The sequence below is a fragment of the Erwinia sp. S43 genome, assembly GCF_016624745.1.
Lineage (GTDB): Bacteria > Pseudomonadota > Gammaproteobacteria > Enterobacterales > Enterobacteriaceae > Erwinia > Erwinia coffeiphila.
Map to the genome: position 1 here is coordinate 1 of NZ_JACVTX010000012.1, position 57,671 is coordinate 57,671.

Annotated in this window: 43 protein-coding genes and 1 pseudogene (1 of these 44 running past the window's edge); 31 read left to right on the forward strand and 13 right to left on the reverse strand. The window is 55.3% G+C overall.

Going from position 1 to position 57,671, the window contains the following annotated elements; translation table 11 throughout:
- Positions 1-725: 725 nt before the first annotated feature.
- Positions 726-2,870 carry a phosphate acetyltransferase gene (gene pta, locus IBT47_RS15190; protein ID WP_105591616.1) on the reverse strand — a complete coding sequence of 715 codons (2,145 nt, stop codon included), beginning with the start codon at positions 2,868-2,870 and terminating at the stop codon, positions 726-728.
- Positions 2,871-3,007: 137 nt separating this feature from the next.
- Positions 3,008-4,210 carry an acetate kinase gene (gene ackA, locus IBT47_RS15195; RefSeq protein WP_200561200.1) on the reverse strand — a complete coding sequence of 401 codons (1,203 nt, stop codon included), beginning with the start codon at positions 4,208-4,210 and terminating at the stop codon, positions 3,008-3,010.
- Between the two features lie 337 nt (positions 4,211-4,547).
- On the opposite strand from ackA, the gene yfbV reads away from it, so the two are divergent.
- The 5 genes from yfbV to IBT47_RS15220 all read left to right on the forward strand — a co-directional run bounded on the left by yfbV (position 4,548) and on the right by IBT47_RS15220 (position 9,547).
- Positions 4,548-5,000, forward strand: a complete 453-nt coding sequence (gene yfbV / locus IBT47_RS15200) for a terminus macrodomain insulation protein YfbV (protein WP_105591260.1) — start codon at positions 4,548-4,550, stop codon at positions 4,998-5,000.
- 144 nt (positions 5,001-5,144) lie between these two features.
- On the forward strand, positions 5,145-5,639 hold the full coding sequence (locus IBT47_RS15205) for a YfbU family protein (protein WP_105591261.1): 495 nt from the start codon (positions 5,145-5,147) through the stop codon (positions 5,637-5,639).
- Positions 5,640-5,652: 13 nt separating this feature from the next.
- Positions 5,653-6,312: a sugar phosphatase gene (locus IBT47_RS15210; protein ID WP_200561202.1), complete on the forward strand. Its 660-nt coding sequence runs from the start codon at positions 5,653-5,655 to the stop codon at positions 6,310-6,312.
- A gap of 80 nt (positions 6,313-6,392) precedes the next feature.
- Complete coding sequence (locus IBT47_RS15215) at positions 6,393-8,225, forward strand: SLC13 family permease (protein WP_200561204.1); 1,833 nt, start codon at positions 6,393-6,395, stop codon at positions 8,223-8,225.
- 467 nt (positions 8,226-8,692) lie between these two features.
- On the forward strand, positions 8,693-9,547 hold the full coding sequence (locus IBT47_RS15220; protein WP_200561206.1) for an energy transducer TonB: 855 nt from the start codon (positions 8,693-8,695) through the stop codon (positions 9,545-9,547).
- Positions 9,548-9,593: 46 nt separating this feature from the next.
- On the opposite strand, the gene yfbR is transcribed toward IBT47_RS15220, so the two are convergent.
- Together yfbR and IBT47_RS15230 are read right to left on the reverse strand one after the other, a co-directional pair.
- On the reverse strand, positions 9,594-10,190 hold the full coding sequence (gene yfbR / locus IBT47_RS15225) for a 5'-deoxynucleotidase (protein WP_105591267.1): 597 nt from the start codon (positions 10,188-10,190) through the stop codon (positions 9,594-9,596).
- 68 nt (positions 10,191-10,258) lie between these two features.
- Positions 10,259-11,473 carry a pyridoxal phosphate-dependent aminotransferase gene (locus IBT47_RS15230; protein WP_200546162.1) on the reverse strand — a complete coding sequence of 405 codons (1,215 nt, stop codon included), beginning with the start codon at positions 11,471-11,473 and terminating at the stop codon, positions 10,259-10,261.
- Between the two features lie 1,022 nt (positions 11,474-12,495).
- Here IBT47_RS15230 and lrhA point away from each other — a divergent pair.
- The 15 genes and pseudogenes from lrhA to IBT47_RS15305 all read left to right on the forward strand — a co-directional run bounded on the left by lrhA (position 12,496) and on the right by IBT47_RS15305 (position 29,573).
- Complete coding sequence (gene lrhA, locus IBT47_RS15235) at positions 12,496-13,422, forward strand: transcriptional regulator LrhA (RefSeq protein WP_105591269.1); 927 nt, start codon at positions 12,496-12,498, stop codon at positions 13,420-13,422.
- A 666-nt stretch (positions 13,423-14,088) separates the two neighbouring features.
- Positions 14,089-14,526: an NADH-quinone oxidoreductase subunit A gene (locus IBT47_RS15240; RefSeq protein ID WP_105591270.1), complete on the forward strand. Its 438-nt coding sequence runs from the start codon at positions 14,089-14,091 to the stop codon at positions 14,524-14,526.
- Between the two features lie 17 nt (positions 14,527-14,543).
- A complete protein-coding gene (locus IBT47_RS15245; RefSeq protein WP_105591271.1) occupies positions 14,544-15,218 on the forward strand; it encodes an NADH-quinone oxidoreductase subunit B family protein in 675 nt (224 codons plus the stop codon).
- Between the two features lie 105 nt (positions 15,219-15,323).
- A pseudogene (gene nuoC / locus IBT47_RS15250) lies at positions 15,324-17,137 on the forward strand (NADH-quinone oxidoreductase subunit C/D).
- A 2-nt stretch (positions 17,138-17,139) separates the two neighbouring features.
- On the forward strand, positions 17,140-17,655 hold the full coding sequence (gene nuoE, locus IBT47_RS15255; protein WP_105591273.1) for an NADH-quinone oxidoreductase subunit NuoE: 516 nt from the start codon (positions 17,140-17,142) through the stop codon (positions 17,653-17,655).
- Positions 17,652-18,992 carry an NADH-quinone oxidoreductase subunit NuoF gene (gene nuoF, locus IBT47_RS15260; protein ID WP_105591274.1) on the forward strand — a complete coding sequence of 447 codons (1,341 nt, stop codon included), beginning with the start codon at positions 17,652-17,654 and terminating at the stop codon, positions 18,990-18,992. Before nuoE ends, nuoF begins: the two co-directional genes overlap by 4 nt.
- Positions 18,993-19,042: 50 nt before the next feature.
- Positions 19,043-21,769, forward strand: a complete 2,727-nt coding sequence (gene nuoG / locus IBT47_RS15265) for an NADH-quinone oxidoreductase subunit NuoG (RefSeq protein ID WP_200561210.1) — start codon at positions 19,043-19,045, stop codon at positions 21,767-21,769.
- Positions 21,766-22,743, forward strand: a complete 978-nt coding sequence (gene nuoH, locus IBT47_RS15270) for an NADH-quinone oxidoreductase subunit NuoH (RefSeq protein WP_105591276.1) — start codon at positions 21,766-21,768, stop codon at positions 22,741-22,743. Before nuoG ends, nuoH begins: the two co-directional genes overlap by 4 nt.
- A 12-nt stretch (positions 22,744-22,755) precedes the next feature.
- Positions 22,756-23,298 (forward strand): NADH-quinone oxidoreductase subunit NuoI, encoded by a 543-nt coding sequence (nuoI, locus tag IBT47_RS15275; protein WP_105591277.1) that lies wholly within the window; start codon positions 22,756-22,758, stop codon positions 23,296-23,298.
- 10 nt (positions 23,299-23,308) lie between these two features.
- Positions 23,309-23,863 carry an NADH-quinone oxidoreductase subunit J gene (nuoJ, locus tag IBT47_RS15280; RefSeq protein WP_105591278.1) on the forward strand — a complete coding sequence of 185 codons (555 nt, stop codon included), beginning with the start codon at positions 23,309-23,311 and terminating at the stop codon, positions 23,861-23,863.
- Positions 23,860-24,162, forward strand: coding sequence for an NADH-quinone oxidoreductase subunit NuoK (gene nuoK, locus IBT47_RS15285; RefSeq protein ID WP_105591279.1), 303 nt, complete (start codon positions 23,860-23,862; stop codon positions 24,160-24,162). Before nuoJ ends, nuoK begins: the two co-directional genes overlap by 4 nt.
- Positions 24,159-25,997 (forward strand): NADH-quinone oxidoreductase subunit L, encoded by a 1,839-nt coding sequence (nuoL, locus tag IBT47_RS15290; protein WP_200561212.1) that lies wholly within the window; start codon positions 24,159-24,161, stop codon positions 25,995-25,997. The genes nuoK and nuoL overlap by 4 nt, the downstream gene beginning before the upstream one ends.
- 71 nt (positions 25,998-26,068) lie before the next feature.
- Positions 26,069-27,589 (forward strand): NADH-quinone oxidoreductase subunit M, encoded by a 1,521-nt coding sequence (gene nuoM / locus IBT47_RS15295; protein WP_105591281.1) that lies wholly within the window; start codon positions 26,069-26,071, stop codon positions 27,587-27,589.
- A gap of 6 nt (positions 27,590-27,595) precedes the next feature.
- Entirely contained in the window at positions 27,596-29,053 is a 1,458-nt protein-coding gene (gene nuoN, locus IBT47_RS15300) for an NADH-quinone oxidoreductase subunit NuoN (RefSeq protein WP_200561214.1), read from the forward strand.
- Between the two features lie 64 nt (positions 29,054-29,117).
- Positions 29,118-29,573 (forward strand): GNAT family N-acetyltransferase, encoded by a 456-nt coding sequence (locus tag IBT47_RS15305; protein ID WP_105591283.1) that lies wholly within the window; start codon positions 29,118-29,120, stop codon positions 29,571-29,573.
- Positions 29,574-29,806: 233 nt separating this feature from the next.
- Here the strand turns inward: IBT47_RS15305 and IBT47_RS15310 are convergent, their stop codons facing one another.
- Entirely contained in the window at positions 29,807-31,465 is a 1,659-nt protein-coding gene (locus IBT47_RS15310) for a glucan biosynthesis protein D (RefSeq protein WP_105591618.1), read from the reverse strand.
- Positions 31,466-31,803: 338 nt separating this feature from the next.
- On the opposite strand from IBT47_RS15310, the gene elaB reads away from it, so the two are divergent.
- The 7 genes from elaB to IBT47_RS15345 all read left to right on the forward strand — a co-directional run bounded on the left by elaB (position 31,804) and on the right by IBT47_RS15345 (position 39,159).
- Positions 31,804-32,115, forward strand: coding sequence for a stress response protein ElaB (elaB, locus tag IBT47_RS15315; protein WP_105591284.1), 312 nt, complete (start codon positions 31,804-31,806; stop codon positions 32,113-32,115).
- Between the two features lie 169 nt (positions 32,116-32,284).
- Positions 32,285-33,952 carry a 2-succinyl-5-enolpyruvyl-6-hydroxy-3-cyclohexene-1-carboxylic-acid synthase gene (gene menD, locus IBT47_RS15320; protein ID WP_200561216.1) on the forward strand — a complete coding sequence of 556 codons (1,668 nt, stop codon included), beginning with the start codon at positions 32,285-32,287 and terminating at the stop codon, positions 33,950-33,952.
- Positions 33,949-34,716 (forward strand): 2-succinyl-6-hydroxy-2,4-cyclohexadiene-1-carboxylate synthase, encoded by a 768-nt coding sequence (gene menH, locus IBT47_RS15325; protein ID WP_200561218.1) that lies wholly within the window; start codon positions 33,949-33,951, stop codon positions 34,714-34,716. Before menD ends, menH begins: the two co-directional genes overlap by 4 nt.
- Before the next feature lie 11 nt (positions 34,717-34,727).
- On the forward strand, positions 34,728-35,585 hold the full coding sequence (gene menB, locus IBT47_RS15330) for a 1,4-dihydroxy-2-naphthoyl-CoA synthase (RefSeq protein WP_200561220.1): 858 nt from the start codon (positions 34,728-34,730) through the stop codon (positions 35,583-35,585).
- Positions 35,585-36,553, forward strand: a complete 969-nt coding sequence (gene menC, locus IBT47_RS15335) for an o-succinylbenzoate synthase (RefSeq protein ID WP_200561222.1) — start codon at positions 35,585-35,587, stop codon at positions 36,551-36,553. Before menB ends, menC begins: the two co-directional genes overlap by 1 nt.
- On the forward strand, positions 36,535-37,896 hold the full coding sequence (gene menE, locus IBT47_RS15340) for an o-succinylbenzoate--CoA ligase (RefSeq protein WP_200561224.1): 1,362 nt from the start codon (positions 36,535-36,537) through the stop codon (positions 37,894-37,896). The genes menC and menE overlap by 19 nt, the downstream gene beginning before the upstream one ends.
- Positions 37,897-37,968: 72 nt before the next feature.
- Positions 37,969-39,159, forward strand: coding sequence for a nicotinamide mononucleotide deamidase-related protein YfaY (locus IBT47_RS15345; protein WP_200561226.1), 1,191 nt, complete (start codon positions 37,969-37,971; stop codon positions 39,157-39,159).
- Positions 39,160-39,241: 82 nt separating this feature from the next.
- On the opposite strand, the gene yfaE is transcribed toward IBT47_RS15345, so the two are convergent.
- The 4 genes from yfaE to ubiG all read right to left on the reverse strand — a co-directional run bounded on the left by yfaE (position 39,242) and on the right by ubiG (position 44,120).
- Positions 39,242-39,502 (reverse strand): class I ribonucleotide reductase maintenance protein YfaE, encoded by a 261-nt coding sequence (gene yfaE, locus IBT47_RS15350; protein WP_105591291.1) that lies wholly within the window; start codon positions 39,500-39,502, stop codon positions 39,242-39,244.
- A gap of 1 nt (position 39,503) precedes the next feature.
- Positions 39,504-40,634, reverse strand: coding sequence for a class Ia ribonucleoside-diphosphate reductase subunit beta (gene nrdB, locus IBT47_RS15355; protein WP_200561228.1), 1,131 nt, complete (start codon positions 40,632-40,634; stop codon positions 39,504-39,506).
- Between the two features lie 76 nt (positions 40,635-40,710).
- A complete protein-coding gene (nrdA, locus tag IBT47_RS15360; RefSeq protein ID WP_105591293.1) occupies positions 40,711-42,996 on the reverse strand; it encodes a class 1a ribonucleoside-diphosphate reductase subunit alpha in 2,286 nt (761 codons plus the stop codon).
- A gap of 398 nt (positions 42,997-43,394) precedes the next feature.
- The gene (gene ubiG / locus IBT47_RS15365; RefSeq protein ID WP_200546175.1) at positions 43,395-44,120 is read right to left on the reverse strand and encodes a bifunctional 2-polyprenyl-6-hydroxyphenol methylase/3-demethylubiquinol 3-O-methyltransferase UbiG; all 726 of its coding nucleotides are present in this window, start codon (positions 44,118-44,120) and stop codon (positions 43,395-43,397) included.
- Between the two features lie 192 nt (positions 44,121-44,312).
- Between ubiG and gyrA the strand changes: the two genes are divergently transcribed.
- Positions 44,313-46,949 (forward strand): DNA topoisomerase (ATP-hydrolyzing) subunit A, encoded by a 2,637-nt coding sequence (gene gyrA / locus IBT47_RS15370; protein WP_200561231.1) that lies wholly within the window; start codon positions 44,313-44,315, stop codon positions 46,947-46,949.
- A gap of 112 nt (positions 46,950-47,061) precedes the next feature.
- On the opposite strand, the gene IBT47_RS15375 is transcribed toward gyrA, so the two are convergent.
- Positions 47,062-48,075 carry a hypothetical protein gene (locus tag IBT47_RS15375; RefSeq protein ID WP_200561233.1) on the reverse strand — a complete coding sequence of 338 codons (1,014 nt, stop codon included), beginning with the start codon at positions 48,073-48,075 and terminating at the stop codon, positions 47,062-47,064.
- 79 nt (positions 48,076-48,154) lie between these two features.
- Here IBT47_RS15375 and IBT47_RS15380 point away from each other — a divergent pair, with 79 nt between their 5' ends.
- Both IBT47_RS15380 and rcsC read left to right on the forward strand, forming a co-directional pair.
- Positions 48,155-49,138, forward strand: a complete 984-nt coding sequence (locus tag IBT47_RS15380; protein ID WP_200561235.1) for an AraC family transcriptional regulator — start codon at positions 48,155-48,157, stop codon at positions 49,136-49,138.
- 94 nt (positions 49,139-49,232) lie between these two features.
- Positions 49,233-52,082, forward strand: a complete 2,850-nt coding sequence (gene rcsC, locus IBT47_RS15385; protein WP_200561237.1) for a two-component system sensor histidine kinase RcsC — start codon at positions 49,233-49,235, stop codon at positions 52,080-52,082.
- A 40-nt stretch (positions 52,083-52,122) separates the two neighbouring features.
- Here rcsC and rcsB read toward each other — a convergent pair whose 3' ends face one another.
- From rcsB to IBT47_RS15400, 3 genes are read right to left on the reverse strand one after another with little or no spacing between them, the layout of a single operon-like run.
- On the reverse strand, positions 52,123-52,773 hold the full coding sequence (gene rcsB, locus IBT47_RS15390) for a response regulator transcription factor RcsB (RefSeq protein WP_105591299.1): 651 nt from the start codon (positions 52,771-52,773) through the stop codon (positions 52,123-52,125).
- 1 nt (position 52,774) lies between these two features.
- Positions 52,775-55,438: a phosphotransferase RcsD gene (gene rcsD, locus IBT47_RS15395; RefSeq protein ID WP_200561239.1), complete on the reverse strand. Its 2,664-nt coding sequence runs from the start codon at positions 55,436-55,438 to the stop codon at positions 52,775-52,777.
- 13 nt (positions 55,439-55,451) lie between these two features.
- Entirely contained in the window at positions 55,452-56,606 is a 1,155-nt protein-coding gene (locus IBT47_RS15400; protein ID WP_200546181.1) for an MFS transporter, read from the reverse strand.
- Between the two features lie 773 nt (positions 56,607-57,379).
- On the opposite strand from IBT47_RS15400, the gene ompC reads away from it, so the two are divergent.
- On the forward strand, positions 57,380-57,671 hold the 5' end (the start) of the coding sequence (ompC, locus tag IBT47_RS15405) for a porin OmpC (RefSeq protein WP_200546182.1). 812 nt of this gene lie beyond the right edge of the window; the window shows 292 of its 1,104 coding nt (coding positions 1-292); it begins with the start codon at positions 57,380-57,382; the stop codon falls past the right edge of the window.

The following is a 57,671-nucleotide window of genomic DNA, read 5'->3' on the forward strand; positions in this document are numbered from 1 at the left end:
CCGACCGAGCCTTGTGCCCGCGTCCTGCGGGCACATCCTGGCTTCCTTTCTTCGTTCAGCGCTGCGGATTGCCAGCCGTGGCAGCCACCAGCCAGCACCGTGACAGCTGAGCTGTCTTCAGTTAAAAAACGTTTGTGATACGGAAAAGTGCAGCCCTGCATAATCTCTGTTTTACCAAGTGAATGACCAGATCGTGAAGCCGCCCGGTCTTTACTCCTGTCATTGCGTGGTTCACAGGATCTGAATCGGCGTATTTAGCAACCCGTAAGTGATTCAGGGCCTGTTCAGAGTCTGGACCGTCGTCTTTCTAAGAAAAGCGACATCTGTCGATTGAAGGGGGAACAGCCTGGGCGGGGGATTGAAGGCAATCCGCAGCGCGGAGGTGAAAGCAGCAGGCCAGGAGACGCCAGCCGGGAAGCGGGCGTCAGGCGGGGTCGGTACAGGGATGTACCGTCTCCGCCGGTCCGACAGGCCGGATGCTGTAACCGAGGGAACCACGCATCGCGTGGCGTGAGGACCGCCGGCAAACCCCGCCCAGGCTGGGCACCCATTTCCTGGTATCACAGCAACACCACCCGGAGATCGTAATATCCAGAACTACAGCCGCAACATCCAGATATTCAGCCCCTTGCCACCAGCCATAAAAAAAGCCGCTATCCCGAAAGATAGCGACTTTAATCGATCAGCATCAGGCCGTAAGACCTGCTACTGCATCAGAGCTTAAATCAACCTTCAGCCTGCTTGGACTGAATCGCCGTCAGCGCGATGGTGTAGACAATATCATCCACCAGCGCACCGCGAGACAGGTCGTTCACCGGCTTACGCATACCCTGCAGCATTGGACCGATGGAAATCAGATCCGCAGAACGCTGTACCGCTTTGTACGTGGTATTACCGGTGTTCAGATCCGGGAAGATAAACACCGTAGCACGGCCGGCAACCGGAGAGTTTGGTGCCTTAGACTTGGCGACATCGTCCATGATCGCGGCGTCATACTGCAGCGGACCATCGATAACCAGATCCGGACGTTTTTCCTGCGCGATGCGGGTCGCTTCACGCACTTTCTCAACGTCGCTACCGGCACCGGAGTTACCGGTAGAGTAGGAGATCATCGCAACGCGTGGCTCAATACCGAAGGCAGTCGCGGAATCCGCTGACTGAATGGCGATCTCTGCCAGCTGCTCCGGGTTCGGGTCCGGGTTAATGGCGCAGTCGCCGTAAACCAGAACCTGCTCAGGCAGCAGCATAAAGAACACGGAAGATACCAGCGAGCTGTTTGGCGCGGTCTTGATCAGCTGCAGCGGTGGACGAATGGTGTTCGCCGTAGTGTGCACCGCACCGGATACCAGACCGTCAACTTCACTGGCTTCCAGCATCATGGTGCCCAGCATCACGTTGTCTTCCAGCTGCTCCTGCGCGACCACTTCGGTCATGCCTTTGCTCTTACGTAGTTCAACCAGACGGGCAACGTAGTTTTCACGCACCACTGCCGGGTCAACAATCTCAATGCCTTTGCCCAGCTCAACGCCCTGCGCAGCCGCAACGCGCTGGATCTCTTCCGGGTTACCCAGAAGAATACAGGTAGCGATGCCGCGTTCGGCACAGATGGCTGCCGCTTTCACGGTACGCGGCTCGTCGCCTTCCGGCAGAACGATACGCTTGCCGGCTTTACGCGCCAGCTCGGTCAGCTGGTAGCGGAAGGCTGGCGGAGACAGACGACGGCTGCGCTCGGAAGCCGCAGTCAGCGACTCGACCCACTCGGCGTCGATATGGCTGGCAACGTATTCCTGCACGCGCTCAATGCGCTGAGTATCGTCGGCGGGCACTTCCAGGTTGAAGCTCTGCAGGCTCAGAGACGTCTGCCAGGTGTTGGTATCCACCATAAATACCGGCAGGCCGGTCTGGAATGCGCGCTCGCACAGTTTCTGGATCGGCGCGTCGATTGCATAACCACCGGTCAGCAGGATCGCACCAATTTCCACGCCGTTCATGGCGGCCAGGCAGGCAGCAACCAGCACGTCAGGACGGTCTGCGGAGGTCACCAGCAGCGAGCCCGGGCGGAAATGCTCAAGCATATGCGGCAGGCTACGTGCGCAGAAGGTCACTGACTTAATACGACGGGTCTGAATATCACCTTCGTTGATGATACGTGCATTCAGGTGGCGGCTCATGTCGATGGCGCGGGTGGCAATCAGATCGAAGCTCCACGGCACGCAGCCCAGAACCGGCAGCGGGCTGTTGGCAAACAGCTGCTTCGGATCGATGTTGGCGACGTTAGCCTTGGTGGAATCATCAAAGATTTCGGACAGATCCGGGCGGGTGCGGCCCTGCTCATCCACCGGTGCGTTCAGTTTGTTGATGATCACGCCGATAATGCTTTTATTCTTGCTGCCGCCGAAGCTGCTTTGAGTCAGCTCAATGCGCTCTTTCAGCTGTGCCGGAGAATCGTTGCCCAGCGCAGTGACGAACACAATTTCGGCATTCAGCGTTTTAGCAATTTCATAGTTCAGCGACTGCGCGAACTGATGCTTGCGCGTTGGCACCAGACCTTCCACCAGCACCACTTCCGCATCGCGGGTGTTTTCGTGGTAGCGGGCGATGATCTCTTCCATCAGCACGTCCTGCTGGTTGGAACCCAGCAGAGACTCCACGCGGCTCATTGCCAGCGGCTCAGCGGCCGGGATGCTGGAGTTTTTGCGGATGATGGTCGTGGTCTGATCCGGCGCATTGCCGCCGGTACGCGGCTGAGCGATCGGTTTAAACACGCTCAGACGAACGCCTTTACGTTCCATAGCACGAATTACGCCCAGGCTGACGCTGGTCAGGCCGACGCTGGTGCCGGTAGGGATTAACATAATAGTACGAGACACGATAACCTCTCTAATAGCCTGCATTTATCCGTCTGCATCAGTACCGATGGCATCTTTGCAGCGCAAACCAGGGCTATATCGTTACTTCTGCTCTCTGAAAACAACTCCGTCAGCCTGAGCTGACGGAGATTAGTAAATTAAGCGGTCAGGCGGGCTGCGTCCTGCGCGATAACCAACTCTTCATTGGTTGGGATCACGATGGCCGGACGGGTGCCTTCTTTGTTGATGAAACCTGATTTGCCGAAGCGGGCAGCCAGGTTACGCTCGTGGTCAACTTCGAAGCCCAGCAGCGCCAGTTTGCCCAGCGACAGTTCACGGACCATCGCCGCGTTTTCACCGATACCGCCGGTGAAGATAACCGCATCCAGGCGGCCATCCATCAGCGCCGCGTAGGCACCGATATACTTGGCCAGACGGTGGCAGTATACGTCCATCGCACGTTTTGCATCGGCTTTGGTTTCGTAGTTATCTTCAACATAGCGGCAGTCGCTGGTCACTTCGGTCAGGCCCAGCAGGCCAGACTCTTTGGTCAGCAGCTTGTTGATGGCGTCAACGTTCATGCCCAGTGTGTCGTGCAGGAAGAAGACCACAGCCGGGTCGATGTCACCACTGCGGGTGCCCATCACCAGGCCTTCCAGCGGGGTCAGACCCATTGAGGTGTCAACGCAAATGCCGTTGCGGATAGCTGAAACGGAACCGCCGTTGCCGAGGTGGCAGGTGATAATGTTAACGTCTTCAACCGGCTTGTTCAGAACTTTTGCCGCTTCCTGAGTCACATAGTAGTGGCTGGTGCCGTGTGCGCCGTAGCGACGAACGCCGTGTTCTTTATACAGTTTGTACGGCAGAGCGTAGAGGTAAGACTCTTCCGGCATGGTCTGATGGAAAGCGGTATCGAAAACGGCTACGTTTTTATCAGCCAGATGCGGGAAGTTTTTCAGCGCTTCATCAATACCGATCAGGTGTGCCGGGTTGTGCAGCGGCGCAAAATCAGAAGCGTCTTTGATGCCCTGGATAACAGAATCGTCAATCAGCACGGATTGGGTCAGTTTCTCGCCGCCGTGAACGATACGGTGACCGATTGCCGCGATTTGTGCTGAAAGTTCTGGTTTTTGTGCCAGAATAGTTTTAACCATGAAGTTTAGTGCTTCACTGTGCGCCGCGCCGGCACCCAGAGCCGCTTCCTGTTTAGCGCCGTCCAGTTTCCATTTGATACGGGCTTCCGGCAGGTGGAAGCATTCAGCTAAACCTGACAGGAATTCGTCACCGTTTGCCGGATCGATGATGGCAAACTTAAGGGAAGAACTACCGCAGTTCAGAACCAGTACTAACTTACTCGACATGGAAGGTCCTATTTATCAAAAGTGGCGAAATAAAAGTCAAACAGACTATCAGCGTAGCGCATGAAAGCTGGTACATTAATGACACATGTCATACTGACGAGAACTTTACAGAGATCGGCAGTAAAAAATTTTGGATATTTTACGGGATTTTTTTAAATCCTGTTCGATCTTTCATGGTCCGACCAGTTTTTGACCGCAGTTACCCGCTGTCCAGGGTCGAAAACGCGCTCAGGATAACCAGAGTGGCCCACAAAGACAAAATATTTTGAATAATGTCATGTAAAGTTGGTGTATTGCGGTTTTTTTTTAATTTTTATCTCTGAAGTTGAGGTCCGCTATGGCGAATGAATCCGGCTCCGTAGGTTGGTTCAAGCTGTTCCAAAATGGGCAGCATTATATGAAAACCTGGCCTGTCGATAAGCGCCTTGCGCCGGTGTTTCCTGAAAACAGGGTTACGCGCGCCACGCGTTTTGCAATTGCATTTATGCCGCCGCTGGCGGTGTTCACTCTGACCTGGCAAATCGCGCTGGGCGGCCAGCTTGGTCCCGCGGTTGCTACGGCGCTATTCGCCTGTAGTCTGCCGATGCAGGGACTGTGGTGGCTGGGTAAGCGTTCCATCACGCCGCTGCCGCCGACATTATTGACCTGGTTCCATGATGTGCGTGAAAAGTTACAGGCGGCGGGGCAGGCGATTGCTCCGGTGGAAGGCAAGCCGACCTATCAGTCGCTGGCCGACGTGCTGAAGCGCGCGTTCAAGCAGCTGGATAAAACTTTCCTCGACGATCTCTGATCTGTCACGATTGTTCATCGATTAACGCGTTACGTTATTCCTTAGCGGGTTTTCATCTGGAAACCCGTTTTGCATCAAAGAAGCTCCCCACGCGGCTGTGAGATCCTTATCCACAACTTAATTTCCGCAACCAGGGAGCCCCCGATGGACATGACCCCAGCCCAACGTTTAATTCTTTCCAATCAGTACCAGATTATGGCCATGCTTGATGCCGAAAATGCTGCACACTATCAGCGCTGCCAGATCATCATCAAGCGCGGTTATGGTTTGCAGATGCGCGAGCTGGATAGCGAACTCAGTCAGCTACCCGAAGCTGAATGCCGCACGCTGCTGGCAATGATGGAGATGCACCACGCGCTGCATATATCCTGGAGTAATCTGAAAGATGCGCAGGATATCGATCCGCGCAGGCTGCAATTTCTTGGCTTCGACGGCAACACCGAAGGGCGCTACCTCGGCTACACGCGCTTCATGATTGAGCGTGAAGGGCGCTATACGCATTTTCCTGCCGGCAGTCACCGGTTTGATGCGCAGGTTCCGATGTGGGAAAAGTATCAACGAATGCTTGCTGTATGGCACAATTGTCCGCGACAGTATCATTTGAGTGCGAACGAAATCGCACAAATTATTAACGCCTGATGAGGACGTCGCAGTGAAGTGTAAAGGTTTTCTGTTCGATCTGGATGGCACGCTGGTAGATTCCCTGACGGTTGTGGAGCGGGCCTGGAGTAACTGGGGGCGTCGTCGGGGGATTGAGACCGAAGAGATCCTGGCTTTTATCCACGGCAAGCAGGCCATCACCTCACTGCGTCACTTTATGCAGGGCGCCTCGGCTGAAGAAGTTCAGCAGGAGTTTCTGGCCCTTGAGCGCCTGGAAGCTGAGGACACGGACGGCATCGTAGCGCTGCCCGGGGCACTTTCCCTGCTGGCTACGCTGGACGAGCTGGAGATCCCCTGGGCGATCGTGACCTCCGGTTCTGTGCCGGTGGCCAGCGCCCGCCATGGCGCAACCGGGCTACCGGAGCCGCATGCATTTGTCACCGCTGAGCGCGTGGAACGCGGAAAGCCGGAGCCGGATGCCTATCTGCTGGGTGCGCATCTGTTGGGCCTGGAGCCGGAAGAGTGCGTGGTGGTGGAAGATGCCGCTGCGGGTATTCTTTCCGGTCTGGCGGCAGGCTGCCACGTGGTGGCGGTTAACGCGCCTGCCGATGCGCCGCGCCTCAGTGAAGTGGATATGGCGCTGACCTCGCTGGAAGAGCTGATCGTACACCGCGATCCTGACGGGACGGTGAATGTCCATCGTAAGCACTAATCCCTTGATTTAACCCCGCTATTGCGGGGTTTTTTTATGTCATGCTGTTGGCAACTGTAGCCGCCTGACGGGAATCTGCCGTGAACAATCAACTGCTCTGGGTACTTTGCCTGCTGGCTTTTGTGGTGATGCTTTTTATTACCGGCAAGCTGCGTATGGAAGTCGTTGCGCTGCTGGTCATTATTGCCTTTGTGCTGAGCGGCACGCTGACGCTGCAGGAGGCAACGCTCGGCTTTAGCGATCCTAACGTGATCCTGATCGCCGCGCTGTTTGTGGTCGGTGAAGGGCTGGTGCGCACCGGCGTGGCGCTGCAGCTGGGCGAGTGGCTGATTAAAGTGGCCGGCAACAGTGAGAGCCGCGTGGTGGTGCTGCTGATGCTAACCGTCGCCGGGCTGGGTGCGGTAATGAGCTCGACCGGTGTGGTAGCGATTTTTATTCCGGTGGTGTTGAGCGTCGCCGTCAAAATCAACAGCTCCCCCGGTCGCCTGATGATGCCGTTAAGCTTCGCCGGATTGATCAGCGGGATGATGACGCTGGTCGCCACGCCGCCCAACCTGGTGGTGAACAGCGAACTGGTACGCGAAGGGCTGAACGGTTTCGGCTTTTTCGCCGTCACGCCGATTGGGCTGGTGGTGCTGCTGTTGGGCATTGGTTATATGCTGCTGGCGCGTTTCTGGCTGGTGACGCCGACCGCCGCCGACCGCCCGGGGCAGGCGCGTCGCACCTTCCGCGAACTGATCCATCAATACCGGTTAAGCGGCCGTGCCCGTCGTCTGGCTATTCGCCCGGATTCTCCGCTGATTGGTCATCGACTGGACGATTTACAGCTGCGTGAGCGCTTCGGTGCCAGCGTGGTGGGACTGGAGCGCTGGCGTAAATTTCGCCGGGTGATGGTGCCGGTGACCGGCACCACCGAGTTTCGCAGCGGCGACGTGCTGCTGATCGATATGTCTGCCGCCGAGATCGATCTGCGCGAGTTTTGCAGCAGCCAGCAGCTGGAACCCATGGTGCTGCGCGGCGAATACTTTTCCGATCGCGCCCGCGACGTTGGCATGGCCGAAGTATCACTGCTTGCCGACTCACCGCTACAGGGAAAAAGTCTGAGGGAAATCGCGTTTCGTTCGCGTTACGGCATTAGCGTGGTGGGGATGCGGCGCGGCAGCGACGTGCTGGAAAACGCCTTTACCGATGAGCCGCTGGCGCTGGGCGATATTCTGCTGGTGATGGGCGACTGGAAAAAGATTGCCCAGATCCAGCAGCAGACCCAGCGCGATTTTATGGTGCTGAACCTGCCTGCCGAGGTGGATGAGGTCGCGCCGGCCAGCAGTCAGGCTCCGCATGCGCTGTTCTGCCTGGCGTTAATGGTAGCGATGATGCTGACCGAGGAGATCCCGAATCCGATTGCTGCGATCATTGCCTGCCTGTTAATGGGTAAGTTCCGCTGTATTGACGCGGAAAGCGCGTGGCGGTCGATTCACTGGCCGGGGCTGATTCTGATTGTTGGAATGATGCCTTTCGCGCTGGCGCTGCAAAAGACCGGCGGCGTGGCGCTAATCGTTGACGGGTTAATGCAGCTGGCGGGTGGGCACAGTCCGCAGGTGATGCTGGTCTGTCTGTTTGTACTCTGCGCCACCATCGGGCTGTTTATTTCCAATACCGCTACGGCGGTGCTGATGGCACCGATTGGCGTGGCGGCCGCGCATCAGATGGGCGTGTCGCCTTATCCGTTTACTATGGCGGTGGCCGTAGCGGCATCGGCGGCGTTTATGACGCCGGTGTCTTCCCCGGTGAATACGCTGGTTTGTGCGCCTGGCGGATATCGTTTCTTTGATTTTGTGAAGGTTGGGGTGCCGTTTACGCTGATTGTGATGGTGGTTAGCGTGTTGTTGATTCCACGGCTGTTCCCGTTCTGATTCTTTGCTGCTGGCCCCTCTCCCACATAGTGCTCGCTGGTTGTTAAGTTAAGTTTTAATGGCTTCAAAGTTCGATCGTGTTTTCTTAAAAGTCGATACCAGAATTCAACATCAAACGTGTGGCCTACCCGCCATGGGAATCTGTAATTCATAACGCACTAAGAAAGCCCCAATTCGGCTGCAGGGATGCGGACGAACAAAGTGAAGGAATCGCAAAGGGGGCCGGGTCCCGGCCGAACGCTGCGTGGAAGCGTCACGCTGAAGTTCTGATAATCCAGGGCGAGGCATCTGCCTCGCCCTGAATCCGCCACTGTCCTTTCCTGCCCGTACTGATTTCTTGCCAAATCCCCCCGACGTAAAAAAACTGCCGATTTAACAGAAAATTTATCCTCCGTATTCGTTTTATTAACCAGAGACCCGAATTCCCGGGGATGCCGTAGGGATTTATGTAATGAGGTTGGTTAGACATGGCAACGCCAGTGACGTTTGATGATGCGCAGCGCGCCGGTACAACGAGCTGGCTGACGGGCAGCCTGCTGGCGTTAGGCCTGCATATTGGTGCTGCTGTGTGGCTGATGTGGATGCCGCCGATTACCGCCGCCGATAATACCCCGCCTGCGGCGATTATGATCGAGATGGCGGATACCGCCCAGGCGGTGCTGACCGAACGGAACGATATCTCACCGGAAAGCCAGAATTCACAGGCCAGCGAAGAGAAGGTGAAAGAAGAGACACAGAGCGATGCCGCCGCTGCGCCTGCCGTCGATCCCGTGAAGCAGCCGGAAAAAGAGCCGGAGAAAGCGGTTCCCGAAGCCGAAAAACCGGATATCGCTCTGCGAGCCGCTCAGGGCGCGAAAACGAAAAAAGACCAAAAGGGCAAATCCCAGCAGGAAAAACAAAAAAAGCAGAAGCAGCAGCAGGCTCAGCATCAGCAGCAGGTTTCAGCAAAGCAGGCGGTTCAGGCTCAGGTGCAAACGCAGCAGGCCGAGCGCACCGCCGCGCAGAAAACCAACGCCAGCAGTTCGGTTTCCACGCCTCAGGAGGCAAGCTGGGCTGGGCGAGTGATGGCGCACCTGGAAAAGCGCAAGCGCTATCCTGAAGCGGCGCAGGAGCGTGGCGATACCGGCACCGTGCTGGTGCGATTCACCATTGATGATGACGGCAATGTGCTGAGCGCTTCGCTGGCGAGGAGTTCGGGCGTCGCCGAGCTGGATCGTGAGGTGCTGTCGCTGGTTAAACGCGCCTCTCCGGTGCCTGCGCCGCCCCCCGGCGCGCAGAAAACACTGACTGCGCCGGTAGCGTTTTTCCCTAAACGGGGCTGAGATAGCCTGAAGGTAGCCCCGGCCCCGTTGGGCGCTGCTTCACTCTTTACAGCGACTCCTGGCTGATTTCATCCAGAGACAGGCTAAAGCTGGGGATAAACACCTCAACAAAATAGTCCATTTCCGGGCTGTGGCGCTGGGAGAGGGTTTTCTCCAGTCGGGCTTTCGCCAGCAGGAATTCGTTATTGCCCGCCGACAGCTCTTCCAGGCATTTCAGATAGGCGCAAAGCGCATCTGCCTGTTTAACAATCGCCGTTTCCGCCTCGCTGTGCTGGTGCTCGTCAATCAGTGGAGCCCAGGCTGAGCGCAATTCTTCCGGCAGCATTTCAATCAGCTTCTTCTGCGCGATCTTCTCAATTTTTTTGTATTCATGGGCAATCTGCGCGTTGTAGTACTTTACCGGCGTGGGCAGATCGCCAGTCAGCACTTCGCTGGCGTCGTGATACATCGCCATCAGAGCGATACGGCCGGGGTCGAGATTGCCGTTAAATTTTTTGTTTTTAATCACCGCCAGCGCATGGGCAACCATCGCCACCTGCAGACTGTGTTCCGACACGTTTTCAGTGCGTACGTTACGCATTAACGGCCAGCGGTTAATCAGTTTCAGACGGGAGAGGTGGGCAAAAAAGTGGCTTTGATTCATCAGGTCTTTCCGTTTGCCCGGATAGCTACGCTGCCGCTATCCGGGACTGATATCTGAAGAGATGTGACTTACTGGTGGTAGCCGCCCAGGAAGCGGCCAAACTTGGTGATGGCCATTTCAAGATCGTCTACGCGCGGCAGGGTAACGATGCGCACATGGTCTGGCCACGGCCAGTTAAAGGCGCTGCCCTGCACCAGCAGGACTTTTTCCTGCAGCAGGAAATCGAGAACCATCTTCTGATCATCGTGGATATTGAATTTTTTCGCGTCGATTTTCGGGAACATATACAGCGCGCCTTCCGGCTTCACGCAGCTGACGCCGGGAATGTCGTTGATCAGCTCCCAGGCCCGATTACGCTGTTCATACAGACGGCCACCCGGCTGAATAAACTCGCTGATGCTCTGATAGCCGCCCAGCGCGGTCTGAATGGCGTGCTGTGCCGGAACGTTGGCGCACAGGCGCATCGACGCCAGCATTTCCAGGCCTTCAATATAGCCTTTTGCGTGCTTCTTCGGCCCGTTCAGTACCATCCAGCCCTGACGGAAACCGGCAACGCGGTAGGTTTTTGACAGGCCGTTAAAGGTAATGGTCAGCAGGTCCGGTGCCAGCGCGGCAATCGAGTGATGACGGGCGGCATCGTAAAGAATCTTGTCGTAAATTTCGTCAGCAAAAATAATCAGGTTGTGCTGGCGGGCGATCTCAACCACTTCCAGCAGCAGTTCTTTGCTGTATACCGCACCCGTCGGGTTGTTCGGGTTGATGATCACAATGCCGCGGGTGCGCGGGGTGATTTTGCTGCGAATATCGTCAAGGTCCGGGAACCAGCCTGCGGATTCGTCACAGAGGTAATGCACGGCCTTACCGCTGGACAGGGACACGGCAGCGGTCCACAGCGGGTAATCCGGGGCCGGAACCAGCATTTCGTCACCGCTGTTCAGCAGCGCCTGCATTGACTGAACGATCAGTTCTGATACGCCGTTACCAATATAGATATCTTCAACGGTCGTATCACGGACGCCCAAAGCCTGATAATGCTGCATGATGGCTTTACGCGCGGAATACAGGCCTTTGGAGTCGCAGTAGCCCTGTGCGCTGGGCAGATTACGGATCACATCGACCAGAATTTCGTCCGGGGCTTCAAAGCCGAAAGGGGCAGGGTTACCGATGTTAAGCTTGAGAACTTTATTACCTTCTTCTTCGAGGCGCTTGGCTTCTTTCAACACCGGGCCGCGAATGTCATAACACACATTATCCAGTTTGCTGGATTTATCAATTTGGGTCATCTCGGTCACCTTGACTTGCAGGAGGGTTTTCCTGCCGTGGAAAACTAAACGTTACACAATGTACTCCTCTCCTTAATGCTTTTGAAGGGTAGCCACCGGGTTTGGCGCGTTAATCGCGCTTTTTTCATGCGGCTCACACGACAGCGCGGAGGTTGTACAGTTTGTAGTATTAAATACTGTAAAGCTGATAATAATCATTACTTACAACTGTAAACGCTCTTGCAATGCTAAGTGTAGATTCTCCTTTTGAAAGAAAAATGTTGGGAGATGTTGCACAATTCATTAACGAAAAGTGGATTGATGATTGATGAAACAGTCAAAATAAAATTATCATTTGAGCGATTTTTAATCGCTTGCGCCTGCTGCACCAGGCTGAATCGTTTACCGGAGAGTTGTGCCCGTCAAACGATTGAATGAGTCCGATTCTTATAACGAAGTTTGATTTTAGTATATGCAAGTCTCATTGGAGTGCTGTTGCTGATAAAATCTTACTTTAGAGATAAGAATAATCGCATTTAGGCTTAAAAAGTAGGCGACAGTATGTCAGGATAACTTTCAGGAGACTTTACGCCGGTTTGCAGAGGTCTTCTGGTAATAAAAAAATGGTTTTTATACCCTGAAAGGGTAAGGAATGCTTAATATTCCTCCGGCATTGATGCTAAATGATTGCCACAGACTTTCCAGTTTGAATCTGCACTGTTAGATCCAAAAACGCGCGCATTTTTACCTAAAGTTTGTCGGAGCCAGCGGGAATCCGGTATCTGATTACCGCTTATGGGTTAGTACAGTGTGCAATCGTGATTAATCAGAGTCGGACACCTTTTTACCGCTCGCGTTGCGCACCGCCTGAGCCGATCGGAGTGTTGTGTAGGGTCTTACAGTGAGAGTTTACGTCATACTTCAGCCGGGAGTACCGGTTCCCGCTGATGGAATTATGCATTGATTATCGACTTATCTTTTTGATAAGAAAGTAATAACACCAGGGTAGCTGTTCGTAAAAAACTTATAAAGTGAAGAAAAACATGACTAGTGCAAATCGTCCGATACTTAATCTCGACCTCGATCTGCTGAGAACTTTTGTAGCCGTAGCCGATCTGAATACTTTTGCCGCTGCTGCTGCTGCTGTGTGCAGAACCCAGTCAGCAGTTAGCCAGCAGATGCAGCGTCTGGAACAACTGGTTGGCAAAGAACTCTTCGCCAGGCATGGGCGCAACAAGTTGCTGACTGAACATGGTATTCAGCTGTTGGGTTATGCGCGAAAAATCCTGCGCTTTAATGATGAAGCCTGCACGTCACTTATGTACAGCAATGTTCAGGGCGTGCTGACTATCGGCGCATCTGACGATACATCCGATACCATTTTACCGTTCCTGCTAAACCGCGTGACTTCGGTTTATCCGAAGCTGGCCATCGACGTACGCGTGAAGCGTAACCCGTTTATGATGGAAATGCTGAATCAGGGCGAGGTTGATCTGGTTGTGACGACCTCCAGCCCGATGAACTTTGCCTGGCAGGTACTGCGCACGTCGCCAACGCTGTGGTACTGCGCTGCGGATTACATCTTCCAGCGTGGAGAGGCCATTCCTCTGGTCCTGCTGGATGAACCAAGCCCTTATCGTGATATGGCGATTGATCACCTTAACGAAGCCGGCATCCCATGGCGTATCTCTTATGTTGCTTCTACGCTAGCTGCGGTTCGTGCTGCGGTGAAAGCTGGTCTTGGCGTGACCGCTCGCCCGGTAGAGATGATGAGCCCGGAACTACGTGTTATGGGCGCTGCGGAAGGTTTGCCTGTTCTGCCGGATACCGAATATCTGCTGTGCCGCAATCCGGATAGCGACAACGAACTGGCACTGGCGATCTTCAATGCCATGGAGTCCAGCAACGATCCTTATGCTCTGGTCAACGCAAATCCAGACGGTACGGCGCTGCTGGATGAGGATGAGTAATCTGTCAGATTAGACGCTGATGTTTATCATTCTCATAGCTAAATTGTAATAAATTAATGAATAACAGCCTTTCAGTGTTTTTTTAACCTGAAAGGCTTTTTTTTGTCATTTTAACGTCATCTAAATGCGCTTTCTTCATCAGAAAAAAGTGTTCCTGCTGCCCTTGGCCATAACACCTTTAAACCGCTCACGCCATTGCCAGAGACGTCAGTATCATTCGTGCGATGAATTGATTTTGCACAATCCTTGCTGACCAAAAATTGGCCATAAAACACAGAAGTGTGTCCTCGATCAAAAAAATAACCCTATTAAGGGGCAGGAAAATATGATTATTCCTGCCAAAATAGAGATTGTTAAATACGCGATCCGAACATGGTTTTAGCTGCTACATTTTTATCAGGTCCTACCACTGACACGATTTAGCTTATTTTATGAGCATTAATTGTTAAAATAATGTTGCATCTGTAAATTAGCATGCGGATACTTTTGTCAAAGTTGACAAAAGGTTATTGAAAGGAGTAAAAAACCCCATAAAATAGCTGCCTAATCAAAAGAGGCAGTAAAATTTATAAGGTTTTTTATTTTTCCCTTGAATCGTTGTGGTGTGTTAACTGCCAGAGATTAGAGCAGGACGCGAAACACCACTTTTGGTGAGTAAGCAAGAGTATGTCAACAACCACAGAAGTCGTCGCCCATCACTGGGCATTCGCTGTTTTTCTGATCGTTTCAGTCGGTCTTTGTTGCCTGATGTTGGCCGGAGCGTGGTTCCTGGGCGGAAAAGGCCGGGGAAGGTACAAAAACACGCCTTTTGAGTCAGGAGCTCCTTCCGTCGGTAGCGCAAAACTGCGCCTGTCTGCCAAATTCTATCTGGTAGCAATGTTCTTCGTTATCTTCGACGTTGAAGCCCTCTATCTCTACGCATGGTCGACAGCGATTCGCGAAAGCGGATGGGTCGGTTTTGTGGAAGCCGCCATTTTCATCTTGGTATTGCTTGCTGGTCTGGTTTATCTGGTTCGCATCGGCGCGCTGGACTGGGCTCCTGCCCGCCGTCGCTTTGACGTGAAGCCAACCACCATCTCGCACTCCAACCGTAATACGCAGTAACAGCGAGGCAAATAGACATGGACTATACGCTCACCCGCATAGACCCGAACGGTGAGAATGACCGTTACCCCCTGCAAAAACAGGAGATCGTCTCCGATCCCCTGGAAAAGCACGTTCATCAAAACGTCTACATGGGCAAGTTAGAACACGCCATGCATGACCTGGTGAACTGGGGACGCAAGAACTCCCTCTGGCCGTTTAACTTCGGTCTTTCCTGTTGCTATGTCGAAATGACCACGTCGTTTACTTCGGTACACGACGTGGCGCGTTTTGGCTCGGAAGTTATTCGTGCTTCGCCTCGCCAGGCCGACTTCATGGTGGTTGCAGGAACCTGCTTTACCAAAATGGCACCCGTTATTCAGCGCCTGTACGACCAGATGCTGGAACCTAAGTGGGTGATTTGCATGGGAGCCTGTGCCAACTCAGGTGGCATGTACGACATCTATTCCGTGGTTCAGGGCGTTGATAAGTTCCTGCCGGTCGATGTGTATATTCCAGGCTGCCCGCCGCGCCCTGAAGCCTATATGCAGGCGCTGCTGCTGCTGCAGGAATCGATTGGTAAAGAGCGCCGTCCGCTGTCGTGGGTGGTCGGCGATCAGGGTGTGTATCGCGCCAATATGCAATCCGAGCGCGAGCGTAAACACGCTGAGCGTATCGCGGTAACAAACCTGCGCAGCCCTGACGAGATTTAAGCCAGGCAGTTTATGGATGAGGTCAGCAACAGCACAACAAGACTACAAAGCAACGTGCGCCGACCCGCCTTACGCCAACACTGAGTGCCTGTCGGACAGGCCAGAATGGTGAACAACTTATGACAGACTTAACCACGCAAGATCTCGCACAGCCTTTATGGCAAACCCGCGACCACCTGGATGACCCGGTGATCGGCGAGCTGCGTAACCGTTTTGGGCCAGATGCCTTTACCGTACAACCAACCCGTACCGGGATCCCGGTTGTCTGGGTGAAACGTGAGCAGTTGTTAGAAGTAATTGAGTACCTGCGCAAGCTGCCTAAACCCTATGTCATGCTGTATGACCTGCATGGTATGGATGAGCGTCTGCGTACCCACCGTGCCGGTTTACCGGCGGCGGATTTTTCCGTTTTCTATCACTTCATCTCCATTGAACGTAATCGCGACATTATGCTCAAGGTGGCGTTGTCTGAAAACGATCTGAATGTGCCGACCATCACCAAAATTTTTGCCAATGCCAACTGGTATGAGCGTGAGACCTGGGAGATGTTCGGGATTAATATCGTGGGCCACCCGCACCTGACGCGCATTATGATGCCGCAGAGTTGGGAAGGGCACCCGCTGCGTAAAGACTATCCGGCCCGTGCGACCGAATTCGATCCCTTTGAGCTGACCAAGCAAAAAGAAGATCTGGAAATGGAAAACATGACCTTCAAGCCGGAAGACTGGGGCATGAAGCGTGGGACCAATAATGAGGACTATATGTTCCTCAACCTGGGCCCTAACCACCCGTCTGCGCACGGTGCGTTCCGTATCATCCTGCAGCTGGACGGCGAAGAGATCGTCGACTGCGTGCCGGATATCGGCTACCACCATCGCGGTGCTGAGAAGATGGGCGAGCGTCAGTCATGGCACAGCTACATCCCTTACACCGACCGCATCGAGTACCTTGGCGGCTGCGTTAACGAAATGCCGTACGTACTGGCAGTAGAAAAACTGGCCGGAATAAAAGTGCCGGAGCGCGTGGAAGTGATTCGCGTCATGCTGTCAGAACTGTTCCGTATTAACAGCCACCTGCTGTACATCTCTACTTTTATTCAGGACGTCGGCGCTATGTCTCCGGTGTTCTTTGCCTTTACCGACCGCCAGAAAATTTATGACGTTGTGGAAGCGATCACCGGCTTCCGTATGCATCCGGCCTGGTTCCGCATCGGCGGCGTGGCGCATGATCTGCCGAACGGCTGGGAACGCCTGCTGCGTGAGTTCCTCGACTGGCTGCCAAAACGTCTGAAAGCCTACGAACAGACTGCGTTAAAAAATACCGTCCTGATTGGCCGTGCCAAAGGCGTTTCTGCCTACAACATGGAAGAAGCGCTGACCTGGGGCACCACCGGTGCGGGTCTGCGTGGAACCGGTCTGGACTTTGACGTGCGTAAATGGCGCCCTTACTCCGGCTACGAAAACTTTGATTTCGAAGTGCCAATTGGTGGGGGTGTGAGCTGTGCTTACACCCGCGTGATGCTCAAAATGGAAGAGATGCGCCAGAGTATGCGTATCTTGGAACAGTGCCTGAAAAACATGCCTGCCGGTCCATTTAAAGCCGACCATCCGCTGACGACGCCACCGCCTAAAGAGCGCACGCTGCAGCATATCGAAACCCTGATCACGCACTTCCTGCAGGTTTCCTGGGGGCCAATTATGCCTGCCAACGAATCCTTCCAGATGATTGAAGCGACGAAGGGGATTAACAGTTACTACCTGACCAGTGATGGCAGCACGATGAGCTACCGCACACGCGTGCGCACGCCGAGCTTCCCGCACCTGCAGCAGATCCCTTCGGTGATCAACGGCAGCCTGGTATCCGACCTGATCGTATACCTCGGTAGTATCGATTTTGTTATGTCAGACGTGGACCGCTAATTATGCACGATCAAAGAATTGCGATCGAAACGATCGATGAATCCGGGGCTTTCATGCTGAGTGCGGCAGAGCGCGATGCCATCGAGCATGAAAAGCACCACTATGAAGATGCTCGCGCAGCGTCAATTGAAGCGCTGAAAATCGTTCAGAAACAGCGTGGCTGGGTGCCGGACGGCGCAATCCATGCGATTGCCGACGTGCTGGGCATCCCAGCCAGCGATGTGGAAGGTGTGGCAACGTTTTACAGCCAGATCTACCGCACGCCGGTGGGCCGCCATGTGATCCGCTACTGCGACAGCGTGGTGTGCCACATCACCGGCTTCCAGGGCATTCAGGCCGAGCTGGAAAACAAGCTCAATATCAAGCCGGGCCAGACGACCGCTGACGGGCGCTTTACTCTGCTGCCGACCTGCTGTCTTGGCAACTGCGACAAGGGACCGGTGATGATGGTGGATGAAGATACCCATGTTCATCTGACGCCGGAAGGCCTCGCCAACTTACTGGAGCAGTATCAATGAAAACGATTATTCGTACTGCCGAAACGCATCCGCTGACGTGGCGCATGCGTGAAGATAAGCAGCCGGTATTCTTCGATGAATACCGCAGTAAGAATGGCTATGCCGGTGCTGAAAAAGCGCTGAAGTCCATGTCGCCGGAAGAGATTGTAGGCCAGGTAAAAGACTCCGGTCTGAAAGGCCGCGGCGGTGCGGGCTTCTCCACCGGTTTGAAGTGGAGCCTGATGCCGAAAGATGAATCCATGAACATCCGTTACCTGCTGTGTAACGCCGATGAAATGGAGCCGGGCACCTATAAAGATCGCCTGCTGATGGAGCAGATGCCGCACCAGCTGGTGGAAGGCATGCTGATCGGTGCCTTTGCGCTGAAAGCCTACCGTGGCTACATCTTCCTTCGCGGTGAATACATTGAGGCGGCTGCGAACCTGCGCCGTGCGATTGCCGAAGCGACCGAAGCGGGCCTGCTGGGTAAAAACATCCTCGGTACCGGTTTTGACTTCGAACTTATCGTTCATACCGGTGCGGGCCGCTATATCTGCGGTGAAGAAACGGCGCTGATCAACTCGCTGGAAGGCCGTCGTGCCAACCCGCGCTCCAAGCCGCCGTTCCCGGCTTCAGCCGGTGCATGGGGCAAGCCGACCTGTGTCAACAACGTGGAAACCATCTCTAACGTCCCGGCGATTATTGCTAACGGCGTTGACTGGTACAAAAACATCTCCACCAGTGAAGATGCCGGTACCAAGATGATGGGCTTCTCCGGCCGCGTTAAGAATCCGGGCGTGTGGGAGCTGCCGTTTGGTACCACCGCGCGTGAGATCCTGGAAGATTATGCCGGTGGCATGCGTGACGGCCTGAAGTTTAAGGCGTGGCAGCCGGGTGGAGCAGGGACAGACTTCCTGACCGAACAGCACCTCGACCTGCCGATGGAATTTGCCAGCATTGGTAAAGCCGGTAGTCGTCTGGGTACTGCGCTGGCCATGGCCGTCGACCATGAAATCAATATGGTGTCGCTGGTACGCAATCTGGAAGAGTTCTTTGCCCGTGAATCCTGCGGCTGGTGTACGCCGTGCCGCGATGGCCTGCCGTGGAGTGTGAAAATTCTGCGCGCGCTGGAACGTAAACAGGGACAGCCGGGGGATATCGAAACCCTGCTGCAGCTCTGTCGTCAGCTTGGCCCGGGTAAAACCTTCTGTGCGCACGCACCTGGTGCAGTAGAGCCACTGCAAAGTGCCATCAAATATTTCCGCGAAGAGTTCGAAGCGGGGATGGCACCTCAGGTATACAGCAACGCGCACGCGATTAGCGGCATCCAGCCGAACCTGTTAAAGGCTCGCTGGTAAGCAAAGTTTAACGCCCGTTTTTTATCGGGCCTTACGGAAGCATGTTCACTATGGCTACAATTCATGTAGACGGTAAAGAATATGATGTTGATGGTGCAAACAACCTGCTGCAGGCCTGTTTGTCCCTCGGCTTAGATATTCCTTATTTCTGCTGGCACCCTGCGCTCGGTAGCGTCGGTGCCTGCCGCCAGTGTGCGGTGAAGCAGTTCCAAAATGCCGAAGATACCCGTGGTCGTCTGGTAATGTCCTGCATGACGCCAGCCTCCGACGGTACCTTCATCTCTATTGATGACGGCGAAGCAAAAGAGTTCCGCGAAAGCGTGGTGGAGTGGCTGATGACCAACCACCCGCACGATTGTCCGGTATGTGAAGAGGGGGGTAACTGCCACCTTCAGGATATGACGGTCATGACCGGCCACAGCTTCCGCCGCTACCGTTTTACCAAGCGTACCCACCGCAATCAGGATCTCGGTCCGTTCATTTCTCATGAAATGAACCGCTGTATCGCCTGCTATCGCTGCGTGCGTTACTACAAAGACTACGCAGACGGTAAAGATCTGGGCGTATACGGTGCCCACGACAACGTCTACTTCGGTCGCCCGGAAGACGGCGTGCTGGAAAGTGAATTTTCCGGCAACCTGGTTGAAATCTGCCCGACTGGCGTGTTCACCGATAAAACCCACTCCGAGCGCTACAACCGTAAGTGGGATATGCAGTATGCGCCAAGCATTTGCCAGCAGTGCAGCATCGGCTGTAACACCAGCCCGGGCGAACGCTATGGCGAACTGCGCCGTATCGAAAACCGTTATAACGGCACCGTTAACAGCTACTTCCTTTGCGACCGTGGCCGTTTCGGCTATGGCTACGTCAATCTGAAAGATCGTCCGCGCCAGCCTATGCAGCGCCGTGGCGATGACTGGATCGCCCTGAACGCCGAGCAGGCAATGCAGGGGGCGGCAGACGTGCTGCGTCAGGCCTCCAAAGTGATCGGCATTGGTTCCCCGCGTGCCAGCGTAGAAAGCAACTTTGCACTGCGCGAGCTGGTCGGCGCTGAAAACTTCTCTACCGGTATCCCGGCAGGAGAGCAGGCCCGTCTGGATCTGATGCTGGAGATCCTGCGCGACGGCGGTATCCATACACCGTCCCTGCACGATATTGAAAGCTACGATGCAGTGCTGGTGCTTGGGGAAGATCTGACCCAGACCGGTGCGCGCGTTGCGCTTGCCGTCCGTCAGGCGGTGAAGGGTAAATCCCGTGAGATGGCAGCGGCGCAGAAAGTGGCCGACTGGCAGATCGCCGCGATCCTCAATATCGGTCAGAACGCTAAACATCCACTGTTTGTGACTAACGTCGACCAGACCCGTCTGGACGATATTGCCGCGTGGAGCTACCGTGCCCCGGTTGAAGACCAGGCGCGTCTGGGCTTCGCGATTGCCCACGAGCTGGATGCCAGCGCACCGGCAGTCAGCGATCTGGATAAGTCACTGGACGGTAAAATCGACGTGATCGTGCAGGCGCTGGCCGGTGCGAAGAAACCGCTTATCGTTTCCGGCACCAACTCCGGCAGCGAAGCGGTGATTCAGGCGGCTGCCAACGTGGCGAAAGCGCTGAAAGGCCGTGGCCAGGATGTCGGTATTACCCTGTTGGCGACCGCCAGTAACAGCATTGGCCTTGGCATGATCGGCGGCCACTCTCTGGATGCGGCACTCCAGGAGCTGGAAAGCGGTTCTGCGGATGCGGTTATCGTGCTGGAAAACGATCTCTATCGTCAGCTGCCGAAAGCTCGGGTCGATGCCGCACTGAAAAATACGCCAAACGTGATTGTTATCGATCACCAGCGTACCGCCACCACTGAAAAAGCCGGTCTGGTTCTCTCCACCGCCAGCTTCGCGGAAAGTGACGGTACCGTGGTGAACCAGGAAGGTCGTGCTCAGCGCTTCTTCCAGGTTTATGACCCGGCTTATTACGACAACAAAGTTGAGATGCTGGAAAGCTGGCGCTGGCTGCACGCGCTGCAAAGCACCATTAACAGCCGCGAGCCGGACTGGACCCAGCTGGATCACGTCATTGATTCCTGCGTGGTTGCGCTGCCGCAGCTGGCGGCGATCAAAGATGCTGCACCGGATGCCAGCTTCCGTATTCGCGGACAGAAACTGTCGCGTTCACCGATTCGCTCCAGTGGACGTACTGCGATGCGCGCCAATATCAGCGTGCATGAACCGCGTCAGCCGCAGGATAAAGACACGATGTTTGCCTTCTCGATGGAAGGTAACAACCAGCCGGGTGCGGCACGTTCGCAGATCCCATTTGCCTGGGCTCCAGGCTGGAACTCACCGCAGGCGTGGAACAAATTCCAGGCCGAAGTGGGCGGCAACCTGCGTAATGGCGATCCGGGCGTGCGTCTGTTTGAAGCGGGCCCGTCACAGCTGGATTGGTTTGAGAAAATCCCGGCCGCGTTTGTGGGCAGTGAAAACCGCTGGCGTGTCGCGCCGTACTTCCACCTGTTTGGTAGTGAAGAAATGACCCAGCGCTCACCGGTTATGCAGAAACGTATGCCGGAAGTTTATGTGATGGTTAACCCGAATGATGCGGCGAAACTCGGCGTTAACGCCAACAGCGCCGTTCAGTTCAACTGCCAGGGTGAAACCCTGCGCCTGCCGGTGCGTTTCTCAAGCCACCTGCAGGCAGGGCAGGTCGGTCTGCCACTGGGCTTACCGGGTATCCCTCCGTTCCTGTCGGGCGCTGAAATCGACAATCTGCAGGAGGCGGCACAATGAGCTGGTTGACACCGGAAGTTATCGACATTTTGATTGCCGTCGGCAAAGCACTGGTCATCCTGATGGTGGTGGTGGCCTGCGGCGCGCTGATGAGCTTTGGCGAACGCCGAATTCTCGGCCTGTTCCAGAACCGCTACGGTCCTAACCGCGTCGGCTGGGGCGGATCGCTGCAGCTGGTGGCGGATATGATCAAAATGTTCTTCAAAGAGGACTGGATACCGCCATTTACCGACCGTGTGATCTTCACCCTTGCGCCGATGATCGCCTTTACCTCGCTGCTGCTGGCGATGGCAATTGTGCCGGTTACCTCTACCTGGATGGGGGCGGACCTGAATATCGGTCTGCTGTTCTTCCTGATGATGGCCGGTCTGGCGGTTTATGCCGTGCTGTTCGCGGGCTGGTCGAGTAACAACAAATACTCGCTGCTGGGTGCCATGCGCGCCTCGGCCCAGACCCTGAGCTACGAAGTGTTCCTCGGCCTGTCGCTGATGGGCGTAGTGGCGCAGGCTGGCTCGTTCAACATGCTGGATATCGTTAACAGCCAGGAACATATGTGGAACGTGATTCCGCAGTTCTTCGGCTTCCTGACCTTCTGCATCGGCGGCGTAGCGGTGTGTCACCGCCATCCGTTTGACCAGCCGGAAGCGGAACAGGAACTGTCGGACGGTTATCACATTGAATACGCCGGTATGAAATTCGGCCTGTTCTTCGTCGGTGAGTACATCGGTATCGTTACCGTTTCTTCACTGATCGTGACGCTGTTCTTCGGTGGATGGAACGGTCCGTGGCTGCCGCCGATTTTCTGGTTCGCCATCAAAACGGGCTTCTTCATGATGATGTTCATTTTGATCCGTGCTGCGTTACCGCGTCCGCGCTATGACCAGATGATGTCGTTCGGCTGGAAAGTTTGTCTGCCGTTGACGCTGTTGAACCTGCTGGCGACTGCCGCAGTGATTCTGTACACGGCGCAGTAAGGGGTTAAGAACATGACATTAAAAGACATTGCCGTTGGTTTCGGTACGACAGTACGCAGTATCTGGCTGATTGGTCTGAACGCCTTCGCCAAGCGCGAAACCATGATGTACCCGGAAGAGCCGGTTTATCTGCCGCCGCGCTTCCGTGGACGCATTGTGCTGACGCGTGACCCGGACGGCCAGGAGCGCTGCGTTGCCTGTAACCTGTGTGCGGTTGCCTGTCCGGTTGGCTGTATCTCGCTGCAAAAGGCCGAGATGCAGGATGGCCGCTGGTACCCGGAATTCTTCCGTATTAACTTCTCGCGCTGCATTTTCTGTGGCCTGTGTGAAGAGGCTTGCCCGACCACTGCGATTCAGCTTACCCCGGACTTCGAGCTGGGCGAGTTTAAGCGTCAGGATCTGGTGTATGAAAAAGACGACCTGTTGATCTCCGGTCCGGGCAAATATCCGGAATATAACTTCTACCGGATGGCGGGTATGGCGATTGATGGTAAAGACAAAGGCTTTGCTGAAAACGAAGCTAAACCTATCGACGTCAAGGGCTTGTTACCTTAAGGAGCCAGGCATGGAATTTGCGTTTTATCTTTGCGGACTGGTAGCGGTGCTGGCGACGTTGCGCGTTATCACCCATACCAACCCGGTACATGCGTTGCTGTACCTGATCGTCTCTTTGCTGGCGGTGTCCGGTGTGTTTTTCTCGCTCGGGGCTTACTTCGCCGGTGCGCTGGAGATCATCGTTTATGCCGGCGCGATCATGGTGCTGTTCGTCTTCGTCGTGATGATGCTGAACCTCGGCGGTGCGGAAGTGCAGCAGGAGCGTGAATGGCTGAAGCCGGGTGCGTGGGTTGGGCCGGGCCTGCTGTCGCTGGTGCTGCTGGTGGTGCTGGTTTACGCCATTCGCACCGTGAATGACCAGGGTATTGACGGCACGATGATCGATGCCAAGCAGGTCGGTATCAGCCTGTTCGGGCCTTACGTACTGGCGGTAGAGCTGGCTTCTATGCTGCTGCTGGCCGGTCTGGTGGTGGCATTCCATATCGGTCGCGAACAGCGTGCAGGTGAACTGCTGAGCAACCGTCCGGACGACGCGTTAAAAAGTAAGAAGGAGGAGAGAGTATGATCCCTCTGCAACATGGACTGATTCTGGCGGCCGTGCTGTTTGTTCTTGGACTGACCGCCGTCACTATCCGTCGCAATATGCTGTTTATGTTGATCGGCCTCGAAATCATGATTAACGCTGCGGCACTGGCGTTTGTGGTTGCGGGGAGCTACTGGGGTCAGGCAGACGGTCAGGTGATGTTTATCCTGGCGATCAGCCTGGCGGCTGCCGAGGCCAGTATCGGCCTGGCGCTGCTGCTGCAGTTACATCGCCGCAGCCAGAACCTCAACATTGACAAAGTGAGCGAGATGCGCGGATGAACCTTCTCTATTTAACAATCCTGTTTCCGCTGATCGGCTTCCTTCTGCTGGCGTTCTCTCGTGGCCGCTGGTCGGAAAATCTGTCAGCTACCGTGGGAATGGGTTCCGTCGGACTGGCGGCGCTGGTCACGGCTTATGCCGGGATCGACTTTTTCAATAATGGACAGCAGGTGTTTAACCAGGCGCTGTGGACCTGGATGCACGTTGGCAACTTTAAAATCGACGTTAACCTGACGATGGACGGCCTGTCGCTGACCATGCTGTCGGTGGTGACCGGCGTTGGCTTCTTCATCCACATGTTTGCCTCCTGGTACATGCGTGGAGAAGAGGGTTATTCGCGCTTCTTCGCCTACACCAACCTGTTTATCGCCAGCATGGTGGTTCTGGTGCTGGCCGACAACCTGATGCTGATGTATCTCGGTTGGGAAGGCGTGGGCCTGTGCTCCTACCTGCTGATCGGCTTCTACTATACCGAGTCGAAAAACGGCGCGGCGGCGATGAAGGCGTTTATCATTACCCGCGTCGGTGACGTGTTCCTGGCATTTGCGTTGTTTATTCTCTACAACGAGCTGGGCACGCTGAACTTCCGCGAAATGGTCGAGCTGGCTCCGGCACACTTTGCGGCTGACAACCATATGCTGCAGTGGGCCACGCTGATGCTGTTAGGCGGTGCGGTCGGTAAATCCGCTCAGCTGCCGTTGCAGACCTGGCTGGCCGATGCGATGGCGGGTCCAACCCCGGTATCTGCACTGATCCACGCTGCGACGATGGTTACCGCCGGTGTTTACCTGATTGCGCGTACCCACGGCCTGTTCCTGCTGACGCCTGAAGTACTGCATCTGGTCGGCATTATCGGCGCGATCACGCTGGTTCTGGCAGGCTTTGCCGCGCTGGTGCAAACCGACATCAAACGCGTGCTGGCTTATTCAACCATGAGCCAGATTGGCTATATGTTCCTTGCGCTGGGTGTTCAGGCGTGGGATGCGGCTATCTTCCACCTGATGACCCACGCGTTCTTTAAAGCGCTGCTGTTCCTCTCGTCCGGTTCGGTGATCCTTGCCTGCCACCACGAGCAGAACATCTTTAAAATGGGTGGCCTGCGTAAGAGCATTCCGCTGGTGTACGTCTGCTTCCTGGTGGGCGGTGCGGCACTGTCGGCGTTGCCGCTGATTACCGCAGGCTTCTTCAGTAAGGATGAAATTCTGGCGGGTGCGCTGGCGAACGGCCATATCAATCTGATGGTTGCGGGCCTGGCGGGCGCCTTTATGACGTCTCTCTATACCTTCCGTATGATCTTTATCACCTTCCACGGTAAAGAAAAAATTCATGCTCACGCAGGGAAAGGGATCACGCACCATCTGCCGCTGATTGTGCTGTTAGTTCTCTCAACCTTTATTGGTGCGATGATCGTACCACCGCTGAAAGGCGTACTGCCGGAGACCACTGAACTGGCCCACGGCAGCGTGATGATGCTGGAAATTGCCTCCGGCGTGGTGGCGATTGTCGGTATTCTGCTGGCCGCCGCGCTGTGGCTGGGCAAACGTACTCTGGTGACTGCGATTGCTAACAGCGCGCCGGGCCGTTTCTTCTCCACATGGTGGTTTGCCGCCTGGGGCTTCGACTGGCTGTATGACAAAGTCTTCGTTAAGCCTTACCTCGGCATTGCCCGGCTGCTGCAGCGCGATCCGCTCAATTCAGTGATGAATGTTCCGGCGATTCTCGCGCGTGTAGGCAACAAAGGCCTGGTGATCAGCGAAAACGGCTATCTGCGCTGGTATCTTGCCGCGACGAGCATCGGTGCCGTTGTCGTCCTGTATCTGCTGATGGTGCTGTAAAGGTTAGTGAGTTGGGGTGGAGCTGAGCTTCGCCCCAGTAGAAAAATTCGAAATAAAGGGAACAAACCGCCATGTTATTACCTTGGCTTATAATCCTCCCCTTCGTCGGTGGTCTGTTGTGCTGGCAGCTCGAACGCTTTGGTCCCAAAGTGCCGCGCTGGATTGCATTGATCGCGATGGGGCTGACGCTGGTGCTGTCACTGCAGCTGTGGATGCAGGGTGGCTACTCACTGACCCAGGCTTCCGGATTGCCGCAGTGGCAATCTGAATTCAACGTACCGTGGATTCCGCGTTTTGGTATTCATTTCCATCTGGCGCTGGATGGTTTGTCGCTGTTGATGGTGGTGCTGACCGGCCTGCTTGGTCTGATGGCGATTCTTTGTTCATGGAACGAAATCGAGAAGTGGCAGGGCTTTTTCCACCTGAATCTGCTGTGGATTCTGGGTGGCGTTATCGGCGTATTCCTTGCCGTCGATCTGTTCCTGTTCTTCTTCTTCTGGGAAATGATGCTGGTGCCGATGTACTTCCTGATCGCGCTCTGGGGCCATAAAGCCTCCGACGGGAAGACGCGTATTACCGCAGCAACCAAGTTCTTCATTTATACCCAGGCAAGCGGCCTGATCATGCTTATCGCTATTCTGGCGCTGGTATTCGTTCACTACAACGCCACCGGCGTGTGGACCTTCAACTATGAAGATCTGCTGAAAACGCCAATGTCGCATACGGTTGAATATGTACTGATGCTCGGCTTCTTTATCGCCTTCGCGGTAAAAATGCCGGTGGTGCCGCTGCACGGCTGGTTACCTGACGCACACAGTCAGGCTCCGACCGCAGGTTCCGTTGACCTTGCAGGTATTCTGTTAAAAACCGCCGCTTATGGTCTGCTGCGCTTTGCTCTGCCGCTGTTCCCGAATGCTTCCGCAGAGTTTGCGCCGATTGCCATGTGGCTGGGGATTATCGGCATCTTCTACGGTGCATGGATGGCGTTCTCTCAGTACGATATTAAACGCCTGATCGCCTATACCTCGATCTCCCATATGGGCTTTGTACTGATTGCCATCTACACCGGCAGCCAGCTGGCTTACCAGGGCGCGGTGATTCAGATGATTGCGCACGGCCTGTCTGCGGCGGCGCTGTTTATTCTGTGTGGTCAGCTGTATGAGCGTCTGCATACGCGTGATATGCGCCAGATGGGTGGCCTGTGGTCGCGCATCAAATGGCTGCCGGGCCTGTCGCTGTTCTTCGCGGTGGCAAACCTGGGGATGCCGGGTACCGGTAACTTCGTTGGTGAGTTTATGATCCTCACCGGAAGCTTCCAGAGCGTGCCGACGATCATTCTGATCGCCACGTTTGGACTGGTGTTTGCGTCGGTTTACTCACTGATCATGATGCAGCGCGCTTACTACGGTGCGCCTAAATCAGATACGCCACTGCGCGGCATGTCAGCGCGTGAGTTCCTGATGATCATGGTGCTGGTTGTCCTGCTGGTGCTGCTGGGCGTTTATCCGCAGCCGATTCTGGATACCTCCCACGCTGCGATGAGTAACATCCAGCAGTGGTTTACCGCTTCAATTTCAACTACAAGGCCGTAATTCGCCATGACAATAACTCCTCAACAACTGATCGCACTTCTGCCGCTGCTGATCGTCGGATTGACGGTGGTAGTTGTGATGCTGTCCATTGCGTGGCGACGCAACCATTTCGTCAATGCAACACTGGCGGTGATTGGCCTGAACCTGGCGCTGTTATCTCTTTACTTTGTCGGCCAGGCAGGGCCAATGGATGTTACCCCGCTGCTGCGGGTGGACGGCTATGCCATTCTCTATACCGGCCTGGTGATCCTTGCCAGCCTGGCGACCTGTACTTTTGCCTATCCGTGGCTGGCTACTTACCCGGATAACCGTGAAGAGTTCTATCTGCTGGTGCTGATTGCCGCACTGGGCGGCATCGTGCTGGCCAGTGCCAACCACCTGGCGTCGCTGTTTATTGGTATTGAGCTGATCTCCCTGCCGCTGTTTGGTCTGGTGGGCTACGCCTTCCAGCAGAAACGCTCGCTGGAAGCTGCCATCAAGTACACCATCCTCTCTGCCGCAGCATCTTCATTCCTGCTGTTCGGTATGGCGCTGGTGTATGCCGATTCCGGTAACCTTGGCTTTGTGGCGCTGGGCAAAAGCCTGAACGACGGTCTGATTCATCAGCCTCTGCTGCTGGCGGGTCTTGGCCTGATGATCGTAGGCTTTGGCTTTAAGCTGTCGCTGGTTCCGTTCCATCTGTGGACGCCGGACGTTTATCAGGGTGCACCTGCTCCTGTCACCACGTTCCTCGCTACCGCCAGTAAAATCGCTATCTTCGCCGTGCTGATGCGCCTGTTTATGTACGCGCCGATGACCGACAGCGAAGGCGTGCGCACGGTACTGGGTATCATTGCCGTGGCCTCGATGCTGTTCGGGAACCTGATGGCGATTTCGCAGAGCAACATCAAACGTATGCTGGGTTACTCCTCGATTGCACATATGGGTTACCTGCTGGTTGCGCTGGTTGCCGTTCAGACTCATCAGCTGTCGCTGGAAACCGTCGGTGTTTACCTGGCTGGCTATCTGTTCAGCAGCCTGGGCGCTTTCGGGGTGGTCAGCATGATGTCCAGCCCGTATAGCGGACCGGATGCGGATTCACTTTACTCGTACCGCGGTCTGTTCTGGCATCGTCCAATACTGTCTGCTGTGATGACGGTGGTGATGCTGTCGCTGGCAGGTATTCCAATGACGCTGGGCTTTATCGGTAAATTCTACGTGCTGGCAGTGGGCGTGAGCGCCGATCTGTGGTGGCTGACCGGTGCTGTGGTGCTCGGTAGCGCCATTGGTCTGTACTACTATCTGCGCGTCACCGTTAGTCTGTATCTGACACCGCCGGAAATGGCGATGCGCGATGCGCCTTCAAACTGGGCGTTTACCGCCGGTGGGATTGTGGTGCTGATCTCTGCGATTCTGGTGCTGTTGCTGGGTGTTTATCCGCAGCCGCTGATTTCGCTGGTCAATCTGGCACAGCCGCTAATGTAAGTTACGGCATTCCAGGTAATAATCGGGCCCTTGTGGCCCGATTTTTTTTGCTCTGAGGAATTGTATGGATCTGAACTGGCACGATTTACACCATAGCGAACTCAGTACCAGCCAGCTTTATCAGCTGCTGGCGCTGCGTAATGCGGTCTTTATTGTTGAGCAGCAGTGCCCGTATCTGGATATCGACGGCGCGGATCTCAGCGGCGAGAACCGGCATCTTTTGGGAATTATTGACGATCGTCTGGTGGCCTATGCGCGAATTCTGGTACCAAAGGAGGCCGACCAGCCGGTGAAGATCGGACGGGTGATTATTTCCGGCGAAGCCCGGGGACTTAATCTGGGCAGCAGGCTGATGGAGCAGGCGCTCGACAGCTGTGAACGTCACTGGCCGAAGCGGCCAATTTTCCTGTCGGCGCAGGCGCATCTGCAACGGTTTTATGGCCGACTGGGATTTGTGGCGGTTAGCGGTGAATATCTTGAAGATGATATTCCGCATGTCGATATGCTACGGGCAGGTTAATCAGGTTAATCAGGTTAATCAGGTTAATCAGGTTAATCAGGTTAATCAGGCTCAGCGGGTTCAGCAGAATAAGCAGGGATCGGCGGGCTGGCTTAAGTCCAGAATTAACGCTGGATTTTAGCCGCTTTGGTAGAAGTGTTCCCGGAGAAAATGCACCGCGGATTTCATAAAAAGGCGGCCTATGAAAGGCCGCCTTGTCGCATTCCCCGGCTTGTCGTGAGACGCCCGCGTCGTTAACCGGCGGTCATAATCCGATCGTCGACGTATTTGCGCTTATCCGGCGGCGGCGGGAAGTACTGATACAGCCAGGTCTCGCTCAGCGTGTCGTCTTTGGTGCGCAGGAACATGCGCATGTTCACCGGCGCGGTTGAATCGCTGTTCGGATACCAATCAAACAAAATACGATAGCCGTTGATTGGCTCAACGTAGAGGATCTCAACCTGTTTGAGCGTACCTGAGGTGACTTCGATTACCGGCTCAATACCCTTCGGCGCGGCGGCTTTCAGATCGCCACCGACGAAGTCAACGGCGAAACGACGCGCCCAGACGTCCGGATAGTGTTCACCCGGTGCCCAGCCTTCCGGGAAGCCACCCATACCGGTGCGGGTAGCATTAACCCGCGCCAGACCGCTGCGAACCGGCGGCAGGCCGCTCCAGTAAAGTTTGTACTGGAAGCTGTGCTCGCTCCCGGCCTTGATCGGTTCAGCAGGCTGCCAGAAGCAGACGATATTATCCAGCGTCTCTCCCGTGGTCGGGATCTCCATCAGGTTGACTGCGCCTTTGCCCCATTTTCCAACCGGCTCCACCCACAGACTCGGACGCTTGTTGTACCAGCCGATCACGTCCTGATAGTCCTGGAAATCATGATTGAGCTGTAACATGCCGAAGCCGCGCGGGTTTTCATCCTGGTAGGCGTTAAAGGTCAGGCGCTGCGGGTTGTTCAGCGGGCGGCAGATCCACTCACCGGCACCGGTCCACATGGCCAGACGATCGGAGTCGTGGATCTGCGGATGGATGGTGTCGCACATGCGGCGCTCGTTGTTGCCGCAGCTGAACATGGTAGTCATCGGCGCGATACCCAGCTGCCAGATATCCTTGCGCGCATAGATGTGGTTTTCCACCTCCATCACCACGCGCTTTTCCTCGCAGTGGATGATGAACTTGAACGCGCCGGTACAGCTTGCGCCATCCAGCAGAGTGTAGACGGTGAAGGTGGTGTCATCGGCTTTTGGTGTTTCGAACCAGAAGGCGGTGAAGTCAGGGAACTCTTCTTTACCGTTGCTGAAGGTATCAATCGCCACGCCGCGAGCCGAAAGCCCGTACTGATAGGTCTCATCCACCGCGCGGAAGTAGCTGGCCCCCAGGAAGGAGACGATATCGCGGCGAGCCAGTTCAGGCTTTTTAAAGGCACGGAATCCGGCGAAGCCGAGGTCGGTTTTTCCTTCCAACTGGGCGGTATCAACGTGCGCATTATTGTAGTTGAAAAGTTCGGGGCGGAAATGGATCTCACGCGCTTCGCGGCTGCCGCTGTCCACGGAGAACATGCGGATGCGGCGTTTGAATCCCATTCCCACGTGGAAGAACTGAACGTCAAGCTGACGGTTATCGATGCCGTTCCACAGCGAGTGGTTGGCATCGTACTGGATTTCGTTGTAGGCCTGAGGCGTTAAGGTGGCCAGGGTTTGCGGCAGCGGAGCCGGCGCGCCACCGTAAGGTTTTTTCGCCAGATCGGCGGCTAATTTTTTGAGCACGTCAAAATCAAATCGCACTGCGGTACCGTCGGCAATCTCGCTGTCTGCCCAGGCGGCCTGGGAGAACAGGGTGGAGATACCAGACATTCCACTTAAGGTGGCGAATGCCATTGACGCTTTCATAAACATTCTTCGATTCATGCCAGAAATCATATCCTTTGCTGAACGGAGCTTGTGTTGACTGTCGCGCGTACATCACGCATTCGCGTCGCCGGATTTGGCCCGACTACAGGGAGTTACGACAGCTTGCCTGGTGACTAATTCAGTTCAGGCAAAATTTATCAGATAAATCCAAAAACCGCAGTGATTTCCACGGCTGACCTGCGCGGAAGCTGCAATAAACAGCATCTTTGACGAGGATCGACAACGGCTGGACGCAGGGTTCTCAGGGATAACTGGCCCTTTTTGCCATGCAGCCCGAAAAATAGGGTCTATAGTTAGTCAGCAAGCAATGTGTAATTCGCCCACGGAGGATGACAATGGCTACACAGACTGAACCGCAAGAGACTCGACTGGATGACGATCTGGCTTTGCTGACCAAAACGCTGGAAGAAGTGTTGAAGTCATCGGGCGATCCGGCTGACCAGAAATATGTTGAACTGAAGGCCAGAGCGGAGAATTCGCTTCATGAAGTGAAATCGCGCATCAGCAATGCGTCTGATACTTACTACTATCGCGCACGTCAGGCCGTTTCTCGTGCCGATGACTACGTTCACGACAAACCGTGGCAGGGCATTGGTGTGGGTGCCACGCTGGGTCTGGTGATCGGACTGCTGCTGGCTCGTCGTTAATTTATAACGCACTGGTGCCCTTTTACGGGCACCTGATTTTTGCTAAATATCCCGCTGCCGTTCCCCCCGTTTTTACTCTGATGAAAACCTGCGTAATACTGGTTCAAATCAAAAAGATCGCAAAAACGCCTGCTTATAATGACTTCAGTCAAATTGATCTGGAGTGGCAATGTCGCACGCAACGTTCAATCGCCGCTGGGCTACCGTTCTTGTTGAAGCGCTTACCCGGCACGATATCCGGCATGTTTGCATTGCGTCCGGATCGCGCTCGGCACCCCTGGTGCTGGCCGCGGCTGCCAATGAAAAACTGGTCTGCCACACCCACTTCGATGAGCGCGGCCTTGGCTTTTTAGCCCTGGGGCTGGCAAAAAGTAGTGGGCAGCGGGTGGCCGTTATTGCTACCTCGGGCACGGCGGTGGCCAATCTCTATCCCGCTATTGTGGAAGCCCGTCAGGGCGGTGAAAAGCTGGTAGTGATTACCGCCGACCGTCCGACCGAGCTGATTGGCTGCGGAGCCAATCAGGCTATCGAACAACAGGATATTTTTGCCAGCCACGTCACCGCCGCACTGAATCTTCCCCGACCGACTCCCGATATTCCGGCGCGCTGGCTGGTGTCCTCGCTGGATACGCTGCTGGCCGGGCAGAAAAGCGGTGCCGTGCATATTAACTGCCCGTTTGCCGAACCGCTGTACGGTGAAGATGAAGGAGAGTACCTGGCGTGGGCTAATGAGCTGGGTGACTGGTGGCACAGTCCGCATCCCTGGCTCAGCTATCCAGCGCTCGCCGATCTCCCCCTCATGCCGGACTGGTTTTTTGCCCGCCAGCAGCGTGGTGTGGTCATCGTTGGCAGAGTCTCTGCCACCGAGGGGCAGCAGATTAGCGAATGGGCTGAACAGCTTGGCTGGCCGCTGCTGGGCGATGTTCTGTCGCAGAGCGGCCAGCCGCTACCGCATTCCGCGCTCTGGCTTGCACATCCTCAGGCTCGCCGGGCGCTGAAAGACGCGCAGCTGGTGGTACAGTTCGGCAGCAGTCTGACCAGCCGCAACCTCTTGCAATTTCAGCAGCAGTGCCGGCCGGCTAAATGGTGGTTAATCGATCCGCTCCCTGGCCAGCGCGATCCCGCTTTTCATCAGGGGATTCGGGTACAGGCCCGCGCGGGCGAGTGGCTGGCGAAACATCCGGCAATGCCGCGCCAGCCCTGGTGCCCGCAGCTTCAGGAACTGGCAGACAAAACCGACCGTTACCTGAAGCAGCATCTGACCGCCTTTGGCGAGGCGCAGCTGGCGCGCCGACTGCCGGAGCTGCTGGCCGAGAAAGGCGCGCTGTTTATCGGTAACAGCCTGGCAATCCGGCTGGTGGATGCGCTGGCCCGTCTGCCTGTGGGGTATCCGGTATATAGCAATCGTGGTGCCAGCGGTATCGACGGCCTGATTGCTTCCGCCGCGGGCGTGCAGCGCGGGCTTGGGCAGCCGCTATTGCTGCTGCTGGGGGATCTCTCCGCCCTGTACGATCTGAACAGCCTGGCACTGCTGCAGCGGGCATCCGCTCCGGTTGTGGTGCTGGTGGTGAACAACCAGGGCGGGCAAATATTTTCTCTGCTGCCGACGCCGCAGCATGAACGCGAGCGCTTCTTCGCCATGCCGCCTCGGGTGGATTTCAGCCACGCGGCGGCGGTATTTGGCCTGAACTACCGGCGTGCGGAAAACTGGCCTGATCTGGCCGACGCGGTGAGGGAGGGATTCACGCGCGGCGTTACGCTAGTGGAAGTGGTTTGTGACGGCGATGCGGGTGCGCAGGCCCTGGCTGGTCTACTCAAAGAGGTGATGACCCTGTGATTCTCCATGCGCGGTGGCAGGGACATCATCGCAGCATCAGGCCGGTGCTGGTCTGGCTGCACGGTTTTCTTGGCAGCGCGGATGACTGGCTGCCGGTGCAGCACTACTTCCGACACTGGCCGCTGCTCAGCATCGATTTACCGGGGCACGGCGGTTCACAGGCGCAAACCGTTAGTGGTTTTGACGAATTATCGCAGCGGCTGACGGCAACGCTCAACTACCATCAGGTTGAACGCTACTGGCTGATTGGCTACTCCCTCGGGGCTCGTCTGGCTTTTTATCACGCCTGCCGCCACGACGACGGTAGGCTTTGTGGTCTGTTGGCCGAAGCGGGTCACTTTGGCTTAACCCGCCAAAGCGAGCGCGAAACGCGCCGCGAGCACGATTTTGGCTGGGCGCAGCGCTTCCGCCAGCAGCCTTTGCCACGGGTTCTGAGCCAGTGGTATCAACAGCCGGTGTTTGCCGAACTCACCAACCCGCAGCGACAGGCGATGATTAACCGTCGGCTAAACAATCGTGCAGAGGGGCTGGCGACCATGCTGGAAGCCACCTCGCTCTCTGCCCAACCGGATCTGCTGGAGGAGCTGCGGCAAAAAACGATCCCCTTCCACTATCTGTGCGGCGAATGGGACCTTAAATTCTTACAGCTGGCGCAGCAGTCGGGCCTGACTCCGGTGGTGATCCGCGATGCCGGGCACAACACTCACCTGGCAAACCCGATGGCATTCGCCCATCAGCTTTCGCTGTTGCTGAACCACAACTAACAGGAGCTTCGATGATTTCTCCCGACGAATCCATGCTAACCGCCCCGGCACAGTGGCTGCCGGTACCGCTGGAATTCAGCGATATCCGTTATCAAAAGACGGCGGATGGCATCGCTAAAATCACCATTAACCGTCCGCAGGTGCGGAACGCGTTTCGTCCCCTGACGGTGACAGAAATACAGCAGGCGCTGGATGATGCCCGCCGAGATCCGGCCGTTGGGGTAATCATCCTGACCGGGGAAGGCGATCTGGCATTCTGCTCCGGCGGCGATCAGAAAGTGCGCGGTGATTACGGCGGCTATCAGGACGATGCCGGAGTACATCACCTCAACGTGCTGGATCTCCAGCGCCAGATCCGCACCTGTCCGAAACCCGTGGTGGCGATGGTGGCGGGCTATGCTGTGGGCGGCGGCCACGTACTGCATATGATGTGCGATCTGACCATCGCGGCGGATAATGCGCAGTTTGGCCAGACCGGACCAAAGGTGGGTTCCTTCGACGGCGGCTGGGGTGCAGCTTATATGGCACGTATCGTCGGGCAGAAAAAAGCGCGCGAGATTTGGTTCCTCTGCCGGATGTACAACGCGCAGCAGGCGCTCGATATGGGGCTGGTCAACACCGTGGTTCCTCTGGCGCAGCTTGAGCAGGAAACGGTGCGCTGGTGTCGCGAGATGTTGCAGAACAGCCCGATGGCACTGCGCTGTTTGAAAGCCGCGCTGAACGCTGACTGTGACGGCCAGGCCGGTTTGCAGGAGCTGGCCGGTAACGCCACCATGCTGTTTTACATGACTGAAGAGGGACAGGAAGGGCGCAATGCCTTTAACCAGAAGCGGCAGCCTGATTTCTCACCGTTCAGGCGTAATCCATAATGCGCAGCGCAACGCTGTTTGGTTATCAGCTTGCGCTGGATGCAGGCGTCGTGCTGCGCGATCAGCGGCTGAAAATCCGCCAGGGAATGCTGGTGAGGCTGGTCAGCGAACGGGGTGAAGGATGGGGGGAGATCGCCCCCCTGCCGCAGTTCAGCGTGGAGACGCCTGAACTCGCTCAGATGCAGGCTGTGAAGTGGCTGGAGCGCTGGTGTGCCGGAGAACAGCCGCCGGAAAGCCCGCTGCCTTCGGTTGCTTTCGGTATCAGCTGTGCACAGGCCGAACTGGCAGGGCAGCTACCTGCCGAGGGCTGCTGGCAGAGTGCGCAGCTGTGCAGCGGTGACCCGGACGTGCTGTTCGAACGTTTACAGCGTCAGTCCGCGCCGCTGGCAAAAATGAAGGTTGGGCTGTACGAAGCGGTGCGGGACGGTATGCAGGTGAATCTGCTGCTGGAGGCACTGCCCGATCTGACCCTGCGCCTGGATGCGAACCGCAGCTGGACGCTGGAAAAAGCATTGCAGTTTGCTCGCTATATTTCTACCGAGCTGCGCGGGCGCATTGCCTTTATTGAAGAGCCGTGCCGAACGGTGGCGGAGAGCATGGCCTTTGCGCGGCAGACCGGGATTGCTATCGCGTGGGATGAAAGCCTGCGTGATGATGCCACGCTGCTCAGCGCACAGCAGGGCGTCAGGGCGGTTGTGATCAAGCCCACGCTGACCGGCAGCATTCAGAAAATACAGCAGCAGGTTGCAGCGGCACAGCGGCTGGGATTAACCCCGGTTATCAGCTCCGCGCTGGAGTCCAGCCTGGGCCTGACGCAGCTGGCGCGGCTGGCACAGCAACTCACGCCGGGCATCGTGTCCGGGCTGGATACCCTGTCGCTGATGCAAAAGCAGCTGCAGCGCCACTGGCCCGGCAGTACATTACCGCTTTCAGGGAAGGAGGAACTGCAATGTCTGTGGCAACAATAAATGACTGGCCCTGGCTGTACTGGCAGCAGCGCTATCCGCAGGCGACGGCCATCGACACCGGTGATGAGACGCTGAGCTGGCAACAATTGGCTGAGCGTATTAACGGCCATGCAAACGGCTTCCGTCGACAGGGAGTGATGCCGGAAATGGTCGTCGCACTGCGCAGCCGCAACGGGTTGCAGGCGGTGCTGGCCTGGCTGAGTCTGCTGGCCTGTGGTGCGAGGGTGCTGATGCTTAATCCGCAGCTGCCCGACGCACAGCTGAATCAGTTACTGCCCGGCCTGGGCGTGGCGTTTGCGCTCAGTATCGATGCACCCCCGGTTCCGCAGGTTCTTCCACTAAACCTGACAACGGCCACCGGGCGCGCCAACCATGCCTGGCAGCGGAATGCGTTAGCTACGCTGACCCTGACGTCGGGGACGACCGGGCTGGCGAAAGCGGCAGCACATACTTTTGACGCCCACCTGCACAGTGCGGCGGCGGTAGTCGGTCTGATGGATTTCACCCCGCGGGATCGCTGGCTGCTGTCGTTACCCCTGTTTCATGTTTCCGGCATGGGCATTATCTGGCGATGGCTGTCTGCCGGGGCAACGCTGGTCATCGATCGATCACAGGATTTGTCGGCGGCGCTGGCACGCAGTAGCTTTGCCTCGCTGGTGCCAACGCAGCTATGGCGTTTGCTGAATCAGTCCGCGCTTCCAACGAGTCTGCGTGCCGTACTGCTGGGAGGTGCGACGATCCCGTCCGAACTGACCACCCAGGCGGAAGCGGCAGGAATCCGCTGCTGGTGCGGCTATGGCCTGACCGAAACGGCCTCAACGGTATGCGCCGGGCGAGCGGACGGTTCCGGCAGCGCCGGTAAACCGCTCCCCGGGCAGGAGGTCAAACTGGTAGAAAACGAGGTCTGGCTACGTTCACCAACGCTGGCGCAGGGCTACTGGCGGGAGGGCGTGCTCCAGCCGCTGACCGACGAGGACGGCTGGCTGCACACCGGCGATCTCGGCCACTGGCGTCAGGGTGAACTGTGCATTGACGGTCGTCGCGATAACCTGTTTTTCAGCGGCGGTGAGGCGGTGCAGCCTGAGCTGATTGAGCGGGTGCTGTTGGGCCATCCGGCAGTGACGCAGGCGGTCGTGGTTCCGCAGGCGGATAGTGAATATGGTCACCGGCCGGTTGCGCTGGTGGCGGGGGAAATTGACTTCAAGAAGCTTGCCGACTGGGCGGCACCTCAGTTGACGAACTATCAGCATCCGGTCACCTGGCTTTCGCTACCTCAGCTTGCGGGAGAGGGCATTAAACCGTCGCGTCACCGCCTGCTGGCCTGGCTTAGCGATCGGAAATAGAAGGGAAAATCACATTGTTTTTATCCGGCGGGCTTCTTACAGTGTTAAGACCTGAGAAACCCGGAGATAAAAATGATAAGAGTGGAAATGCTCGCCACTGGTGACGAAGTGCTGCACGGTCAGATCGTTGATACCAATGCAGCATGGCTGGCGGGCGTGCTGTTTGAAAACGGTTTACCGATGACCAGCCGTCAGACGGTGGGAGACAGCCTCCCGGAGCTGGTCAATGTTCTGACCGAGCGCAGTAAAATCGCCGATGTCCTGATCGTTAACGGCGGCCTTGGCCCGACCAGCGACGATCTCAGCTCGCTGGCTGCGGCAACGGCAGCCGGTGTCGGGCTACAAATCCACCCGGAGTGGCTGGCTAAAATGGAAGCGTACTTTGCCAGCCGTGGCAAACCGATGGCACCCAGCAACCGTAAGCAGGCAGAGATCCCGGCTGGTGCAGAAATGCTGGATAACCCGGTGGGCACCGCCTGTGGTTTCGCTATTCAGCTGAATCGCTGCTGGATCTTCTTTACCCCAGGCGTGCCGTCAGAGTTTAAAACCATGGTTAACGGCGAGATCCTGCCGCGCCTCAAATCCCGCTTTCAGCTGCCCGAACCGCCACTATGTTTGCGAATGACCACTTTTGGCCGTGGCGAAAGCGATCTGGCTTCTGCCATTGAACCCCTGCCGCTGCCGGAAGGTGTGGTGGTGGGTTATCGCGCGTCGATGCCGATTATTGAACTAAAGCTCAACGGCCCGGCGGACAAGCTGGCCGAGATGGAGCTGTTCTGGCAGCAGGTGCGTGAAATCGCCGGTGATAGCGTGATCTTCGAAGGGCTGGAAGGGCTGCCGGAGCAGCTGGCGCGGCGTCTGGATGAGCGTGAACTCTCGCTGTGCGTCAGCGAACAGTTCACCGCCGGGCTGCTGCAGTGGCAGCTGGTTTCAGCCGGGGCAAAACTGAATGCGGGCAACGTTTTACCCAATCGCCCGGAGTCCCTTAAGCAGCTGGCCGAGCGCAGTCGCGTGCTGGCGCAGGAGAACGATGCGCAGGTGGTGCTAATCGTGGGCGGTGTCGAAGAGGATACGCTGGGATTTGCGCTGAATACACCGGATGGCGTCTTTGCACAACGGGTGAAGTTCAATGTCAGCCGCCACGGCCTGAAAGCGCGGCAGGATATGGTTGCCATGCTGGCGCTGAATATGCTGCGCCGCTGGCTGAATGGCCAGACGGTGACCACCGGTCACGGCTGGATCGATGTGGTGGAAACACTGTAAAAGCCGTTGAGGAAAACGGGCGGCCTGATACTGTGGCTGCCCGAAGCCGAAAGGCGGTATTTTCCGCAAGGAAACCGGAGAATTACAGTTCGATCTCAATATCGCCCTGAGCCTGGCAGCAGCAGGGAAGGATCTCGCCCTGCTGAATAAACGCCAGCGGTTTACTTGCGTAGCTGACTTGGCCTTTCAGCAGGCGGGTGCGGCACGAACCGCAGTAACCTTCCCGGCACTGATACTCAACGCAGACTTTGTTCGCCTCAAGTGCGGCGAGCAGGGAAGTATGATGTTCCCTGCACTCCAGCTGCGTGCCGGAAGCACGCAGGGTAATAATCGAACGGGGCATTTTACAGCTCGAAGTCGCTGAGATCGTCGGTATTCACTTCCGCATCAATCTGTCCAACCAGATAGGAGCTGACTTCTACTTCCTGCGGAGCAACCTGCACGTTGTCCGATACCAGCCAGGAGTTAATCCATGGGATTGGGTTTGAGCGGGTTTTAAACGGCAGGTCCAGACCCACGGCGTTCATACGAATATTGGTAATATATTCAATGTACTGCCACAGAATATCTTTATTCAGACCAATCATCGAGCCGCCGCTGAACAGGTATTCCGCCCACTCTTTTTCCTGCTCTGCTGCCAGTACGAACAGGTCGTAGCATTCCTGTCGGCACTCAGCAGCAATCTCTGCCATTTCCGGATCGTCTTCACCGCTGCGCAGCAGGTTCAGCATATGCTGGGTGCCGGTCAGATGCAGCGCTTCATCGCGAGCGATCAGCTTAATGATTTTGGCGTTACCTTCCATCAGCTCGCGCTCGGCGAAGGCAAACGAACAGGCGAAGCTGACGTAGAAGCGGATCGCTTCCAGCGCGTTAACGCTCATCAGGCAGATATACAGCTGCTTTTTCAACGCACGCAAATTGACGGTGATGGTTTTACCGGCAACTTCGTGGGTGCCTTCACCCAGCAGATGCCAGTAGCTGGTCATCTCGATCAGATCGTCGTAATAGGCGGAAATATCTTTCGCGCGGGAGAGGATCTGCTCGTTAGCCACGATGTCGTCAAAGACCACGGCCGGATCGTTAACGATATTGCGGATAATATGGGTGTAGGAACGCGAGTGGATCGTTTCTGAGAACGCCCAGGTCTCTACCCAGGTTTCCAGCTCAGGGATCGAGATCAGCGGCAGCAGCGCCACGTTCGGGCTGCGTCCCTGAATCGAGTCCAGCAGCGTCTGGTACTTCAGGTTACTGATGAAAATATGCTTTTCGTGATCCGGCAGCGCCTGATAGTCGATGCGATCGCGCGAAACGTCCACTTCTTCCGGACGCCAGAAGAAAGAGAGCTGCTTTTCAATCAGCTTTTCAAAGATATCGTACTTTTGCTGATCGTAGCGGGCAACATTGACCGACTGGCCAAAAAACATCGGCTCCAGCAGCTGGTCATTTTTGTTCTGCGAAAACGTGGTGTAAGCCATAAATAATAATCCGTCGTGGTAGCTGAGTCGTGCTACAGGAAATCAGGGAGGGGGCCAGCAGATGGCCCCCTGAAGATTAGATTTTGCAGGCGCCGCTTTCGCAGCCGTCATCCTGGATTGAAGGTGCCAGGTCATCCTGCGCATCTTCCGCACCATCACGGGTGTTCTGGTAGTACAGCGTTTTCACGCCGAACTTATAGGCGGTAAGCAGATCTTTCAGCAGCTGCTTCATCGGCACCTTACCGTTAGCGAAGCGCGTCGGGTCATAGTTGGTGTTGGATGAAATCGCCTGATCGATAAACTTCTGCATCAGACCCACCAGCTGCAGATAGCCGTCGTTGTTCGGCATTTCCCACAGCAGTTCATAGTTGTCTTTCAGACGCTCATACTCCGGTACGACCTGGCGCAGAATACCGTCTTTAGATGCTTTGATACTGATATGGCCGCGTGGTGGTTCAATACCGTTGGTAGCGTTAGAAATCTGCGAAGAGGTTTCAGACGGCATCAGGGCAGACAGCGTGGAGTTACGCAGGCCGTGAGTTTTGATCGACTCGCGCAGCGCTTCCCAGTCCAGATGCAGCGGTTCGTTGCTGATCGCATCCAGATCTTTCTTGTAGGTATCAATCGGCAGAATACCCTGAGCATAGGTGGTTTCGTTAAACCACGGGCAGGCACCCTGTTCGATAGCCAGATCGTTAGAAGCCTTGAGCAGCCAGTACTGAATGGCTTCAAAGGTTTTGTGCGTCAGGTTATTTGCGCTGCCGTCGGAGTAGCGCACGCCGTTTTTCGCCAGGTAGTAGGCGAAGTTGATCACGCCAATACCGAGGGTACGGCGACCCATTGCACCGCGTTTAGCCGCCGGAATTGGATAATCCTGATAATCCAGCAGGGCATCCAGTGCACGTACCGCCAGGGTTGCCAGCTCGCGCAGGTCGTCAAGGCTTTCAATCGCACCCAGGTTAAATGCGGAAAGCGTACACAGCGCAATTTCACCGTTTTCGTCGTTAACGTCCAGCAGCGGTTTGGTCGGCAGCGCGATTTCCAGGCACAGGTTGGACTGGCGGACAGGCGCGATAGCCGGATCGAACGGGCTGTGGGTGTTGCAGTGGTCAACGTTCTGAATATAGATACGGCCAGTAGACGCGCGTTCCTGCATCATCAGTGAGAACAGGTCGACCGCTTTGACGCGCTGCTTGCGGATGCTGTCGTCTTTCTCATATTTGGTGTACAGACGCTCGAACTCATCCTGATCGGCGAAGAAAGCATCGTACAGGCCCGGCACGTCGGACGGGCTGAAAAGGGTAATCTCTTCACCCTTCAGCAGGCGCTGATACATCAGCTTGTTAAGCTGCACGCCGTAGTCCATATGACGTACGCGGTTGCCTTCCACGCCGCGGTTGTTTTTCAACACCAGCAGGCTTTCCACTTCCAGGTGCCACATTGGATAGAACAGCGTTGCCGCACCGCCGCGCACGCCGCCCTGAGAGCAGGACTTCACTGCGGTCTGGAAGTGCTTATAGAACGGAATACAGCCGGTGTGGAAGGCTTCACCGCCGCGGATCGGGCTGCCCAGAGCGCGGATACGGCCCGCGTTGATGCCGATGCCTGCACGCTGAGAAACGTATTTCACGATTGCGCTGGAGGTGGCGTTAATCGAATCCAGGCTGTCGCCGCACTCAATCAGCACGCAGGAGCTGAACTGACGGGTTGGGGTACGCACGCCGGACATGATCGGTGTTGGCAGCGAGATCTTGAAGGTAGAGATCGCATCGTAGAAACGCTTAACGTAGTCCAGACGCGTTTCACGCGGATAGCCGGAGAACAGGCAGGCAGCAACCAGGATATAAAGGAACTGGGCGCTTTCATAGATTTCACCGCTTACACGGTTCTGCACCAGATACTTGCCTTCCAGCTGCTTAACCGCGGCGTAGGAGAAGTTCATATCACGCCAGTGGTCGATAAAGCCGTCCATCTGCTCGAACTCTTCGCGGCTGTAGTCTTCCAGCAGGTGGCGATCGTATTTGCCCATCTCTACCATACGCGTCACCTGGTCGATCAGCTTCGGCGGCTCAAACTGGCCGTAGGCTTTTTTACGCAGGTGGAAAATCGCCAGACGGGCGGCCATATACTGGTAATCAGGCGCATCGCGGGAAATCAGGTCGGCCGCAGACTTGATAATCGTTTCATGGATATCAGACGTGCGAATACCTTCGTAGAACTGGATATGCGAACGCAGTTCAACCTGGGAGACGGAGACATTTTGCAGCCCTTCGGCAGCCCAATCGAGCACACGGTGGATTTTATCTAGATCGATGCGTTCGGTACGGCCATCGCGCTTAGTGACAAGCAGACTCTGATTCATGTCGCGTTTTACCTGTTTTAAACAAATAATCCCCACGTTTATACACAGCTTGCTCGTTGTGAGTAACTCTGTGGATAAACACTACATATAGGGGGTGAGAGAAGACTGGATAACAATATGGTGAGTATTCTAGTAAGTTTCGTGTGGTTAACAAGGCTTGATTTTCACGAAAAATTGCTGTCCGTTGGCACCTTTTTTGGCTAAGTCCGCGTTTCTCAAGGCCCAGGGTCCATGTCAATGGAAAAAGATTTTTTTTAGAAATATGATCGAGCGCGGAAATATTGTTCAGCGTTGAAATTTCCAGATTTTTCTGGCTCTAAAGTTGTGGCGACAGTGCGGGATTTCAGGCAGCGGATTAAAGGTAAAACAGCCCCGGCCAATCGGCCGGGGTAGAAACTTTACTCCACGCGGTGCGTATGGACCATGTAATTAACATCCACACCCGGGGCCAGCTTGAAGTGATTGGTCAGCGGGTTGTAGTGCAGGCCAATCATATGGCGTTCGCGCAGTGTGGTTTCATCCACCCAGTTCAGCAGCTCGGCGGGGCGAATCAGCTTCTTGATATCATGCGTGCCGCGCGGCACCATGCGCAGAATGTATTCCGCGCCGACAATGGCCATCAGCCAGGCTTTGCTGTTACGGTTAATCGTTGAGAAGAACACTTCACCACCAGGCTTCACCAGCTTAGCGCAGGCGTGAACCACCGAGCGCGGATCGGGGACGTGTTCCAGCATCTCCATGCAGGTCACCACATCGTACTGTCCGGCAAACTGTTCGGCATGCTCTTCAACCAACTGCTGGATATAATCAATTTTTACGCCACTTTCCAGTGCGTGCAGGCGAGCAACCTGCAGCGGCTCGGCCCCCATATCCAGGCCGGTAACGTTCGCGCCTTCACGCGCCATGCTTTCCGCAAGAATGCCGCCGCCGCAGCCGACGTCGAGGATCTTTTTACCGAACAGGCCCCCGGCATGCTGCGCAATATAGCCCAGGCGCAGCGGGTTGATGCGGTGCAGCGGTTTGAACTCGCCTTCCAGATCCCACCAGCGCGAAGCAACGGCTTCAAATTTAGCAATTTCACCGCTATCAACGTTCTGCGCGGCCCCGTTTTGTTCTTTATTCATTGGGTTATTACTCCAGCCAAAGTTTGCTGCAGTATACATGTTTCGCCGTGCCTGTGGGCAACGCTGCGGGCCAGAGCGACCTGAGAATGCAATAAAGCGGCCAAACTGACGCTTTCCGTTCACCACCTGGGCGCAGTGTGATATACTTTCGCACCTTTGAATCCGGGAATAATCTAGAGGGATAGCGGCTCCATGAGCGACCTAGCCAGAGAAATCACACCGGTTAATATCGAGGAAGAGTTAAAGAACTCTTACCTTGATTATGCCATGTCGGTCATCGTTGGCCGCGCATTACCAGACGTTCGCGATGGCCTGAAGCCGGTTCACCGCCGCGTGCTTTACGCCATGAACGTTCTCGGTAACGACTGGAATAAACCGTATAAAAAATCCGCCCGTGTTGTCGGCGACGTTATCGGTAAATATCACCCGCATGGCGACACTGCCGTGTATGACACCATTGTGCGTATGGCACAGCCGTTCTCCCTGCGCTATATGCTGGTAGATGGTCAGGGTAACTTCGGTTCCGTCGACGGCGACTCCGCTGCAGCGATGCGTTATACCGAAGTGCGCATGTCTAAAATCGCCCACGAGCTGCTGGCGGATCTGGAAAAAGAGACCGTCGATTTTGTGCCAAACTATGATGGCACCGAGCAGATCCCGGAAGTGATGCCAACGCGGGTGCCTAACCTGCTGGTAAACGGTTCTTCCGGTATTGCCGTGGGGATGGCGACGAATATTCCGCCGCACAACCTGACTGAAGTCATCAATGCCTGCCTGGCGTTTATTGAAGATGAAAACATCAGCGTTGAAGGCCTGATGGAGCACATCCCGGGGCCGGACTTCCCGACGGCGGCAATCATCAATGGCCGTCGCGGCATTGAAGAGGCCTACCGCACCGGCCGCGGCAAGATCTACATCCGCGCACGCGCTGACGTAGAAGCCGATGCCAAAACCGGCCGTGAAACCATCATCGTGCACGAAATTCCGTATCAGGTGAACAAAGCGCGCCTGATCGAGAAAATTGCCGAGCTGGTGAAAGAAAAGCGTCTTGAAGGCATCAGCGCGCTGCGCGATGAGTCCGATAAAGACGGCATGCGCATCGTGATCGAAGTGAAACGCGATGCGGTCGGTGAAGTGGTTCTGAACAACCTCTACTCGCTGACCCAGCTGCAAACTTCCTTCGGCATTAACATGGTGGCACTGCATCAGGGCCAGCCAAAAATTATGCCGCTGAAGGATATTCTCGAAGCCTTCGTGCGTCACCGCCGTGAAGTGATTACCCGCCGCACCATCTTCGAGCTGCGCAAGGCTCGCGATCGTGCGCACATCCTTGAAGCGCTGGCCGTGGCGCTGGCCAACATCGACCCGATCATTGAACTGATCCGTCGTGCGCCAACGCCGGCTGAAGCGAAAGCAGGCCTGGTTGCTCGTTCATGGGAGCTGGGCAATGTGTCCGCCATGCTTGAACGCGCAGGCGACAACGCAGCGCGTCCGGAATGGCTGGAAGAGCAGTACGGTATTCGCGACGGTCAGTACTACCTCACCGAGCAGCAGGCTCAGGCGATTCTGGATCTGCGTCTGCAGAAACTGACCGGCCTTGAGCATGAAAAACTGCTGGACGAGTACAAAGAGCTGCTGATGCAGATCGCTGAACTGCTGCGCATTCTGGAAAGTGCCGAGCGCCTGATGGAAGTGATCCGCGAAGAGCTGGAGCTGATCCGCGATCAGTTCGGCGATAAGCGCCGCACCGAAATTACCGCTAACAGCGCTGACATCAACATCGAAGACCTGATCACTCAGGAAGATGTTGTGGTCACCCTGTCGCATCAGGGTTACGTCAAGTATCAGCCGCTGAGCGACTACGAAGCCCAGCGCCGTGGTGGTAAAGGTAAATCAGCCGCGCGCATCAAAGAAGAAGACTTTATTGACCGCCTGCTGGTGGCCAACACGCACGATACCATTCTGTGCTTCTCCAGCCGTGGCCGTCTCTACTGGATGAAGGTTTACCAGCTGCCGGAAGCCAGCCGTGGCGCGCGTGGGCGTCCGATCGTCAACCTGCTGCCGCTTGAGGCCAATGAGCGTATCACCGCGATTCTGCCGGTGCGTGAATACGCCGAAGGCTGGAATATCTTTATGGCTACCGCCAGCGGTACTGTGAAGAAAACCGCCCTGACCGAATTCAGCCGTCCTCGCAGCGCCGGTATTATTGCCGTCAACCTGCGTGATGATGACGAACTGATCGGTGTATCGCTGACCAACGGTAGCGATGAAGCGATGCTGTTCTCCGCAGCGGGTAAAGTGGTGCGCTTCGCGGAAAGCGCCGTGCGTGCCATGGGTCGTACCGCTTCCGGCGTGCGCGGCATCAAGCTTGCCGAAGGCGATCGCGTGGTGTCTCTGATCGTTCCTCGCGATGATGGTGCGATTCTGACGGTGACCCAGAACGGTTACGGTAAGCGTACAGCGAACACCGAATATCCAACCAAGTCGCGCGCAACGCAGGGTGTTATTTCGATCAAAGTGACCGAACGTAACGGACCGGTGATCGGTGCAGTGCAGGTTGTCGACAGCGATCAGATCATGATGATTACCGATGCCGGTACGCTGGTGCGTACGCGTGTTTCGGAAGTCAGCGTGGTTGGCCGTAACACTCAGGGCGTTATTCTGATCCGTACTGCGGAAGAAGAAAACGTGGTGGGGCTGCAGCGTGTAGCCGAGCCGGTTGCGGAAGAAGAGCTGGATGCCATCGACGGCAGCGTTGCGGAAGGGGATGATGAGATCGCCCCGGAAGTGGATACTGACGATGATGCGACTGAGGCAGATGACGAGTAATCGTTGATGCTGTAGTTATCCGAGAAGCCGGTTCAGATGAACCGGCTTTTTTATTGCCAAAAATTTAAGACTGGAAGACATTACGCAGAAATACCCCCTCTGCATTTAGCCGTTAAGGCTGTGTTGCGTTAGTTTCAATCCCCGCCTGCTGCATAAATTCCGTGACTGCGGTTATCGTCTGCTGGTGAATCCGTTCCCGCTCTGCGGCGGGAGTATCGCAGATAAACGCTTCTCCCTCTTCGGCCAGAATCTTCTCCGCCGTCGGCTGGCAGACCGGCAGGAAATCAAAGTGCCCGGCCTGTGGCATGATCTGGCGTGGCGTGTGTATTTCCTCTGTCCCCAGCGTCATTTTTCCCGTTGGCCGACTGTAATAGCCTGCGGCAAGGGTCAGTACCGGAATGGAAATGGCCTTCAGGCTTTCTGGGGTTAAGACATAGCTCATCCCCGGATCGAGCGCGATAGCGAAGGTGATTCGCGGATCGCGATAGCTGGCCGCGAGGCGGGCATCCTCAGTTTTCTCCAGCTGTATTCCGTTTTGCTTGTAAAAACGACAGTCCGGCATCTGCGGCATATCCTCGCAGTAATGCGTTAAGCGCTGGCGGTTAATCAATCCGCCCGCCAGTGCCAACACGCTGTAACCGCCTTTGGAGTGGCCTATCGCGCCGATTTTGCTTACATCAATGCTGTTCTTCCAGACGCCAGTTGCAAGGTAGTGGTCAAGCATCAACGACAAATCGCGGGTTTGCAGCGTCAAATCCGTTTCAGGCCGCGAATCCCCGGTGGTGCTTCCGGGGTGACTGGCCGCCACGACGATAGAGCCGCGTTCTGCCAGCGCCGTAGCAAGCCAGGCAAGGCTGGCATTATTTCCCCCGCTGCCGTGACTTAATAAAACCAGCGGGAAATGGCCGCTGGCTATCGGGGCATCGGGGATCGCTTTATAGCCGGTAAAAACCCTATTGCTGCCCAGCAGCTGTGGCTCGCTGTTGCTAGTGGTGGGATAAAATATTCGTACTTTCAGATCCCGCCCCGGGGAGACGTTTTCCAGCGTTTCCAGCCGGTTTCCCACGCTGTAGCTCCAGCCGCTAACGGGAATAAGTAAAAGTACCAGGTAAATAAACAGGCGCATTAATTTCTCTCCTTGTGTATAAAGGTCTGATTATCAGCTTGTTAGCGGCGCCTGGCGTCCTCGATCGCGATAGAGTCCTATGTTGATACCGATTAATTTTTTGCTGAGTCTGATTTGTCTGTTGTTGTTGGTTAAACGCTGGCAGGCCGGATGGGTGTGGCGTGGATTGTTGCTGCTGTGTCTGATCCACAGTCTGAACGCCGGAATCAGTACGCTCCTGGATAGTGCTATCTGGCATAAGCTTCAACCGGTTACCGGTGCCATGCTGCCGCTTGCCTGCCTGCTGGCGCTCCGGGAGCAGCAGGGTAAACCGCTGAGATACGGGCTGAGCCTGCTGCCGGTACTGCTGATGGCAGCCGCCGTCACCGGTTTCCCGCAGGCGATTGATGTACTGATGCCGGTTATCTGGTTCGCCTGTGCTGGTTTGATGTTAACTTCCCTCAAAGCGGGCAGCGACGTGCTGCCAACGGTGGCGCTGGAGCGCAGTGTTCCCACTGTTAAAACCTGGCGTTGGCTGGCGATCGTGCTTATCGCGGTGGCGCTGTTGGATGTGGCCGTTTCACTATTGGTTAACTTTGCCAGTGGGGCAGGGGTCCAGCTGTTGCTGTTCTGCGGTAATCTGCTGGTTTGTGCTGTTTTATCGTTGTCGCTGGTGCTGGCCCCGGCCAACCCCGTTCAGCCAGAACCCGGTTTGCCGAGGCAGCCCGATGCCGGTGACCATGATATTTTTATCGGCATTGAGCGGCTGATGCAGGAAGGTCTTTACCGGCGGACAGATTTGAATCTGGCACTGCTGGCGCGTAAAGCCGGCATCCCGGCACGGCGCGTTTCGGCGGCGATCAATGCGCTACGCCAGCAAAGCGTGTCGCAATATGTCAACGGTTGGCGGATTAGGGAGGCCTGCGAGCGCCTGCGCCGGGAAGACGGAACCGTGATTGAGATTATGGAAGAGGTCGGGTTTCTGACAAAATCCAACTTTAATCGTGAGTTTCGCCGCGTTTGTGGCACAACGCCATCGGAGTGGCGTAAATCCGCCTCGGAACAGACTGAATTAACGCGCTGAGCCTGCGGTGCAAACTGGCTTTTTTAGCAGGCTGGCGCTACTGTATCGGCACGTTTGCTATCATCAGCCTGTTTTGGACGTCAGTGGGTTCCATTTGAAATATCTCGTCTCTTTCCGCACCACGTTACGCATTTCCCGCTATCTGTTCCGCGCGCTGGCGTTGATGCTGTGGACGCTCGGCGCGCTGCTGACCGCGTTTTACATTATCAACGTATTGCATGAAAGAGAATCGCAGGTCCGTCAGGAGTTTAATACCAGCTACGATCAAACGCAGTGGTATGTCCGGCACTCCGCAGATGTGACCCGCGAGCTGAAGTTTATTGCTGAGAACCGGCTAAATGCCGCCAATAACGGGCTTGATGTGCTAAGCGGTGTGTTTCCCGGTAAAACCGCCACGCCACAATTTTATCCGCTGTATGCCGACTCGGACTGCAGTGCGATGAGTAACACATGGCGCAGTTCGCTTGAATCCCTCAGCTACTTCCTGCACTACTGGAAGGATAATTTTGCGACGGCCTACGATCTGAACCGGGTGTTCTTCGTGGGGGGCGAAAGCCAGTGTCTGGCGGACTTTGGCGTCGGTAACGCCTCGGTAGACCGTGAAAGAGCATTAAAGCTGCTGAATGAACGTATTCTTAAGTACCGCAATGGTAATGAAGATGAACGTAAAAGCAGCATCTTCTGGGTAGCTCCGACAGCTCAGCCCGGCGTGGGTTATTACTATATGATTACCCCGGTTTACATCGCGAACAAAGTTGCTGCGCTGCTTGGCATTGAGCAGTCTATTCGCATGGAAGATTTTATCACACCGGGAAGCCTGCCGGTGACGGTCACTCTGGTTGATGAAGATAATCAACGGATGCTCTCTTCCGCTCGTGGCGGCCCGTCGTTTTCATCCGACGATTTACCGGACGAGGATGCCTGGTTCGGCTATGTTCAGGGCTATAAGCAGCTGATCATGAAAAAAAGCCTGCCGCCTTCGTCGCTGAGCGTCGTGTACTCCGTTCCCACCGATGTGATGGTGGAACAGCTTAAAATCCTGATCGTGAATGCCGTGCTGCTGAATCTGATTAGCGCACTGCTGCTGTTTACTCTGGCCTGGCTGCTGGAGCGGCGGATGTTTTTACCGGCGGAAGATAACGCCCATCGGCTGGAAGAACACGAGCAGTTTAACCGTAAAATTGTGGCTTCCGCCCCGGTAGGGATCTGTATCCTGCGGACCAGCGACGGCACCAACATCCTCAGTAACGAGCTGGCGCATAATTATCTCACTATCCTGACGCAGGAAGATCGCCAGCGGCTGACTGAAATTATCTGCGGCCAGCAGGCCAATCTGGTGGATGTACTGACCGGCAGCAATACCAACCTGCAAATTAGCTTCGTTCACTCTCGCTACCGTAACGAGAACGTCGCCATCTGCGTGCTGGTGGATGTCAGCGCCCGCGTGAAAATGGAAGAGTCGCTGCAGGAGATGGCGCAGGCGGCGGAGCAGGCCAGCCAGTCCAAGTCAATGTTCCTGGCCACCGTGAGCCACGAACTGCGAACGCCGCTTTATGGCATTATCGGCAACCTCGATCTGCTGCAAACCAAAAGTCTGCCGCAGGGGGTGGAGTCGCTGGTTACCGCGATGAACAACTCTTCCAGCCTGTTGCTGAAGATCATCAGTGATATCCTGGACTTCTCCAAAATTGAATCGGAACAGTTGAAAATTGAACCGCGTGAGTTTTCCCCACGCGAAGTGGTCACCCATATCACCTCTAACTATCTGGCGATGGTGATTAAGAAGCGCCTGACGCTGTGGTGTTTTATCGACAATGACGTTCCGGTAACGCTGAACGGCGATCCGATGCGCCTGCAACAGGTGCTTTCAAACCTGCTAAACAATGCCATTAAGTTCACTCATACCGGCGGCATCATCCTGCATGTATACGTGCGCGATGGCTATCTGGCATTCCGCGTGCGTGATACCGGCGTGGGAATACCGGGTAAAGAAGTCATCAAGCTGTTCGATCCGTTCTTCCAGGTCGGCAGCGGCGTGCAGCGTAATTTCCAGGGAACCGGGCTCGGGCTGGCGATCTGTGAAAAACTAATCAATATGATGGATGGCGATATTGAGGTGGATTCCGAACCGGGTATGGGAAGCCAGTTTACTATTCGTATCCCTCTTTATAACAGCAACGTTGCTGCGCCGGTCCTGCATGACGGACTGCAGGATAAACACTGCTGGCTGGCGATACGTAACGACACGCTGGCGGATTTCCTCTGCCGCTCGCTGCCGCAGCAGGGTATTCAGGTGCATCGCTATGAAGGTGAATACGCAGCGGATGATGTCGTTATCACCGACCATGATTTCCAGCCGGACAGCGACGTTCGCGCAGTGATCCGCTTTGATGCCAGTCACAACGGAGCACCGCAGGAGCTGATTGCCGGTCGATGGATCTACAGCACCATCGCGCCTCACGAGCTGGTGTCCCTGCTGGGGCGCATTTACCGTGTTGAGGTGGAGCTCCCCGCTGAACTGCCGCAGGCGGTTGCAGCCGATCAGCAGGCGGTGAGCAATGACGATATTCTGATTCTGGTGGTGGACGATCACCCCATTAACCGCATGTTGCTGTCGGATCAGCTGGGATCGCTGGGGTATCGGGTGAAAACCGCGCAGGATGGCGTCGACGCGCTAAACGTTATCAGCCGCAGCGAAATCGACATCGTGCTGACCGACGTTAATATGCCGAATATGGATGGCTATCGCCTGACTCAGCGTTTACGCCAGCTGGGTCAAACCTTCCCGGTGGTCGGCGTTACCGCCAATGCACTGGCAGAAGAGAAACAGCGCTGTATGGAAGCGGGAATGGATAACTGCCTGTCGAAGCCGGTGACGATGGATGTTTTACAGCAGGCGCTGGCTTTTTATGCCGAGCGGGTGAGAAAGGGCAGGGCGGGGTAAAGTACGTGGGGCGACCTGAATCTGTCGCCCCATCGAGGATTTACTCTTTATCAACCGAGGACATGCTGACGGATGACAGGTAGTTCAGCAGGGCAATGTCGTTTTCCACGCCCAGTTTCATCATCGCTGACTTCTTCTGGCTACTGATGGTTTTGATACTGCGATTCAGTTTCTTGGCGATTTCAGTGACCAGGAAGCCTTCTGCGAACAGGCGCAGTACTTCGCTCTCTTTTGGCGACAGGCGTTTATCACCGTAACCGCCAGCGCTGATTTTCTCCAGCAGCTTTGCCACGCTCTCTGGCGTATATTTTTTGCCTTTCTGCAGTGCGGCAAGGGCTTTAGGCAGATCGGTTGGCGCGCCCTGTTTCAGCACAATTCCTTCGATGTCCAGATCCAGCACGGCGCTCAGTATTGCCGGGTTATTGTTCATGGTCAGAACGATAATCGACAGGTCAGGATAGTGGCGTTTGATGTATTTGATCAGCGTAATACCGTCGCCGTATTTATCTCCTGGCATAGACAGGTCGGTGATCAGTACGTTGGCCTCAAGCTTAGACAGGCTGTTGATCAAACTTGTGGAGTCTTCAAATTCCCCTACAACGTTGACCCATTCAATTTGTTCGAGGGATTTACGAATACCAAACAGGACAATGGGATGGTCGTCGGCAATGATTACATTCAGGTTATTCATTTTATGGGTTACCTTGCAGCAGCAGCTCGTTGACGTAATGGTCAATTTCACTGGTGGTATTTTTAATGTTTGAATCGCTACATTCGCGGATGTGCTGCTCTAACGTTTCGCAGAGCTGCTTGCCGGGGAGCAGGTTGAGCATGGCAAACACACCTTTAAGCCGGTGTGCTGTCTGAGCAAGCGCACTGTATTCCCTGTTTGCTGCCTCATTATACAACCTCCTGACATCATCCGGAACTGTGTCCACAAATAGCTGGAAATAACCGCTGGCAAATAGCTGTGCCAAATCCTGCGGTTCCGTGCTTTCTTCAACCGACTCTTCCTGTGCCAGCTGTTGTTCGATCAGCTGCAACAGTGCATCCTGCATTGCGCTACTGATATTGAAATTAACCCGATACTGGCCGTGAGCCAGCAGAGTAAAGCCGGGCTCGTCGTCTGCAAGCAGCAATGACCACGGCGTCAGTCGTGACGGATCGTCAGTAACCAGCACATCATGCTGCTGGCCGGAGAAGCGCTCATCTGGCGTAATGCAGTTGGCACCCCAGTCTTCAAGTTGATGCACCACAATTTTACGCACGTCATCAACAGTGATATCTATCAGGGCATTCACACCTTCGAGCAGTTTCTCTTCCTGTTCCTGCTGCGGCTCGGATGGCAGCGGCAGTTGAATGCTGTATCGGGAGCCAATTTCCGCCGTCGCATGAATATCGAGCTGGCCGCCAAGCTGTTTGCAAAGCTGTTTACAAAGGAAGAAGGCCATACCGGATGCCTGACCAAAGCGATCTTTATGCGTTTCACCGAGGAACGGGAAATCGGTGTTGGCCATTTCGTCAGCCGACAGGCCGGAACCGGTATCCACAATATCAATCACCAGCCGTTCCCGATTATCCGTGGCGGTATTGACCGTCAAACTGACTCGCCCCCACATCGTGGTGGTAATAGCATAGTACATCAGCGTGGAGAGGATTTTTGCCATGGCGCGACGGTCGCCCAACCGCAGTTCATCGCTGCTCAGATGATTAGCGATCATCAGCGTTAAGCCTTTACGCCGCATCATCGGCAGAACGTCCTGGGCCAGTTCATCCAGAAGCGTTTGTACATTAAACAGGCCCACTTCCGGCGCCCAGTCCAGCGTTTCAAGCTGATTCAGCAGTACGATATCGTCGATCAGACGCTCCAGAGACTGTGCCGATTCCAGGGAGTGATTAAGCGATTCCACATCGTAATCGCTGCCCAGGGTCAGCAGGCGCTGAATCACATCGCTGAGCGGTCGCTGGAGGGCATGACCCAGATTTTGTAACAGCTGCTGCCGCGACTGATGATTTTTATCCAGAACCTGTTGCGCCTTCTGCAGTTTTTTATTAACCAGCAGTTCACGGTCCTGATCGCGCATCATAAACAGCTGCGTATGCGGAGAGATTGCGCTGCGTGCGTGGCGAATTTCATAGACTTCATTGTTGACCGTCGCCTGCAAAACGCCCTGATGCTGATCGGACATATTGATAATTTTTTGCAGGTTTAGATGCGGCAACAGGTGTTCCGCAATCTTGTTACAGAGCAGCGTTCGGTTGTTCGCAAAATCGTAAACCAACAGTCCTACCGGCAGCGTGGCGACAATTTCCTCGTTAAGCTGACGCAGTGATTCCAGTTCGGCACTTTGATTTTCACTCGGCCGCAGCGACTGCTGGCGGAGCAGGAACAAGCCGGCGAGCGACAGCAGCAGCAGGCTGAGATTCGCCAGCAGCGGCCAGAGTAAATTGTGCAGCGTATCCAGCGCCAGTTCGGTCACCGGTACGCGGTACACCAGCTGCAAAGGGGTTCCGGAGAGCGATGTCGCAATTTCAATATTGGGATTCACCCAGTTAATGCGCGCTTTACTGCTGTTATCCTCACTGTCGCTACCTTCAGCCACCGGCGCAGTATCCTGCCGCAGCTGGAAGTTTTCCAGCGGCATGGCTTCAGGAATGATGTCGTTCACCGGTAGATCGAAGGCCACTACCGTTGCCAGATGACCGGGCTGATTGAAGGTGGTGCGCATAGTAAAGTAGTGGTCGTTTTGCCAGCTTAACCGCCGTAGCGGAGAGAAACTTTCGCGCTCATCCAGTGCATTCGCCTGCTGGAGCATTTCCGCCCGGCGCGCCTCAACGATATTGCTGATGGCGTTATCTTTGTAGCGCGTTGCCATATCCTTCAGTGGCAGAGTTGAAACCAGAATCAGGCTGTTGTCCTGACCATTCAGGAAATACATTGACCAGGTACTGTTTTCAGCACCCCAGAGGGTATCCAGATAGTTGGACATGCGTTGCGACATATCCAGCGTGCTGCTGTCGTGCGAGCCGAAAATCAGCGCCTCCGTTTTGCGCCGGTTCTTTTCCAGCGCGTAGACATCGGGACGCAGTCGGGTTTCCTGTAGGCTTTCGGAAGGCGTTGTACCCGCTGCGGTCGCCGCCAGATTTTCATAAATCTGCCAGGTAGCAAAACGATAAGTATCAATGCGTTTCTGCATGGCGTGAGTAATATCATTCATCACGTAGTGCCTGGCCGTAAGCCAGGCACTCACCGCATTCTGAATCATAAAGCCGGATGCCAGCAGCAATAGCAGAATAAACAGCACGAAAAATCGCGTGACGTTAGCGGATGTCAGCGGGAATTTATAGGTCGTCATACGTTGGCACCGCTCATCGGGTGATCAATCTCGCGCTGGCAGCAACGACTAACAGCAGTGCAGCAACGGCGCTGAAGGCGACCGAAAGACTTGACCACTGAGCAATAAAACCGATCAGTGCCGGGCCGGCAAGAATGCCTGCATAGCCAATCGTTGTCATCGCGGAGATAGCCAGGTTCACCGGCATGGTTTTTTGGTTTCCGGCGGCGCTGAACATAATCGGCACGGTGTTCGATGCACCAAAACCGACCAGTAAAAAGCCCACGAGCGTCATCGTTGAGTCGTTGATGGTTACCGCCAGCACCAGCCCTGCTGCGGCGCAAAGCGAACCAAAGAACAGTGTTGCCGTGCGGCCCGCTTTTAACACAACCCAGTCGCCGCATAATCTGCCGATGGTCATGGCGACGGAAAACACCGCATAGCCCATCCCGGCCTGCGCGGCGGGCACATCGCGGCTATGAGTCAGAAACAGTGCGCCCCAGTCGAGAATGGCACCTTCGGCAAGAAACAGAATAAAGCACAATACACCAAGGAACAGCACCCAACCGCGCGGCAGAACAAACATGGGGGTATCGGGCTGATGCAGGCGTTCGTTCAGGATATGGCGCTGGCAATAAAGATACAGTGCGATCAGCAGCAGATTAATCACCAGTACCGCATGCACCGGGGTCATGCCCAGAGCCAAAATCAGGCTCATCAGTCCGGCTCCGACGATACCGCCCATACTGAAGAAACCGTGAAAGCCGGACATCATCGCTTTGCCCGAACTTTTTTCGACTTCTACCGCCTGGATATTCATGGCGACGTCAATTAATCCAATCGATGCACCGAAGGCCATCAGCGCCAGCGCCAGAGAAAAAGGGGAAGAGAACAGGGCCAGAAGGGGCAGCAACACCAGTAAAAAAGCACTGCCGCAGGTAATAATACGCTTACAGCCATAACGTCCCACCAGAACGCCGGTTACCGGCATGGCAATCAGCGATCCCAGCCCGAGAAACAGCAGCAGCGTACCGAAGGAAGCATCGCTTAGCGCAGCACGATCTTTAGCATAAGGGACCAGCGGTGCCCAGGCTGCCATACCAATCCCGGCGATTAAAAAAACGACGCGAGTGGCTCGTTGATTTAACCGCGCTACATTCGCTGAGATCTGCGTTTCCAGTGTTGTCATTTTATCCATTCAGCCCGTGCAAAGTTAACCCCGTTTTTTACCACAATTGCCATGAGTAAAGAAGCGCAACGCTGCATGGGGGGCGCTGTTCAAGCGGATAGCCGGGCTATCTGATCATTCAGCCAATCTTAATAACCTGAAAGGTCACACCTGTGAATCGGAATCGTCGGGTAGCGGCGATTTTCCAGAGGAGTCCTGGGCCGTGGTTTAAATCGGTAATGCGCCAATCTGCGCTATCTGGCGCTTTTCAGAAGCAGAACTGTAGCGGCTATTTGTTTCCTTCAGACGGAGTGACGGGGAGAGAACGTTTACTTTACGGGGGAAATTAACTTTACGGAGGTTCGCGCAGGAATTAAAAGCAAAAAAAACCGGACAACAAGGCCCGGCGGAAATATTTGGGGTGACACAAATCATTCGGGGTGAATGAAGGTAATAATGAAATTAAATGATGATAGCGTAATTATTATAGCTTTTGCTGGATGGCGATATTTATCATTCAGTGCGCAAAATAACTGTTTTAAATTATTGTTTTCAATAGATTTAATTATTTTTTGATTATTGATGCTATATTATTTATCAATAAATGCCGTTTAAAAGTTCCCTTGAATTTACTTTTTGAAATATATGTAATATGTTCTGAAACATATTATTGTGTTTGGTATCATTTTCCTCATGGATTATTGCCTGTGGTTCCTTAATATGACCTTCAACGCTGAATTAATACATTCAGTACGCAGTGGCAAATAAGATAAATAAAATGAGAGGGTAATTACATGAAACTTCGCGTTCTTTCGCTGATGATTCCAGCTCTGCTGGTAGCTGGTACTGCTGGCGCAGCTGAAATCTACAATAAAGACGGCAACAAACTGGATCTGTTCGGTAAAGTTGACGGTCTGCACTACTTCTCCGATGACAATGGTACCGACGGTGACCAGTCTTACCTCCGCTTTGGCTTCAAGGGCGAAACTCAGGTGACCGATCAACTGACCGGTTATGGTGAGTGGGAATATCAGGTTGCGCTGAACAACACCGAGTCTCAGGGGACTGCTGACAACTACACGCGTG

Coding starts and splice junctions, on each gene's coding strand:
- nuoN (WP_200561214.1), top strand. CDS start 27,596: ATGACAATAACTCCTCAACAACTGATCGCACTTCTGCCGCTGCTGATC.
- IBT47_RS15240 (WP_105591270.1), top strand. CDS start 14,089: ATGTCAACAACCACAGAAGTCGTCGCCCATCACTGGGCATTCGCTGTT.
- nuoJ (WP_105591278.1), top strand. CDS start 23,309: ATGGAATTTGCGTTTTATCTTTGCGGACTGGTAGCGGTGCTGGCGACG.
- gyrA (WP_200561231.1), top strand. CDS start 44,313: ATGAGCGACCTAGCCAGAGAAATCACACCGGTTAATATCGAGGAAGAG.
- menC (WP_200561222.1), top strand. CDS start 35,585: ATGCGCAGCGCAACGCTGTTTGGTTATCAGCTTGCGCTGGATGCAGGC.
- IBT47_RS15305 (WP_105591283.1), top strand. CDS start 29,118: ATGGATCTGAACTGGCACGATTTACACCATAGCGAACTCAGTACCAGC.
- menB (WP_200561220.1), top strand. CDS start 34,728: ATGATTTCTCCCGACGAATCCATGCTAACCGCCCCGGCACAGTGGCTG.
- IBT47_RS15205 (WP_105591261.1), top strand. CDS start 5,145: ATGGACATGACCCCAGCCCAACGTTTAATTCTTTCCAATCAGTACCAG.
- IBT47_RS15245 (WP_105591271.1), top strand. CDS start 14,544: ATGGACTATACGCTCACCCGCATAGACCCGAACGGTGAGAATGACCGT.
- IBT47_RS15230 (WP_200546162.1), bottom strand. CDS start 11,473: ATGACCCAAATTGATAAATCCAGCAAACTGGATAATGTGTGTTATGAC.
- nuoE (WP_105591273.1), top strand. CDS start 17,140: ATGCACGATCAAAGAATTGCGATCGAAACGATCGATGAATCCGGGGCT.
- nuoH (WP_105591276.1), top strand. CDS start 21,766: ATGAGCTGGTTGACACCGGAAGTTATCGACATTTTGATTGCCGTCGGC.
- IBT47_RS15310 (WP_105591618.1), bottom strand. CDS start 31,465: ATGAATCGAAGAATGTTTATGAAAGCGTCAATGGCATTCGCCACCTTA.
- rcsB (WP_105591299.1), bottom strand. CDS start 52,773: ATGAATAACCTGAATGTAATCATTGCCGACGACCATCCCATTGTCCTG.
- ubiG (WP_200546175.1), bottom strand. CDS start 44,120: ATGAATAAAGAACAAAACGGGGCCGCGCAGAACGTTGATAGCGGTGAA.
- yfbR (WP_105591267.1), bottom strand. CDS start 10,190: ATGAATCAAAGCCACTTTTTTGCCCACCTCTCCCGTCTGAAACTGATT.
- nuoL (WP_200561212.1), top strand. CDS start 24,159: ATGAACCTTCTCTATTTAACAATCCTGTTTCCGCTGATCGGCTTCCTT.
- elaB (WP_105591284.1), top strand. CDS start 31,804: ATGGCTACACAGACTGAACCGCAAGAGACTCGACTGGATGACGATCTG.
- IBT47_RS15345 (WP_200561226.1), top strand. CDS start 37,969: ATGATAAGAGTGGAAATGCTCGCCACTGGTGACGAAGTGCTGCACGGT.
- nuoF (WP_105591274.1), top strand. CDS start 17,652: ATGAAAACGATTATTCGTACTGCCGAAACGCATCCGCTGACGTGGCGC.
- IBT47_RS15220 (WP_200561206.1), top strand. CDS start 8,693: ATGGCAACGCCAGTGACGTTTGATGATGCGCAGCGCGCCGGTACAACG.
- nuoG (WP_200561210.1), top strand. CDS start 19,043: ATGGCTACAATTCATGTAGACGGTAAAGAATATGATGTTGATGGTGCA.
- nrdA (WP_105591293.1), bottom strand. CDS start 42,996: ATGAATCAGAGTCTGCTTGTCACTAAGCGCGATGGCCGTACCGAACGC.
- rcsD (WP_200561239.1), bottom strand. CDS start 55,438: ATGACGACCTATAAATTCCCGCTGACATCCGCTAACGTCACGCGATTT.
- nuoK (WP_105591279.1), top strand. CDS start 23,860: ATGATCCCTCTGCAACATGGACTGATTCTGGCGGCCGTGCTGTTTGTT.
- IBT47_RS15400 (WP_200546181.1), bottom strand. CDS start 56,606: ATGACAACACTGGAAACGCAGATCTCAGCGAATGTAGCGCGGTTAAAT.
- IBT47_RS15375 (WP_200561233.1), bottom strand. CDS start 48,075: ATGCGCCTGTTTATTTACCTGGTACTTTTACTTATTCCCGTTAGCGGC.
- nuoI (WP_105591277.1), top strand. CDS start 22,756: ATGACATTAAAAGACATTGCCGTTGGTTTCGGTACGACAGTACGCAGT.
- IBT47_RS15380 (WP_200561235.1), top strand. CDS start 48,155: ATGTTGATACCGATTAATTTTTTGCTGAGTCTGATTTGTCTGTTGTTG.
- yfaE (WP_105591291.1), bottom strand. CDS start 39,502: ATGCCCCGTTCGATTATTACCCTGCGTGCTTCCGGCACGCAGCTGGAG.
- lrhA (WP_105591269.1), top strand. CDS start 12,496: ATGACTAGTGCAAATCGTCCGATACTTAATCTCGACCTCGATCTGCTG.
- ackA (WP_200561200.1), bottom strand. CDS start 4,210: ATGTCGAGTAAGTTAGTACTGGTTCTGAACTGCGGTAGTTCTTCCCTT.
- menD (WP_200561216.1), top strand. CDS start 32,285: ATGTCGCACGCAACGTTCAATCGCCGCTGGGCTACCGTTCTTGTTGAA.
- menE (WP_200561224.1), top strand. CDS start 36,535: ATGTCTGTGGCAACAATAAATGACTGGCCCTGGCTGTACTGGCAGCAG.
- nuoM (WP_105591281.1), top strand. CDS start 26,069: ATGTTATTACCTTGGCTTATAATCCTCCCCTTCGTCGGTGGTCTGTTG.
- yfbV (WP_105591260.1), top strand. CDS start 4,548: ATGGCGAATGAATCCGGCTCCGTAGGTTGGTTCAAGCTGTTCCAAAAT.
- nrdB (WP_200561228.1), bottom strand. CDS start 40,634: ATGGCTTACACCACGTTTTCGCAGAACAAAAATGACCAGCTGCTGGAG.